General features: G+C 71.6%; 52 protein-coding genes and 1 pseudogene. 32 read left to right on the top strand and 21 right to left on the bottom strand.

Features of this window, described 5'->3' with window-relative positions; all coding sequences use genetic code 11:
- Positions 1–239: 239 nt before the first annotated feature.
- Entirely contained in the window at positions 240–1,598 is a 1,359-nt protein-coding gene (gene paaK, locus D452_RS0107840; RefSeq protein WP_017543603.1) for a phenylacetate--CoA ligase PaaK, read from the bottom strand.
- A gap of 289 nt (positions 1,599–1,887) precedes the next feature.
- Between paaK and D452_RS0107835 the strand changes: the two genes are divergently transcribed.
- The 10 genes from D452_RS0107835 to paaI all read left to right on the top strand — a co-directional run bounded on the left by D452_RS0107835 (position 1,888) and on the right by paaI (position 10,011).
- A complete protein-coding gene (locus D452_RS0107835) occupies positions 1,888–3,123 on the top strand; it encodes a thiolase family protein (protein ID WP_017543602.1) in 1,236 nt (411 codons plus the stop codon).
- Positions 3,124–3,209: 86 nt separating this feature from the next.
- Complete coding sequence (locus tag D452_RS0107830) at positions 3,210–3,947, top strand: enoyl-CoA hydratase/isomerase family protein (RefSeq protein WP_026129069.1); 738 nt, start codon at positions 3,210–3,212, stop codon at positions 3,945–3,947.
- Positions 3,944–4,828, top strand: coding sequence for a 3-hydroxyacyl-CoA dehydrogenase family protein (locus D452_RS0107825; protein WP_017543600.1), 885 nt, complete (start codon positions 3,944–3,946; stop codon positions 4,826–4,828). Before D452_RS0107830 ends, D452_RS0107825 begins: the two co-directional genes overlap by 4 nt.
- Positions 4,825–5,613, top strand: coding sequence for an enoyl-CoA hydratase/isomerase family protein (locus D452_RS0107820; protein WP_017543599.1), 789 nt, complete (start codon positions 4,825–4,827; stop codon positions 5,611–5,613). Before D452_RS0107825 ends, D452_RS0107820 begins: the two co-directional genes overlap by 4 nt.
- A gap of 175 nt (positions 5,614–5,788) precedes the next feature.
- Positions 5,789–6,754 (top strand): 1,2-phenylacetyl-CoA epoxidase subunit PaaA, encoded by a 966-nt coding sequence (paaA, locus tag D452_RS0107815; protein WP_017543598.1) that lies wholly within the window; start codon positions 5,789–5,791, stop codon positions 6,752–6,754.
- Positions 6,751–7,062: a 1,2-phenylacetyl-CoA epoxidase subunit PaaB gene (gene paaB / locus D452_RS0107810; RefSeq protein WP_017543597.1), complete on the top strand. Its 312-nt coding sequence runs from the start codon at positions 6,751–6,753 to the stop codon at positions 7,060–7,062. The genes paaA and paaB overlap by 4 nt, the downstream gene beginning before the upstream one ends.
- 36 nt (positions 7,063–7,098) lie before the next feature.
- Positions 7,099–7,977: a 1,2-phenylacetyl-CoA epoxidase subunit PaaC gene (paaC, locus tag D452_RS0107805; RefSeq protein ID WP_017543596.1), complete on the top strand. Its 879-nt coding sequence runs from the start codon at positions 7,099–7,101 to the stop codon at positions 7,975–7,977.
- Complete coding sequence (paaD, locus tag D452_RS0107800) at positions 7,971–8,486, top strand: 1,2-phenylacetyl-CoA epoxidase subunit PaaD (protein ID WP_017543595.1); 516 nt, start codon at positions 7,971–7,973, stop codon at positions 8,484–8,486. The genes paaC and paaD overlap by 7 nt, the downstream gene beginning before the upstream one ends.
- Before the next feature lie 2 nt (positions 8,487–8,488).
- Positions 8,489–9,592: a 1,2-phenylacetyl-CoA epoxidase subunit PaaE gene (gene paaE / locus D452_RS0107795; RefSeq protein ID WP_017543594.1), complete on the top strand. Its 1,104-nt coding sequence runs from the start codon at positions 8,489–8,491 to the stop codon at positions 9,590–9,592.
- 41 nt (positions 9,593–9,633) lie between these two features.
- On the top strand, positions 9,634–10,011 hold the full coding sequence (paaI, locus tag D452_RS0107790) for a hydroxyphenylacetyl-CoA thioesterase PaaI (protein WP_040693354.1): 378 nt from the start codon (positions 9,634–9,636) through the stop codon (positions 10,009–10,011).
- A gap of 421 nt (positions 10,012–10,432) precedes the next feature.
- Here paaI and D452_RS27905 read toward each other — a convergent pair whose 3' ends face one another.
- Positions 10,433–11,275, bottom strand: a complete 843-nt coding sequence (locus tag D452_RS27905) for a peptidoglycan recognition protein family protein (RefSeq protein ID WP_017543592.1) — start codon at positions 11,273–11,275, stop codon at positions 10,433–10,435.
- A 351-nt stretch (positions 11,276–11,626) separates the two neighbouring features.
- Between D452_RS27905 and D452_RS30670 the strand changes: the two genes are divergently transcribed.
- Positions 11,627–12,262, top strand: coding sequence for a TetR/AcrR family transcriptional regulator (locus tag D452_RS30670; protein WP_160167872.1), 636 nt, complete (start codon positions 11,627–11,629; stop codon positions 12,260–12,262).
- A 207-nt stretch (positions 12,263–12,469) separates the two neighbouring features.
- A complete protein-coding gene (locus tag D452_RS0107770) occupies positions 12,470–13,504 on the top strand; it encodes a LacI family DNA-binding transcriptional regulator (RefSeq protein WP_017543589.1) in 1,035 nt (344 codons plus the stop codon).
- Between the two features lie 766 nt (positions 13,505–14,270).
- Here the strand turns inward: D452_RS0107770 and mmsB are convergent.
- The 8 genes from mmsB to D452_RS0107730 all read right to left on the bottom strand — a co-directional run bounded on the left by mmsB (position 14,271) and on the right by D452_RS0107730 (position 25,059).
- A complete protein-coding gene (gene mmsB / locus D452_RS27890; protein ID WP_017543588.1) occupies positions 14,271–15,545 on the bottom strand; it encodes a multiple monosaccharide ABC transporter permease in 1,275 nt (424 codons plus the stop codon).
- Complete coding sequence (locus tag D452_RS0107760; RefSeq protein WP_017543587.1) at positions 15,542–17,119, bottom strand: sugar ABC transporter ATP-binding protein; 1,578 nt, start codon at positions 17,117–17,119, stop codon at positions 15,542–15,544. The genes mmsB and D452_RS0107760 overlap by 4 nt, the downstream gene beginning before the upstream one ends.
- Positions 17,116–18,207, bottom strand: coding sequence for a multiple monosaccharide ABC transporter substrate-binding protein (gene chvE, locus D452_RS0107755; protein WP_017543586.1), 1,092 nt, complete (start codon positions 18,205–18,207; stop codon positions 17,116–17,118). Before chvE ends, D452_RS0107760 begins: the two co-directional genes overlap by 4 nt.
- 75 nt (positions 18,208–18,282) lie before the next feature.
- Positions 18,283–19,719 carry an L-fucose/L-arabinose isomerase family protein gene (locus tag D452_RS0107750; protein ID WP_017543585.1) on the bottom strand — a complete coding sequence of 479 codons (1,437 nt, stop codon included), beginning with the start codon at positions 19,717–19,719 and terminating at the stop codon, positions 18,283–18,285.
- Positions 19,720–19,728: 9 nt separating this feature from the next.
- Entirely contained in the window at positions 19,729–20,436 is a 708-nt protein-coding gene (locus tag D452_RS0107745; protein ID WP_017543584.1) for an L-ribulose-5-phosphate 4-epimerase, read from the bottom strand.
- Positions 20,433–22,130 carry a ribulokinase gene (araB, locus tag D452_RS27885; RefSeq protein WP_017543583.1) on the bottom strand — a complete coding sequence of 566 codons (1,698 nt, stop codon included), beginning with the start codon at positions 22,128–22,130 and terminating at the stop codon, positions 20,433–20,435. Before araB ends, D452_RS0107745 begins: the two co-directional genes overlap by 4 nt.
- 271 nt (positions 22,131–22,401) lie before the next feature.
- Positions 22,402–23,619: an MFS transporter gene (locus tag D452_RS0107735; RefSeq protein ID WP_017543582.1), complete on the bottom strand. Its 1,218-nt coding sequence runs from the start codon at positions 23,617–23,619 to the stop codon at positions 22,402–22,404.
- A 456-nt stretch (positions 23,620–24,075) separates the two neighbouring features.
- Positions 24,076–25,059 carry a LacI family DNA-binding transcriptional regulator gene (locus D452_RS0107730; protein WP_017543581.1) on the bottom strand — a complete coding sequence of 328 codons (984 nt, stop codon included), beginning with the start codon at positions 25,057–25,059 and terminating at the stop codon, positions 24,076–24,078.
- A 1,311-nt stretch (positions 25,060–26,370) separates the two neighbouring features.
- On the opposite strand from D452_RS0107730, the gene D452_RS0107720 reads away from it, so the two are divergent.
- The 10 genes from D452_RS0107720 (at position 26,371) to D452_RS0107675 (ending at position 36,914) form a co-directional block, all read left to right on the top strand.
- Complete coding sequence (locus D452_RS0107720; protein WP_017543579.1) at positions 26,371–27,474, top strand: LLM class flavin-dependent oxidoreductase; 1,104 nt, start codon at positions 26,371–26,373, stop codon at positions 27,472–27,474.
- Positions 27,471–28,088 (top strand): FMN reductase, encoded by a 618-nt coding sequence (locus D452_RS0107715; RefSeq protein ID WP_017543578.1) that lies wholly within the window; start codon positions 27,471–27,473, stop codon positions 28,086–28,088. Before D452_RS0107720 ends, D452_RS0107715 begins: the two co-directional genes overlap by 4 nt.
- Positions 28,089–28,258: 170 nt before the next feature.
- Positions 28,259–29,557 (top strand): extracellular solute-binding protein, encoded by a 1,299-nt coding sequence (locus D452_RS0107710; RefSeq protein ID WP_017543577.1) that lies wholly within the window; start codon positions 28,259–28,261, stop codon positions 29,555–29,557.
- Positions 29,558–29,676: 119 nt separating this feature from the next.
- Positions 29,677–30,546 (top strand): carbohydrate ABC transporter permease, encoded by an 870-nt coding sequence (locus tag D452_RS0107705; protein WP_017543576.1) that lies wholly within the window; start codon positions 29,677–29,679, stop codon positions 30,544–30,546.
- A complete protein-coding gene (locus tag D452_RS0107700) occupies positions 30,543–31,382 on the top strand; it encodes a carbohydrate ABC transporter permease (protein ID WP_017543575.1) in 840 nt (279 codons plus the stop codon). Before D452_RS0107705 ends, D452_RS0107700 begins: the two co-directional genes overlap by 4 nt.
- Positions 31,379–32,200 carry an IclR family transcriptional regulator gene (locus D452_RS0107695; protein ID WP_017543574.1) on the top strand — a complete coding sequence of 274 codons (822 nt, stop codon included), beginning with the start codon at positions 31,379–31,381 and terminating at the stop codon, positions 32,198–32,200. The genes D452_RS0107700 and D452_RS0107695 overlap by 4 nt, the downstream gene beginning before the upstream one ends.
- A 342-nt stretch (positions 32,201–32,542) precedes the next feature.
- Positions 32,543–34,258: a glycoside hydrolase family 6 protein gene (locus tag D452_RS0107690; RefSeq protein ID WP_017543573.1), complete on the top strand. Its 1,716-nt coding sequence runs from the start codon at positions 32,543–32,545 to the stop codon at positions 34,256–34,258.
- Entirely contained in the window at positions 34,149–35,027 is an 879-nt protein-coding gene (locus tag D452_RS29480; protein ID WP_239646337.1) for a glycoside hydrolase family 5 protein, read from the top strand. The genes D452_RS0107690 and D452_RS29480 overlap by 110 nt, the downstream gene beginning before the upstream one ends.
- A gap of 60 nt (positions 35,028–35,087) precedes the next feature.
- Positions 35,088–36,158, top strand: a complete 1,071-nt coding sequence (locus D452_RS0107680) for a lytic polysaccharide monooxygenase auxiliary activity family 9 protein (protein WP_017543571.1) — start codon at positions 35,088–35,090, stop codon at positions 36,156–36,158.
- Between the two features lie 84 nt (positions 36,159–36,242).
- Positions 36,243–36,914 carry a maleylpyruvate isomerase family mycothiol-dependent enzyme gene (locus D452_RS0107675; RefSeq protein ID WP_017543570.1) on the top strand — a complete coding sequence of 224 codons (672 nt, stop codon included), beginning with the start codon at positions 36,243–36,245 and terminating at the stop codon, positions 36,912–36,914.
- 89 nt (positions 36,915–37,003) lie between these two features.
- On the opposite strand, the gene D452_RS0107670 is transcribed toward D452_RS0107675, so the two are convergent.
- A complete protein-coding gene (locus D452_RS0107670; protein ID WP_017543569.1) occupies positions 37,004–37,597 on the bottom strand; it encodes a flavin reductase family protein in 594 nt (197 codons plus the stop codon).
- A gap of 50 nt (positions 37,598–37,647) precedes the next feature.
- On the opposite strand from D452_RS0107670, the gene D452_RS0107665 reads away from it, so the two are divergent.
- Complete coding sequence (locus tag D452_RS0107665) at positions 37,648–38,607, top strand: threonine ammonia-lyase (protein WP_017543568.1); 960 nt, start codon at positions 37,648–37,650, stop codon at positions 38,605–38,607.
- 8 nt (positions 38,608–38,615) lie between these two features.
- Here D452_RS0107665 and D452_RS0107660 read toward each other — a convergent pair whose 3' ends face one another.
- The 3 genes from D452_RS0107660 to D452_RS30840 all read right to left on the bottom strand — a co-directional run bounded on the left by D452_RS0107660 (position 38,616) and on the right by D452_RS30840 (position 40,422).
- Positions 38,616–38,969 (bottom strand): hypothetical protein, encoded by a 354-nt coding sequence (locus D452_RS0107660; RefSeq protein WP_051061265.1) that lies wholly within the window; start codon positions 38,967–38,969, stop codon positions 38,616–38,618.
- Between the two features lie 149 nt (positions 38,970–39,118).
- Positions 39,119–39,988 carry a serine/threonine kinase gene (locus D452_RS0107655; protein WP_083927467.1) on the bottom strand — a complete coding sequence of 290 codons (870 nt, stop codon included), beginning with the start codon at positions 39,986–39,988 and terminating at the stop codon, positions 39,119–39,121.
- 278 nt (positions 39,989–40,266) lie between these two features.
- Positions 40,267–40,422, bottom strand: coding sequence for a hypothetical protein (locus D452_RS30840; RefSeq protein WP_017543566.1), 156 nt, complete (start codon positions 40,420–40,422; stop codon positions 40,267–40,269).
- Between the two features lie 162 nt (positions 40,423–40,584).
- Here D452_RS30840 and D452_RS0107645 point away from each other — a divergent pair, with 162 nt between their 5' ends.
- Positions 40,585–40,890 carry a hypothetical protein gene (locus tag D452_RS0107645; protein ID WP_017543565.1) on the top strand — a complete coding sequence of 102 codons (306 nt, stop codon included), beginning with the start codon at positions 40,585–40,587 and terminating at the stop codon, positions 40,888–40,890.
- Between the two features lie 79 nt (positions 40,891–40,969).
- On the opposite strand, the gene D452_RS0107640 is transcribed toward D452_RS0107645, so the two are convergent.
- On the bottom strand, positions 40,970–42,433 hold the full coding sequence (locus tag D452_RS0107640) for an alpha/beta fold hydrolase (protein WP_017543564.1): 1,464 nt from the start codon (positions 42,431–42,433) through the stop codon (positions 40,970–40,972).
- 282 nt (positions 42,434–42,715) lie between these two features.
- Here D452_RS0107640 and D452_RS0107635 point away from each other — a divergent pair, with 282 nt between their 5' ends.
- Positions 42,716–43,966: a sensor histidine kinase gene (locus tag D452_RS0107635; RefSeq protein WP_017543563.1), complete on the top strand. Its 1,251-nt coding sequence runs from the start codon at positions 42,716–42,718 to the stop codon at positions 43,964–43,966.
- A gap of 83 nt (positions 43,967–44,049) precedes the next feature.
- Here D452_RS0107635 and purB read toward each other — a convergent pair whose 3' ends face one another.
- A complete protein-coding gene (purB, locus tag D452_RS0107630; RefSeq protein ID WP_026129066.1) occupies positions 44,050–45,480 on the bottom strand; it encodes an adenylosuccinate lyase in 1,431 nt (476 codons plus the stop codon).
- A gap of 137 nt (positions 45,481–45,617) precedes the next feature.
- On the opposite strand from purB, the gene D452_RS0107625 reads away from it, so the two are divergent.
- Together D452_RS0107625 and D452_RS0107620 are read left to right on the top strand one after the other, a co-directional pair.
- Positions 45,618–47,033, top strand: a complete 1,416-nt coding sequence (locus tag D452_RS0107625) for a sensor histidine kinase (RefSeq protein WP_017543561.1) — start codon at positions 45,618–45,620, stop codon at positions 47,031–47,033.
- Entirely contained in the window at positions 47,000–47,689 is a 690-nt protein-coding gene (locus D452_RS0107620; RefSeq protein ID WP_017543560.1) for a response regulator, read from the top strand. The genes D452_RS0107625 and D452_RS0107620 overlap by 34 nt, the downstream gene beginning before the upstream one ends.
- 16 nt (positions 47,690–47,705) lie before the next feature.
- Here D452_RS0107620 and D452_RS0107615 read toward each other — a convergent pair whose 3' ends face one another.
- Positions 47,706–48,419: a nuclear transport factor 2 family protein gene (locus tag D452_RS0107615; RefSeq protein ID WP_017543559.1), complete on the bottom strand. Its 714-nt coding sequence runs from the start codon at positions 48,417–48,419 to the stop codon at positions 47,706–47,708.
- Positions 48,420–48,610: 191 nt separating this feature from the next.
- Between D452_RS0107615 and D452_RS0107610 the strand changes: the two genes are divergently transcribed.
- Entirely contained in the window at positions 48,611–49,564 is a 954-nt protein-coding gene (locus D452_RS0107610; RefSeq protein WP_017543558.1) for an oxygenase MpaB family protein, read from the top strand.
- Positions 49,565–49,609: 45 nt separating this feature from the next.
- Entirely contained in the window at positions 49,610–49,831 is a 222-nt protein-coding gene (locus D452_RS0107605) for a DUF3099 domain-containing protein (protein ID WP_017543557.1), read from the top strand.
- A 48-nt stretch (positions 49,832–49,879) separates the two neighbouring features.
- Here the strand turns inward: D452_RS0107605 and D452_RS0107600 are convergent, their stop codons facing one another.
- Positions 49,880–50,977 (bottom strand): pyridoxal-phosphate-dependent aminotransferase family protein, encoded by a 1,098-nt coding sequence (locus D452_RS0107600; protein WP_017543556.1) that lies wholly within the window; start codon positions 50,975–50,977, stop codon positions 49,880–49,882.
- A gap of 186 nt (positions 50,978–51,163) precedes the next feature.
- Here D452_RS0107600 and D452_RS0107595 point away from each other — a divergent pair, with 186 nt between their 5' ends.
- The 3 genes from D452_RS0107595 to D452_RS0107585 all read left to right on the top strand — a co-directional run bounded on the left by D452_RS0107595 (position 51,164) and on the right by D452_RS0107585 (position 54,693).
- The gene (locus D452_RS0107595; protein ID WP_017543555.1) at positions 51,164–51,709 is read left to right on the top strand and encodes a GNAT family N-acetyltransferase; all 546 of its coding nucleotides are present in this window, start codon (positions 51,164–51,166) and stop codon (positions 51,707–51,709) included.
- A gap of 164 nt (positions 51,710–51,873) precedes the next feature.
- Positions 51,874–53,367 (top strand): aminopeptidase P family protein, encoded by a 1,494-nt coding sequence (locus tag D452_RS0107590; RefSeq protein WP_017543554.1) that lies wholly within the window; start codon positions 51,874–51,876, stop codon positions 53,365–53,367.
- A 324-nt stretch (positions 53,368–53,691) separates the two neighbouring features.
- Positions 53,692–54,693 (top strand): hypothetical protein, encoded by a 1,002-nt coding sequence (locus D452_RS0107585; RefSeq protein WP_017543553.1) that lies wholly within the window; start codon positions 53,692–53,694, stop codon positions 54,691–54,693.
- 482 nt (positions 54,694–55,175) lie between these two features.
- Here D452_RS0107585 and D452_RS27880 read toward each other — a convergent pair whose 3' ends face one another.
- From D452_RS27880 to D452_RS27875, 3 genes and pseudogenes are all read right to left on the bottom strand, one after another.
- Positions 55,176–55,775, bottom strand: a complete 600-nt coding sequence (locus D452_RS27880) for an LLM class flavin-dependent oxidoreductase (protein WP_239646336.1) — start codon at positions 55,773–55,775, stop codon at positions 55,176–55,178.
- 65 nt (positions 55,776–55,840) lie between these two features.
- On the bottom strand, positions 55,841–56,752 hold the full coding sequence (locus D452_RS0107575; RefSeq protein ID WP_017543552.1) for a patatin-like phospholipase family protein: 912 nt from the start codon (positions 56,750–56,752) through the stop codon (positions 55,841–55,843).
- 49 nt (positions 56,753–56,801) lie between these two features.
- Positions 56,802–57,111, bottom strand: a pseudogene (locus tag D452_RS27875) (saccharopine dehydrogenase); the annotation flags it as partial.

Below are 57,111 nucleotides of genomic sequence, written 5' to 3'. Positions count from 1 at the left end.
CGGGGAGGGGCCTGCGAGCCGGTCCGCCGTGGCGTCGTGTCCGGTATCCGCGCGCGGACGGTGGGGAGGGGCCTGCGAGCTGGGCCGTGGCGTCGTGACCTGGCACCCGCACGGGAACGGCGGCCATTCCCGAGGGGTCCGGCTCGCCGCCGCTCCTGGCTCTGCGAGGTCCTGCGCCCCCGCGCTTGGAGCCCCGCGCCTGGAGCCCCGCGCCGGGAGTCCGGCGCGGGGCGAGGCCGCTACTCCCGCGGGCGCTGGTCGATGATGCGGCGGAACTTGCCCACCGAACGCTCGATCTGCTCGGGGTCGACCACGTCCACGGTGACGCTCACGCCGACGCGGTCCTTGATCGTCGCGGTGATCTCCCTGCTCAGGGTGGTGCGCCGGTCGGTGGTGCAGTCCGGTGCGGCCTCGACGCGCACGGACATGCGGTCCAGGCGACCCTCCTTGGTGAGCACCAACTGGAAGTGCGGGGCGAGTCCGTCCAGACCCAGCACGATCTCCTCGATCTGGGTCGGGAAGACGTTGACCCCGCGCAGGATGATCATGTCGTCGCTGCGGCCGGTGATCTTGTCCATGCGCCGCATCGGGCGGGCTGTGCCCGGGCGCAGGGTGGTCAGGTCGCGTGTGCGGTAGCGGATGATCGGCATGGCCTGCTTGGTGAGCGAGGTGAAGACCAGCTCACCGTTCTCCCCGTCCGGCAGCACGTCCTGGGTGACGGGGTCGAGCACCTCGGGGAAGAAGTGGTCCTCCCACACGTGCAGGCCGTCCTTGGTCTCCACGCACTCGTTGGCCACGCCCGGGCCCATCACCTCGGAGAGCCCGTAGATGTCCACGGCGTTGATGTCGAAGCGCTCCTCGATCTCCAGGCGCATCCGCTCGGTCCACGGCTCGGCGCCGAAGATCCCCACCTTGAGCGAGGTCGTGCGCGGGTCGATGCCCTGGCGCTCGAACTCGTCGAGCAGGGTCAGCATGTAGCTCGGCGTGATCATGATGATCTCGGGCCGGAAGTCCTGGATCAGCTGGACCTGCTTGGCGGTCTGGCCGCCGGACGCGGGGATGACGGTGCAGCCCAGCTTCTCCGCGCCGTAGTGGGCGCCGAGCCCGCCGGTGAACAGGCCGTAGCCGTAGGAGACGTGGACCTTGTGGCCGGGGCGTCCGCCGGCGGCGCGGATCGAGCGCGCCACGACGGTGGCCCAGGTGTCGATGTCCTCGCGCGTGTATCCGACCACGGTGGGCTTGCCGGTGGTGCCGCTGGAGGCGTGGATGCGGCTGACCTGCTCTTGTGGCACCGCGAACATCCCGAACGGGTAGTTGTCGCGCAGGTCGGCCTTGGTGGTGTGCGGGAAGAGGGCGATGTCCTCCAGCGACCTGAGGTCCTCGGGGCGTACCCCGGCCTCGTCGAACTTGCGCCGGTACAGGGGCACGTTCGTGTAGGCGTGCTCCAGGGTCCAGCGCAGGCGCTCGAACTGGAGGGAGCGCAGTTCGTCGACACTCATGCGCTCGGCGGCGTCCAGTGACTCGGGCGCCGGGGCCCGCCCGAGGCGCTTCTGGAGGGCGGTGCCGGCCGACTGCGTGGTGGTGTCCTGGCTTGCCATGGGCCTCTCCGGGTACTGTGCACGGTGTTTCCGCCGGGCCGGGCTCGGTCGGCCGTCCCTAAGGAGGGGGCGGGGCCCGCTGTGCGAAGCCGCGGCACACTTTCTGGCGGTCCAACCGCGCTGAGGTGGGTCTTCGTCGGTCCGTGGAGGGGGCCGACTTGCTTACTGACCGAACGTTCGGTTACTAATGCATTTATTCAGTCTCCGCGTGGCCGTGTCAAGGAGACGTGTTGAAGAGTTCACACAGGACGGTGGCACACGCCACCGCAGTCAACAAGGGAGGCCGTTCGTGAGCGACGTCTACGTGGTCGACGGGGTGCGCACCCCCCAGGGCCGTTACGGGGGCGCCCTCGCGGCCGTCCGCCCCGACGACCTCGCCGCCCGGGTGGTGGCCGAGGCGGTCCGCCGTGCCGGAGTCCCGGGCGAGGACGTGGACGAGGTGATCCTCGGTGCCGCCAACCAGGCCGGTGAGGACAATCGCAACGTCGCCCGGATGGCGGTCCTGCTGGCCGGACTGCCCTCCACGGTCCCCGGCTACACGGTCAACCGGCTGTGCGCCAGCGGGCTGACCGCCGTCGCCTCGGCCGCGCAGGCGATCCGTGCGGGCGAGGCCGACCTCGTGGTCGCTGGCGGCGTGGAGTCGATGACCCGCGCCCCCTGGGTGATGGCCAAGCCCGGCACCCCCTGGGCCAAGCCGGGCGAGGTCGCCGACACCTCCCTGGGCTGGCGCTTCACCAACCCCCGCTTCGCGGCCGCCGACGCCGAGGTCGCACCGGACGCCACCCCCGACGACCTGCGCTACACGCTGTCGATGGGGGAGACCGCCGAGGAGGTCGCCACACTGGAGGGCCTCACCCGCGAGGAGTGCGACGCCTTCGCCCTGCGCAGCCACGAGCGGGCCCTGTCAGCCGCCCAGGCGGGCCGGTTCGCGGACGAGATCGTCCCCGTCACCGTGCACGGCCGCAAGGGTCAGACCCACGAGGTCACCGAGGACGAGGGGCCCCGCCCCGGCTCCACCATGGAGAGCCTGGCCAAGCTCCGCCCGGTCTTCCGACAGGGCGGCATCGTCACCGCGGGCAACTCCTCCTCGCTCTCCGACGGCGCCTCCGCGCTGGTCCTGGCCAGCGCCGAGGCCGTGCGCCGGTACGGCCTGACCCCGCGGGCCCGCGTGGTCGCCTCCGCCTCGGCCGGGGTGGACCCGCAGGTCATGGGGCTCGGTCCGGTTCCGGCCACGCGCAAGGTCCTGGGCCGGGCCGGATGGGCGCTCGACGAGGTCGGCGCGGTCGAGCTCAACGAGGCCTTCGCCGCCCAGTCCCTCGGTGTGATGCGCCAGCTGGACCTCGACGAGTCCCGGGTGAACGCCGACGGCGGCGCGATCGCCCTCGGCCATCCGCTCGGCTCCTCCGGCGCCCGCCTGGTGGTCACGCTCATGAACCGCATGGAGCGTGAGGACGCCCGGCGCGGCCTGGCCACCCTGTGCGTGGGCGTGGGGCAGGGGACCGCGCTGCTGGTGGAGCGCCCGTGACCCCGAACCCCGACCGGTCCGGCCCCGCACGCGATGGCGGCGCGCGGACCGGCAGCCCCCAGTCCCCGAACGAGAACGGCCGGCCCATGGACTTCGAGACCCTGCGCGTCGACTGGCGCGAGGACCGCGTGGTGGTCGAGCTGCACCGCCCCGAGGCCCGCAACGCCATCAACGGCCGGATGATCGCGGAACTGCACGAGGTGTGCGCCCGGATCGAGGCCGAACCCCGCCCGCTGCTCCTGACCGGCCACGGCACCGTGTTCGCGGGCGGCGCCGACATCTCCGAACTGCGCGAACGCGGCCGTGAGGAGGCCCTGGCCGGGATCAACAGCCGCCTGTTCGAACGCCTGCACCGGCTCCAGGCCCCCACCGTGGCGGCGGTCGACGGGTTCGCCCTGGGCGGCGGCGCCGAGCTGTCCTACGCCTGCGACATCCGGATCGCCACCCCCACCGCCGTGTTCGCCCAGCCGGAGCCGGGCCTGGGCATCATCGCCGGAGCGGGTGCCTGCTGGCGTCTGAAGGAGCTCGTCGGTGCCTCGGTGGCCAAGCAGGTGCTGCTGGGCGGGTTCCGTCTGGACGCCGAGGCGGCGCTGCGCCACGGCCTGGTCGCCGAGATCGTCCCCTCCGAGGAACTGCGCGAGCGCGCGCACGCCCTGGTCGACCGGATGGCGGCCTCCTCGGCCACGGCGCTGCGGATGACCAAGCTGGTACTGGACGCCGAGGGCGTGCACCCCCTGGCCGACGACCTCACGCAGGCGGTGCTGTTCGAGAGCGCCGACAAGCACGACCGCATGACCCGTTTCCTGGAGAGGAAGAAGCGTTGAGTGAGATCACCCCGCAGGGCGTGCCCGACACCGTCGCCGTCATCGGCGGCGGCACCATGGGCGCCGGTATCGTCCAGCAGTTCCTCGTGGCCGGGGCGCGCGTGGTGCTGGTCGAGGCCACCGCCGAGGCGGCCGAGGCCGGGCTGGGGCGGGTCTCCGCCGGGCTGGACAAGGCCCGTGAACGCGGCAAGATCGACGCCGAGCCCGCCGCCTACATGGCCCGCGTGAGCACCGTCACCGACGCCTCGGACCTCCCGGACGACACGGGGCTGGTCGTCGAGGCGGTCCCGGAGAAGCCCGCGCTCAAGATCGCCGTGCTCACCGCGGCTGAGGCCGCCGTCGGCGAGGACACCGTGCTGGCCTCCAACACCAGCTCGCTGTCGGTGACCGAGTTGGCCGCCGCGCTCAAGCGGCCCGGCCGGTTCCTGGGCACGCACTTCTTCAACCCGGTCCCCGCCTCCAAGCTCGTGGAGATCGTGACCGCGCCCGAGACCGACCCCGCAGTCCTGGAGACGGTGCGCGGCTGGGTCAGCGCCCTCGGCAAGACGGAGATCGTGGTCCGGGACGCCCCCGGGTTTGCCACCAGCCGCCTCGGCGTGATGCTGGGCCTGGAGGCCATCCGGATGGTCGAGGAGGGTGTGGCCTCGCCCGCCGACATCGACACCGCCATGGAGCTCGGCTACCGCCACCCCATGGGCCCGCTCAAGCTCACCGACCTGGTCGGACTCGACGTGCGCCTGGCCATCGCCGAGTACCTGGCGAGCGAACTGGGGGACCGGTTCTCGCCCCCCGAGCTCCTGCGCCGTAAGGTCGCCGAGGGCAGGCTCGGCCGCAAGAGCGGCGAGGGATTCCATCTCTGGGACAAGGGAGACAAGGCGTGAGTGAGGACAGGGCCGCGGAGTTCGGCGAGGTCGACGGGCTCGCCACCATCAGGCTGCACCGTCCGGGGCTGACCCGGCGGGCCAAGGAGGAGCTGCTGGAGGCGGTGACCCGTGCGGCGGAGTCCACCACCGCGCGGGCGGTGCTGTTCCTGGGGGCGGACCGGGCGTTCTGCCTGGGCCAGGACCTGGCCGAGCACGCGCGGATCCTGGAGGAGACCCCCGACCAGGCGCTGACCACGGTGCGCGAGCACTACAACCGGATCGTGCTGGCGCTGGAGAGCATCCAGGTGCCCGTGGTGGTCGGGATCAGCGGTGCCTGCGTGGGGGCCGGGCTGGGGTTCGCCCTCGCCGGTGACGTGCGCGTGGCGGCGGGCAGGGCCAAGTTCGGGACCGCGTTCACCGGGATCGGCCTGGCCTCGGACTCCGGTCTCGCCCTCCGGTTGGTCCGCTCGCTGGGCCAGGCGCGTGCGATGGAACTGATGCTGCTGGGCACGGTGTTCGGTGCCGAGCGCGCCCAGGAGCTGGGCCTGGTCACCGAGGTCGTGGCCGACGAGGACTGGGAGTCCCGCGCCCGCGAGGTCGCCGTGCAGCTGGCCTCGGGGCCCACGGCGGCGTTCGTGGCGGCCAAGCGCGAGGTGCGCTCGGCCGCGGACGGTCAGAGCGACCTGGCCGAACTGCTGGAGGAGGAGGCTGACCTCCAGAACCAGCTCGGGGTGACCGCCGACCACGTCGGTGCGGTCTCGTCCTTCCTGAACAAGCAGAAGCCCACGTTCACCGGCCAGTAACGGGTCCGGGTCCGGTTCCGCCGTCCGGCGCCGGAACACGTGCCGCGTCGGGGCGAGGGCCTGCGAAAACAGGGTGACCAGCCCCGATTCGGGGGTCCGGGGACTTGCGTCGGACCCCCGAACCCGGGGATACTAATTACTGACCGAACGTTCGGTTATGAATGGGGATTGATCAATGCCGACCACGGCCCAGGAAGCGCCCCCCGGCGCGGACGAGGCACTCCAGGCGGAGTTCGACGCCCGCATCGCCGCCAACCAGCGCGTCGAACCGCGTGACTGGATGCCCGAGGCCTACCGGAGGACCCTCGTCCGCCAGGTCTCCCAGCACGCCCACTCCGAGATCATCGGCATGCAGCCCGAGGGCGACTGGATCGCCTCCGCGCCCAGCCTGCGCCGCAAGGCCATCCTGCTGGCCAAGGTCCAGGACGAGGCCGGGCACGGCCTGTACCTGTACGCGGCCGCCGAGACCCTCGGAGTCGACCGCAACGACCTCACCGAGCGGCTCATCGAGGGCCGCCAGAAGTACTCCTCGATCTTCAACTACCCCTCGCTGAGCTACGCCGACGTGGGCGTGATCGGCTGGCTGGTGGACGGCGCCGCGATCTGCAACCAGGTCCCGCTCTGCCGCACCTCCTTCGGCCCCTACGCCCGCGCCATGGTGCGCATCTGCAAGGAGGAGTCCTTCCACCAGCGGCAGGGCTACGAACTCCTCATGCGCATGATGGAGGGCACCGAGGGCCAGCGCCGGATGGTCCAGGACGCCGTCGACCGCTGGTGGTGGCCGTCCCTGATGATGTTCGGCCCGCCCGACGCCGACTCGCCCAACACGCGGCAGTCCATGACCTGGGGCATCAAGATCGACACCAACGACGACCTGCGCCAGCGGTTCGTCGACATGACCGTCCCCCAGGCCGAGAAGCTGGGCGTCACCCTGCCCGACCCCGAGCTGGTCTGGAACCCCGAACGCGGCCAGCACGACTTCGGCACCCCGGACTGGGACGAGCTCAAGCGGGTCATCAAGGGCGACGGACCCAAGAACGCCGAACGCGTCTCCCGCAGGCGCGCCGCGCACGAGAAGGGCGCGTGGGTCCGCGAGGCCGCCACCGCCTACGCCAGGAAGCAGCAGGAGGCCACGGTATGAGCAGGAACGACGACGCCGCCCCGGCCCGCCCCGAGTGGCCCCTCTACGAGGTGTTCGTCCGCGGCAAGCGCGGCCTCAACCACGTGCACGTGGGATCGCTGCACGCCCCCGACGCGACCATGGCGCTGCACAACGCCCGCAACCTCTACACCCGCCGCAACGAGGGGGTGAGCATCTGGGTGGTGCTCGCCGAGGACGTCACGGCCTCCAGCCCGGACGAGAAGGACCCCTACTTCGAGCCCAGCGGTGACAAGGTCTACCGCCACCCGACCTTCTACCCCATCCCCGAGGACGTCCCGCACATCTAGGGGGACCACGGTCGGCACGACTCTTCAAGGACAAGCATGAGTGGCGAGAACATTTTCACCGGACTCACCGAGGAGCACGACGGCGACGCCCGCTGGGCCTTCGGGACCGGCTTCACCGAGGCGCTCGCGGGCGTGGACACCACCCTGCCCGCCGGGGTCGACGGTGCGGACCTGGCGGTCTACTGCCAGATGCTCGGCGACGACGCGCTCGTCCAGTCGCAGCGCCTGGTCCAGTGGGTGACCGACGCCCCCGAACTGGAGGAGGAGGTGGCCCTGGCCAACATCGCCCTGGACCTGCTCGGCCAGGCCCGGCTCCTGCTGGCCCGCGCCGGACAGGCCGACGGCACCGGCCGTGACGAGGACGCCTTCGCCTACCACCGGGACCCCGCGCAGTTCCGCAACGTGCGCCTCACCGAGGCCCCGCGCGGCGACTTCGCCCACGCCGTCGCCACGCTGCTCGTCCTGTCCTCCTGGCGGCTGGCCCTGTTCACCCGGCTCGCCGACAGTGCCGACCCGGTGGTGGCCGCGATCGCCGCCAAGGGCGTGAACGAGCTGGCCTACCACCGCGAGTACGCCGTGGCCTGGACCCTGCGCCTGGGCGACGGGACTCCCTACTCCCACGAACGCATGGCCGCGGCGATCGCCGACGTGTGGCCGCTCACCGGCGAACTCCTCGCCACCCACCCCCTCGAAGCGGCGCTGGCCGCCCAGGGTGTGGCCGTGGACCCGGCCTCCGTGCGCGACGAGGTCCACGACGTCCTCACTCGGGTGCTGACCGCCGCCACACTGCCCGCGCCCGAAGCCTTCCCCCGACCGGTGGTCGCCGGACGCGACGGCGAGCACTCCGAACACCTCGCCCCGCTGCTGGAGGAGCTCCAGAGCGTGGCCCGGGAGCACCCGGAGGCGACATGGTAACCACCACGGACACCCGGCGGCTCCTCTGGGAGGCGGCCGCCGCGGTCACCGACCCCGAACTGCCCATGCTCACCCTCGCCGACCTCGGCATCCTGCGCGAGGTCACCGTGGAGGAGGACGGCACCGCCGCCGTGTGGATCACGCCCACCTACTCCGGGTGCCCCGCGATGGCGGAGATGCGGGTGGACGTGGACCGCGCCGTTCGCGCCGCCGGGTTCGACCGGGTCGAGGTGCGCACCGCGCTCTCCCCGGCCTGGACCTCCGACTGGATCACCGACGAGGGCCGACGCAAGCTCACCGAGCACGGCATCTCACCCCCCGGCGGGGCGCCCAAGCGGCAGGCGGGGCCCGTTCCCCTCACCCTGATGCCCACCCGCACCGTGCCGCGCTGCCCGCTGTGCGGCGCGGCCGACACCGAGGAACTGTCCCGGTTCGGCGCCACCTCCTGCAAGTCTTTGCACCGCTGCCGGTCCTGCCTCGAACCGTTCGAGCACGTCAAGGAGATCTGACCGTGTCCACACCCGTCACCGAGACCGCCGGGGCCCCGGTGCGCGGCCGCGCCGCGTTCCACCGGCTGCGCGTGGCCGCCGTCGAGCGCCTGTGCGACGACGCCGTCGCGGTCACCTTCGACGTCCCCGACCACCTGGCCGAGGAGTTCGCCTTCGCGCCCGGCCAGTCGCTGACCCTGCGCCGTGAGGTCGACGGCGTGGAGGAGCGGCGCAGCTACTCCATCTGCTCCGCCGTGGGGGAGGCGCCCCGCGTGGGTGTGCGCCTGGTCGCCGGAGGACTGTTCTCCAGCTGGCTGGTCCGGGAGGTCGAGCCGGGCTTCGAGATCGAGGTGGGCGTGCCCACCGGCCGGTTCAGCCCCGACCTCACCCAGGCCGCGCGCCACGTGCTCGTGGCCGCCGGTTCGGGGATCACGCCGGTCCTGTCCATGGCGGCGTCCCTGCTGCGCCGCACGGACTCGCACGTCACCCTCCTGTACGGGAACCGCCGCAGCGACACGGTGATGTTCGCCGACGAGATCGCCGACCTCAAGGACTCGTTCGGGCCCCGCATCGAACTGGTCCACGTGCTCTCCCGCGAGCCCCGCGAGTCCGAGCTGTTCACCGGCCGACTGGACGGCGCGAAGCTGGATGCGCTGCTGTCCACCATCATCGCCGCCGACGCGGTCGACCACTGGTGGCTGTGCGGGCCCTACGGCATGGTCACCGACGCGCAGGAGGTCCTCACCCGACACGGTGTGGACGGGGAGAGGGTCCACCAGGAGCTGTTCTTCGTCGAGGGGGCGGAGCCGCCGCCCCAGGCGCGCCACGAGGAGCCCGAGGTCGAGGGTCCGGCCAGCGAGGTCACCGTCGTTCTGGACGGCCGCACGACCACGCTGACACTGCCCCAGGGTGTTCCCGTGCTGGACTCCGCGCAGCGCTACCGTCCCGACCTGCCGTTCGCCTGCAAGGGCGGGGTGTGCGGGACCTGCCGGGTCAAGGTCTGTGACGGTGAGGTGAAGATGCGCCGCAACTACGCGCTCACCCCCGCCGAGGTCGAGGCCGGGTACGCGCTGGCGTGCCAGTCGCTGCCGCAGACCGACACCGTCACCGTGGACTTCGACTCGTGAGCGGTGCCGCGTCCGAGGGACGCAACGAGACCGCGTGGCGGATGTTCGAAGCCGACCGGGCCTCCAAGGGACTGGGGATGCGGCTGGTCGAGGCCCGCGACGGGTACGCGGTGGTGGAGATGGTCGTGGGGCCCCTGATGCTCAACGGCTACGACATCACCCACGGCGGGTTCGTGTTCGCGCTCGCCGACACCGCCTTCGCCTGCGCGTGCAACCTGGACGGCGGCGACGTCACGGTGGCTTCGGGCGCGGACGTGACCTTCGTGGCCCCCACCAAGGAGGGGGACCTGCTGGTGGCGACCGCCGAGGAGAGGGTTCGGTTCGGGCGCAGTGGCGTCTACGACGTCACGGTCCGTCGGGGTGAGGAAGTCGTCGCGGAGTTCCGGGGTCGCAGCAGGAGCCTGCCGCAGAAGAGTTGATGGTGTGGGGCCGGGGTTTGGGGCTAGGGACTGAGGGTCTCAGGGCCCCGGCCTCTGACATCATGTGGACAAGATGTGCGGCTGTGAAGGTCAAGCGGAGATAACGGCCCGCGTCGTCGCAGGTCATTAAGCGTGAGCCCCGCGCACGCGGGGATGGACCGGTGGAAAGCACCGGGTGGGCGGCCACGATTACGTGAGCCCCGCGCACGCGGGGATGGACCGAACACGTGGACACCGCTCCTGGAGATGCTTCGGTGAGCCCCGCGCACGCGGGGATGGGCCTCTAGGAGCAAGAGGCTGCCACAGCAGGGTGAGTCCTGCGGGCACAGGGGCGCAGACCTCCGTCTGGGGGTCTGCGCCTGAACCCCGGCTCTTCGTGGATGGCTCCAGGGCAGTGACCGTCACGGTCTCCGGTGCGGGATCAGCGCCCGTCGCCGCTGTCGACCGGGACGTCCAGGGCACCGACGGCGCGCTCCGCCTCCCGACGTGCGCACGCCCGGATCAGTTGTGCGTAGGACTCGCCGGTCATGCTCCTGATCGAGGTGACGCCCGAACCGACGTACTGGCGTGCCTGGAGGAGACCCTCCGAGGTGGCTGGGCCCCACCGGCCGTCGACTCCGTCGGGGGCGAGGGTGGAACCGAACCCGGCGGCCACGATCAGTCGCTGAACAGCTTTCACACCTTCGACCGGGGCGCCGGGCAGCAGGCCGTCGCCTTCCTTGAGTCCGAGCAACGAACCTTCTCCTCCTGTGATCGGCCCGGGGGCCTGGGTGAACGTGCCGTCGCGCACCATGGAGTACGCCCGGTCACCGGGGCACGAGGTGGCGATGAAGTCGCGGTGCCCGAGCACGGTGCCCGCGTTGGTGTAGTCGTCCACGAGCCACTGGCGCAGCTCGCGGACCGCGTTGATCTGGGCGTCCGTGATGGTGTCGGTGGGGCCGGTCGCCAACGTCACGCTGTAGTGCGTCCGGTTCCCGCCGGGCTGTGCGGCCTGCTCACGCCGGGGGCCGCGCCCGTCGATGACGTAGCCGTGGGCACAGGCCAGCCAGCTGTAGCCGATGTCCACCCAGCCACGGGAGGGGCCGGTGTGGAATGCGCGGGTGTTGCGCCAGTAGGTGAGACAGGCGGAGTGGTCCTTATCGGCGAGGTTCTGGTTGCTGCTGTCGTAGTGGACGACCAGACCGGACCGGGGATCGGCGGACGCTGCTGGGGACGTTCCCCACCCCAGGTCGAACCGGGATACGTACTTGCTGGGTCGGGCCACGGAGGGCCTCCTCCTGGACATGGCGGACACCGACCGGTCGGCGGTCGGGGCTGTGGTGGCTGCGGGGGCTGGGCTACTCGTGGGGTCCACGGGGCAGGGGTGGGAACCGGTCGTACGCACTCGGTCACCTTGATGGAATGGTGCCCCGCGGGCGCGGTGATGAACCTGTCCCGGTTCTGGTTGTTCCGTTGGCGAAGCACCGCCCCGCAGGTGAGAGTCCGCGCACGCGAGCCCTCACCTGTGGTGCCGTTACTTGGGGAAGACCGGTCTGCGGCTGGACGCGACGGCCAAGACTGCGACGGCGGAGAGCGCGATCATGGCCGTGGGGGAGCGGCGGGGCCGCTGCCGTCGATGAGGAAGGCGTCTGACGGCCGCGCCACCGAAGATGACCAGGTTGAACGCCGTTGTGAGCATGGCGTTCGCGATGTCGGCGCTCTCGCCCGCCGCGTTGCCGATGGCTGTCTGCGCCTGGGTCGCCGACCCTCCGAATGCCCAGCCGCAGAGCATCTGTCGTCGGCCAGCCTCTACGGGGCGTTCGGTTCGAAGAAGGCACTCTTCGAGCGCGCCCTCGCGCACCACGTCGCGGGTCCCGGACGGGTGAGCGAGATCGTCGGCGACCCCACGCTCGGTCCAATCACGGCGTTGACCTGCATGCTGTTCGACACGATCTACATCCAGTCCGACCCCTCGCATCCGCGTGGTTGTCTCGTGGCGAACTCGGCGACGGTCGGGGCGACCGGCGACGATGACGTCGACGCCAGGCGGATCGTCGCGGCCCGTCGGGCGGACGACCGTGCCCGGATCGAGGACTGCCTCCGTCGGGGGATCACGGTCGAAGCGTTGCGCGCGGACCTCGATGCCGGTTCCGCGGCGCTGGTGGTGCACTCGTTCGTCCTCGGGATCTCGACCCAGGTGCTCGACGGGGTCGGCGCCGAGAGCCTGCACGCGAGCGCTCGGACGATCGTCGACGGCACGCGAGCCCACTGAGAGGCTTGCCCGCCGAGGGGTCGAGGAGGGAGGGACAGTGCGCCCACCGCGCTCTCGCTTCTGCGCGTGAGCGCTAACAAGGCGGAGTGAAGGGAGCTCCCGGCAGACCCGTGAACATTGAACCTTTCGGGCGAGTGGGATATGTTAGCGCCAACTCAACCGCACCACAGGGATTCCCGGATCACACAGCCAGCCAAGGAGTCACGGGTGGACCACACCTCCTCATCCACCCGGACGAACCGCGACCCCGCGATGACGGACGTCGCCCGGCTCGCGGGGGTGTCCCACCAGACCGTCTCCCGCGTCCTCAACGGGCACCCCAACGTGCGCGAACAGACCAGGCTGCGAGTGCGAGCCGCCATCGAACAGCTCGGCTACCGGCCCAACCGCGCGGCCCGCACACTGGCGACCGGCAAGTCCCAGCTCATCGGCGTGGTGGCGCAGAACTCCACTCTCTTCGGACCTTCATCGCTGCTGGCCGCCTTCGAGTTGGCTGCCGCAGCCCAGGGCTTCGTGGTGAGCGTGCGCCGGGTCCGGGTCCTGGACCGGGGCTCCATCACCGCCGCGGTGGAACACCACCGCGAACAGCGGGCAGCGGGAATCGTGGTGATAGCCCCCACCGCCGCCGCCGACGCGGCCCTGACCGAGGTCCCGACCGACGTCCCCCTGGTGGCGATCGACGGTGACCCCGAACGCGCCGGGGCCGCATTGGTCACCGTCGACCAGGAGGCCGGGGCCCGGCTGGCCACCCGGCACCTGTTGGACGCGGGGCACGAGACCGTCTGGCACGTCAGAGGCCCCGAGGACTGGTTCGACGCCGCCGGTCGCCAGCGGGGGTGGCGACAAGCCCTGGAGGAGGCGGGCGCGGAGGTTCCGCCGGTCAGTCCGGCCGACTGGAGCGCCGCCTCGGGTTACCGCGCGGGGCTCATGCTCGCCCGGATGCCCGAGGTCACGGCCGTGTTCGCCGCCAACGACCATCTGGCCCTGGGGATCCTGCGGGCCATGTCGGAACGCGGCCGGTCCGTCCCGGGGGACGTCAGCGTGGTGGGGTTCGACGACGTGCCCGAGGCGGGCTACTTCATCCCGCCCCTGACCACCGTGCGCCCCGACTTCGACACCGTGGCCGCCGAAGCACTGAGCCTGTTGCTCTCCGGAATCTCCGGGGAGCAGCAGGCCGAGCGCCGCATCGTCACCCCGACCCTCGTCGAACGTCACAGCGTGGGTGCCCCGGCCGGAGACTAGTCGGGTTCCGTCGCATGCGCAGCAGGTAGGTGTGGCCAGCCGCGTGAGCCTGCCCCACGCTGTCCTGCTCGCTGAACGAAGCTCGCGACTGCGCGGCCTGGCGGGGCCAGGGCCTCTCCGTGGCTTCCGCAGCCGGAGCCACCGCGCTGGCCGCGGTGACCCGGGCCAGCGCCGGGATCGTCCACCGGTACTCCCCGCACCGGTTGACGACGAACGGACGGGGCGAGGACCTGCCCGTCATCGACTACGGAATCCAACAGCAGTCCGTGTACGGAGCGCTCGCGAGCGCCTACGCCACCACCTTCATGGTCGGGGCAGTCTCACCCCGGAAGAACACCGGGGCATGCTCGAACTGCGTCGGTCCCTGCTCGGTGCGGTGGACGCCGAAACGCTCGTGGAGGCGCTCGACCTCCCCCTCGAACAGATCGCGGCCCCGATCACGTTCCCCGCATGCCCGAAGGCTGGCCTCGGGCGGCGGTCGAGGGCGGGGTCCCGGAGCCCCGGGAGGACTCCGGGACCAAGGCCCTGGGCCTGTTCGCGGTGGCACCCAGGCCACTCCGGTGCGGAGCCGACCGTCGGTGAACTTCGCGCACCAGGGAGGGCGGACCGTGATCAGCGCGAAGTCCCGGTAGCGCGGACCCGCGTCCCGGGTGGCCGGGACGGGGCACCCGGGGTGCAGGGGCCGTCAAGCGAGACCGCCCTCGGACGTCCGTGGCCGCGGACCCGCCTCACATCGCGGGTCCGCGGCCACCCGCGCGCTGTCGACTCAGGCCGGGGAGCTCTCCCCGGACACCCGTGCGGGTTCGCCACCGCCAGTGGGGCCGCCGCCACCGGCGCGTGAGCGCATTCCGGGCAGGATCGGCCCCGAACCGCCCACGCGCTTCTTGTTGTAGATGTCGAAGGCCACCGCGAGCAGCAGGACCAGCCCCTTGATGAACTGCTGCCAGTCCACGCCCAGGCCGATCAGCGACATGCCGTTGTTGAGCACGCCCATGAACAGGGCACCGATGACCGCGCCGATCACGCTGCCCACACCACCGGACGCGGAAGCGCCACCGATGAAGGCCGCGGCGATGGCGTCCAGCTCGAACATGGTGCCCGCGCCCGGGGTGGCCGCGTTCAGTCGGCCGGTGAAGATGAGCCCGGCCAGCGCCGAGAGCACACCCATGTTCACGAACACCCAGAACGTGACCCGCTTGGTGCGGATCCCCGACAGCGCGGCGGCCCGCTCACTGCCGCCCACGGCGTACACACGCCGTCCCATGGTGGTGGAGCGCATCACGAACGCGTAGCCGCCGATGAGCGCGATCAGCAGCACACCCACGAGCGGCAGACCGTTGTGCCCGGCCAGCGCGTAGGTGAACGCGACGATGGCAGCGGACACCACCACCGAACTCGCGACCGTCACCGCCGCGGGAGGCACCGGCAGGTCGCGGGCGAGGGACCGGGCCCGCGAACGCCACTGGACCCACACGATGGCCGCCGCCCCGGCCACGCCGAGGGCGAGGGTGGGCAGGTGGAGCCCGTCCGTCTGCCCGGGCAGGAACCCGCTGGCGATCACCCGCAGCGACTGCGGGAGCGGAGCGATGGACTCCCCGCCCAGGGCCGCCAGGGTGGCGCCCCGGAAGATCAGCATCCCCGCCAGGGTGACGATGAACGCGGGAACTCCCACGTAGGCGATCCAGAAGCCCTGCCAGGCGCCGATGGCCGCTCCCAGCAGCAGCGCGATGGGGACCACGACGAGTGTCGGCAGCCCCCACGAGGTGAGCATGATCGCCGACATCGCGCCGGTGAAGGCCACCACCGAACCGACCGACAGGTCGATGTGACCGGTGATGATCACCAGCATCATCCCGATCGCCAGGATCAGGATGTAGGAGTTCTGCATGATCAGGTTGGTGATGTTGAGCGGGGTGAGGAGCAGCCCTCCGGTGAGGACCTGGAACAGGATGATGACGGCCACCAGGGCGATGGCCATGCCGTACTGGCGGGTGTTGCCCCGCAGCAGCCCCCTCAGGGGGGTTCGGGTCGGGTGGTTCACGTCGGGTCCCCGGTTCGGGTCATGAGTCTCATCAGGGTTTCCTGGTCGGCGTCGGCCGCCGCGACCTGGCCGGTGACGCGCCCCTCGCACATGGCGTAGACGCGGTCGCTCATGCCGAGGACCTCCGGCAGCTCGGAGGAGATGAGGAGTACACAGGCGCCCTCGGCCGCCAGTCGGCGCACGATCAGGTAGATCTCGTACTTCGCGCCCACGTCGATGCCACGGGTGGGTTCGTCCAGGATCAGCAGTTCGGGTCGTGTGAACATCCACTTGCCCAGCACGACCTTCTGCTGGTTCCCGCCGCTGAGGGTGCGCACGGTCTGGTCGACTCCGTGGCTGCGCACGCGCATGCGTTCGCTCATGCTCCGGGCCTCCACCGTCTCCAGCCCCGGGTCGAGGACCCCGCGCGTGGAGACCCGGTCCAGGGCGGCCAGGGTGGTGTTGTGCCGGATGTCGTCGTCCAGGACCAACCCCAGCGACTTGCGGTCCTCCGGCACGTAGGCGACCCCCGCGGCGATGGCGTCGGCGACGTCGTTCACGCGCAGCTCGGCGCCGTCACGGAGCAGGCTGCCCCGGACGTAGCGGCCGTAGGAACGCCCGAACAGGCTCATCGCGAACTCGGTGCGTCCCGCCCCCATGAGCCCGGCCAGCCCCACGACCTCGCCGCTTCGGAGGGTCAGGTCCACGCCCTCGACCATCCGCCGTCCCGCCTGGGTGGGGTGGTCCACGGTCCAGTCGCGCACCTCGAAGCGGACCGGCCCGATCTCGCCGTCGGGATCGGGGTAGCGCTGGTCCAGGTCCCGACCGACCATCCCCCGGATGACGCGGTCCTCGTCGATCGAGGGCCTGCCCTGGTCGTCGCGCTCCACGGCCAGGGTCTCCACGGTGCGGCCGTCGCGCAGGATGGTGACCTCGTCGCTGACCCGCATGACCTCACCGAGCTTGTGCGAGATGAGCACGCACGCCACTCCCTGCTCGCGTAGGTCAAGGAGCAGGTCCAGCAACCGGTCGCTCTCGGCCTCGTTGAGCGCCGAGGTCGGCTCGTCCAGGATCAGCAGCCGCACGTCCTTGGCCAGCGCCTTGGCGATCTCCACCATCTGCTGGGCGCCGATGCTCAGCGCGGAGACGGCGGTGGCGGGGTTCTCGTCCAGCCCCACCCGCAGCAGCAGTTCGCGCGCCCGGGCGTGGGTCGCCCCCCAGTCGATGACGCCGAACCGGGTCTCCTCGTGGCCCAGGAGCACGTTCTCACTGAGGGACAGCTGCGGGACGAGGGCGAGTTCCTGGTGGATGATGGCGATCCCGGCCCGCTCGCTGGCCGCGACGTCGGAGAAGGCGCGGGGCTCACCGTCCACCTCCACCAGCCCGGTGAAGGAACCCGCCGGATGCACGCCGCTGAGCACCTTCATCAGGGTGGACTTGCCCGCGCCGTTCTCGCCCATGAGGGCGTGGACGCTTCCGTGGGCCACGTCCAGGGAGACACCGTCCAGGGCCCGGACCCCGGGGAACTCCTTGCGGATGTCGCGCATGCGCAGCAGTGGCCCCGGGGCAGCGGGCACGCGGTTCGGGGTGCTCATTCGAGGTCGGTCTCCTCGTAGTAGCCGCTCTCGACCAGCACCGCGTGGTAGTTGTCCAGGTCCACCGAGACCGGCTCCAACAGGAACGAGGGCACGACCCTGGCGCCGTTGTCGTAGGTGTCGGTGTCGTTGACCGGCACCTCCTCGCCCGCCAGGATCGCCTCGGACATGTCGACGGTCTGTGAGGCCAGCGCGCGCGTGTCCTTGAAGACGGTCTGGGTCTGCTCCCCGGCGATAATGGACCGCACCGAGGACAGGTCGGCGTCCTGCCCGGTGACGATCGGCAGGGGGCGGGACTCGGAGCCGTAACCCACCGCTCGCAGGGACTCGATCACCCCGAGGCTGATGCCGTCGAAGGGCGACAGGACCGCGTCGACGTCCTCCCCGGAGTAGTTGGCGCTGAGCAGGTTGTCCATCCGTGACTGGGCCACGGCACCGTCCCACCGCGGCGTCGCGATCTGTTCCATGGAGGTCTGCCCGCTGCGCACGTCGAGGGTGCCGTCGTCGATGTGCGGTTGGAGCACCGACATCGCCCCCTCGTTGAAGAAGTAGGCGTTGTTGTCGTCGGGGGAGCCGCCGAACAGCTCGATGTTGAACGGGCCGTCCTCGTTCTCCAGGTCCAGCGAGTCGACGATGTACTGACCCTGGAGCACGCCGACCTCGAAGTTGTCGAAGGTGGCGTAGTAGTCCACGTTCTCGCTGCCCATGATCAGCCGGTCGTAGGCGATCACGGGGATGTCGTTGCCGGCGGCGGTGTCGATCACGTCGCCGAGCGCCTCACCGTCGATGGACGCGATGACCAGGACGTCCACCCCCCGCGTGATCATGTTTTCGATCTGGGAGATCTGGTCCTGGACGACGTCCTCGGCGTACTGGAGGTCGGTGCCGTAGCCGCGCTCCTCGAACTCGGCGACCATGTTGGCGCCGTCGTTGACCCACCGCTCGGACGACTGGGTGGGCATGGCGATGCCGATGACGCCGTTCTCGCCCTGGGGGCGGGCGGCGTCGCCGACCCCGTTGCAGGCGGTCAGGGCCAGGCCGACGCTGGCGAGCGCCGCGGCGAGGGGTAGGAGTGGTGGTCGTGACATCGGGGCCTGCTTTCCTGGGGTGTGTCGGAGGGGAGGACCGGCGCGTCGGCGCCCGTCGGCGGCGGTCGGGGTGTCTCAGACCGGGGCGTACTCGATCCCGGCCAGCTCGCACAGGACCTTCCAGTCCCGCGCGATGTGACCGGAGTTCATGACCATGTGGTGGGTGCCGCCCGCACGCAGCCAGGCGTCCATGCACCCCCGGACACCCGACGAGGGGCGGAACTGTCCGTAGGGCATCTCCAGAGCGGGCAGTTCGGGGGAGTCCAGTACCTCGCCCTCGGCCACCACGAGGCGGAAGCGCTCTCCGCCCAGCGAGACCAGGGAGGCCAGGGTCGCGGGACCCGGGCGGTACCGGAACAGGATGGTGGGCGGGTCCGCCAGGCCGCCGATGCCCAGCGGGCGCTTGATCATCCGGGTCGGCTCGTCGTCGCGGGCCAGCCGCCAGTTGCCCTCGCCCATGTGGCTCATCAGGATGGAGTCGCTGGGGAAGTCCATCGCGTACATCTCGGTGAAGTGACCGTCCCCCGCCAGCTGGTGCCCGGCGTAGACGACGGACGCCGCCAGCACGTCGCCCTCTCCGGCGAACCCGTACCCCTGGGCCATCAGGGTGGAGGCGGCCGCCATGGGGAGACGGGTGAAGCGGCCGTCCTCGCCGATGGCGTCGAAGTGGGTGGAGTAGGCACCGCAGCCCGACTCCTCCAGCAGGTGTTCGATGCCCAGCTGCATGCGGGCGTGGTCCTCGCGCTCCTCCCCGGACAGCCGGTCGTCCACGTCGAACACCTTGTCCTCCCAGGCGAGGAGGTCGCTCACGGCACGTTCGGGCAGGTCGGCCATGGTGCGGTGCAGGGCGCCGGGGGCGATCACGTGCACCTCGGGGCCGAGCTTGCGCAGCAGCGCCGTCTCGTCCACACGGGCGTCGCCCATGCCGTTCATCGGGTAGCCGAACACGCCCACGCGCAGCCGCCGCAGCGCGCTGACGGTGTGCGCGGCCCGGGCCCAGCGGTCCACCCGCTCCACGAACTCGGGGCTCTGCCAGTCACCGGTGATGACGTCGAAGTCGATCCCGGCCCGGACCAGTGCGTTGGCGGTGTCCTGCGCCCCGTGGATGCCCTGGTTGTAGGTCATGTCGGCCATGTCCCAGGAGGCGCTGACCGCCGGGTCGGGCTGGGTGTTGGCGAGCGCGACGGGGAGCCGGGTCCCGGTCAGGGCCCGCGTGACGCGGAGGGAGGGGCCGTAGGTGAGCATGACGACGAGGACCCCGTCCAGGTCCTGGCCCTCGAAGTCGCGGATCGCCGCCTCGGCGTCCTCCCGGCCGCGGACCGGTGGGGCGAGGGTCCACTCGGCGGCGTCGGAGAGGCCGTCGGCGAGCCGTTGGGCGTAGGCGGCCTGGTGCTCCGTGATACCGGGGATCATGGCGTCGTAGAGCGGTTGCATGACACCGAGGAGCCCGATCCGGGGGAGGCGGGTGCGCACAGCCGGGTTGTCGCTCGCGGGGGGCGTGGGTGGGGGCACGGGGTTTCCTTACTGGCCGTAGGCGTTCTGGTAGCGGTGGTAGAGGGCGTCGACGGCCTCCTGGGGGAGGCGTTCGACGGGACCGCCCTGGCGGGCGATGTGGACGGTGCGGGCCACGTCCTCGCACATCACGGCGGCCTTGACCGCCGCCTTGGCGGAGGCCCCGACGGTGAACACGCCGTGGCCGCGCATGAGGACGGCCGGGGAGCGGTGTCCCTCCAGGGTCGCGACGATGCCCCTGCCGATGGAGTCGTCTCCGATGAGCGCGAACGGACCGACCGGGATGTCGCCGCCGAACTCGTCCGCCATCGCGGTGACCGCGCAGGGGATGGCTTCGCCCCGGGCGGCCCAGGCGGTGGCGTAGGGGCTGTGGGTGTGCACGACCCCGCCCACGTCGGGGCGGGCACGGTAGACGTGGGCGTGGGCGTCGGTGTCGCTGGAGGGGTTGTGGTCGCCCTCGACCAGGCGCCCGTGCAGGTCGCACACGACGACGTCGCGGGGACGGAGGTCGTCGTAGGAGACCCCGCTGGGCTTGATCACCATCAGGTCCGTGCCGGGGACGCGGGCGGAGATGTTGCCGCTGGTCCAGGTGACCAGGTTCCACCGGGGCAGTTCCGCGTGAAGCTCGCAGACCCGCAGGCGCAGGCGTTCCACCTCCTCGCGGTGGCGGGTGAGCTGGTGGTGCGGGTCCGTTCGGGGTGCGTCGGTGGAGGTCATCGCTCTCCCTCGGGGGCGGGTGCGGTGGAGGTGTCGCTGGAGGCGGCGCCGGTCGTGAAAGCGGCGCCCCGCAGGGCGCGCAGCCGACGGAGGCTGTCGCTGCCGCCCCGGCCGAAGTGGTCATGGAGTTCGGTGTAGATCGCGAACAGCGAGTCGTAGGTGGCGGCGCGCTTCGGGTCGGGGTCCACGGTGTCGGCGCGGACCCGCCCCATCACCTCGGAGGCCGCGTGGACGTCCGGGTGCGCTCCGGCGGCGACCGCGGCGTGGATCGCGGCACCCACCGCGCAGCTGTGTTCGGTGTCCACCACGCGCAGGGGTCTGTTCAGCACGTCGGCGTAGACCTGGAGGACGAAGGGGTTGCGGACCATCCCGCCGCCCACGGTGAAGTCGTGCACCGGGATCCCGGCGCCGGTGAAGGCCTCGACGATGGTGCGGGTGCCGAAGGCGGTGGCCTCGACCAGGGCCCGGTAGACGTCCTCGGGGCGGGTGGCCAGGGTCATGCCCACCAGCACGCCGGACAGGGAGTGGTCGACCAGGACCGAGCGGTTGCCGCTGTGCCAGTCCAGGGCCACCAGTCCGTGTTCGCCCACGGCCGCACGCCCGGCCCTGTCGGAGAGCAGTTCGTGGACGGACACCCCCTTCGAGGCGGCCTCCTCGTGATACGCCGGGGGCACGTGGGTGTCGACGAACCATCCGAAGATGTCGCCCACCCCGCTCTGACCGGCCTCGTAGCCCCACATGCCCGGCGTGATCCCGCCCAGGGCCATGCCGCACATGCCCGGAACCTCGGCCAGGACCTCGGAGTTCATCACGTGACAGGTGCTGGTGCCCATGATGGCGAGCATCCGCCCGGGGCCGGTGGTCCGGGCGGTGGCCGCCGTGACGTGCGCGTCGATGTTGCCGACGGCGACGGGGGTGCCCTCCGGGAGTCCGGTCCAGGCGGCGGCGCGCGCCGTGAGTCCGCCCGCACGTTCGCCCAGCTGGGAGAGCGGGTGTTCGAGGCGCTCACTGACGAAGTCGGTGAAACGCGGGTCCAGAGCGGCCAGGAAGTCCCGGGTGGGCCAGGCGCCGTCCTGGTGGATGCCCTTGTAACCGGCGGAGGCCACGTTACGGGTCTCGTGTCCGCACAGCTCCCAGACGATCCAGTCCGCGCCCTCGATCCAGCGCCCGGTGCGTTCGTACACGTCGGGGTCGTCGCGCAGCACCTGGAGGGCCTTGGCGAACTGCCACTCGGAGGAGATCCTCCCGCCATAGCGGGGGAGCCATGACTCGCCGCGTTCGGCCGCCAGGGCGTTGATCTCGTCGGCCTCGGGCTGGGCCGCGTGGTGGCGCCACAGCTTCGGCCAGGCGTGCGGACGGTCGGCCAGATCGGGGAGTTCGCACAGCGGGGTGCCGTCGGCCGTCACGGGGAGGACGGTGCAGGAGGTGAAGTCGGTGCCGACGCCGATGACCTGGTCGGGTGAGATCCCGGACTCCCGCAGGGCCGCGGGGACGGCTCGCCTCAGGACCTCGCGGTAGTCGTCGGGGTCCTGGAGAGCGCTCTCCGGTTCGAGGGGGTCACCGTGACCGGGCAGGCGGTCGGTGATGACCCCGTGCCGGTAGGCGTGCTCGGCTGTGCCCAGTTCGGCGCCGTCGCTGACCCGCACCACGACGGCTCGGCCGGAGAGGGTTCCGAAGTCGATCCCGACCACCACCGGTTCGGGCGCCGTGCGCGCTCCCTTCCCGGCTTCCGAGTCGGGATTGTGGGCGTTAACATTCTGGGCCAAGGAGGGGTCCCTTCACGGATGCGCATGCTGAATAGTTCCCTCTGGCTCCGGATTCTGGAGGCCCAAGGGGGTCAGTGTGAGCTGGCCAACATTGTTGGCGTTAACAATCCATGAAGTCAACCCCCCGAACCCACTCCGTCGGGTACACAACGAAGCGCCCGCACCCCCCGGGGGGTACGGGCGCTTCGCCAGTGTCGGGTCAGCCGTGGGCCACGGGGGTGGAGACCGGCCCCTCCGCCGAATCGCGGTGCTCCGAGGAGGGTTCGTTGCCGGAGCCCTCGCGGTCGACCAGCCCGGCTGTGACGGCGATACCGAGCCCGACCAGGGCGAGGACCACACCGATCACGGCGGGCGAGACGTATCCGAGCCCCATGCCGATACCGAGACCGCCCAGCCAGGCGCCACCGGCGTTGGCGAGGTTGAACGCCGAGTGGTTGGTGGCGGAGGCGATCGTGGGCGCGGCCTCCGCCTTGCTCATCACCAGGACCTGGAGCGGAGCCGTCACGCCGAAGCCGACGGCGCCCAGGACCACCACGGTGGCGGCGGCGGTCCAGGGGTTGTGCACGGTCAGCGTGAACAGCGCGAGCACGACGGCCAGCGAACCGAGCGAGACGTAGATGGTGGGCCGCAGCCAGCGGTCGGCGATCGGGCCGACCACCAGCGACCCCAGGGTCATGCCCACACCGAACAGTGCCAGGACGATCGGGACCCCGGTGCTGGGCATCCCCGCGAGCTCGGTCATCATCGGCGAGATGTAGCTGTAGACCGCGAACACCCCGGCGAATCCGAAGACCGCCGTGGTCAGCCCCAGGATCACCTGCGGGTGACGCAGGGCGGAGAGCTCGCCGCGCAGGCCGCCCACGCGGGACGCCGGCGTGTGCGGCACGAACCGGGCCACACCGACGATGGTCAGGGCGGACAGGGCGACCACCACGAGGAAGGCCACCCTCCAGCCGAGCAGCTGGCCGAGCAGGGTTCCGGCGGGTACGCCGACGATGTTCGCCACGGTCAGGCCGAGCATCACCCGTGCCACGGCCGTCGCCCGCCGGGCGGGGCCGGCCAGGTGCGCCGCGACCAGCGCGGCCAGGCCCAGGTACGCGCCGTGCGGAAGCCCCGCGAGCACGCGGGAGGCGAACACCGCGCCGTACGAGCTGGTGATCACGGTGGCCAGGTTGCCGACAAGGAACACGCCCATGAACACGAGCAGCATGGTCTTGCGCGGCAGGCGGGTGCCCAGGGCGGTGAGCAGGGGAGCCCCGATCACCACACCGAGCGCGTACGCGGAGATCAGGTATCCGGCGGTGGAGATGGGCACGCCGAGATCGGTGGCGACCTCGGGGAGCAGGCCCATGATCACGAACTCGGTGGTGCCGATGGCGAACGCCCCGAGAGCCAGGGCGAGCAGGGCCAGAGGCATGGCGATGCCCCCTTCCAGACGGTGGACGGCGTGCACACGGGCCGAGGAGGGCCTCGCGGCGTGGATTGGACGGGGCGACGTGGGTCCGGTCGCTCGGTGGGGGTGGGACACGGTCATTTGGCACGTGCTAAATCAACAATGACACCCGTGTCCGAGAAATTCCAATCGTCCGCTACGTGATCTGCCTCGCGCAGCCGGTCCCATCATCGGGTGCTGGGGTGCTGGGGTGCTGGGGTGCTGGGGTGCTTGGGTCGTGGGGTGCTGGGGTGCTGGGGGTGCTGGGGTGCTGGGGAGACACCGGGTGGTGATGCCACAGCCGGGGTGCGAGGGCCCGTGTGGTGAGGTGCTTGCCGGGACGGGGGCGGGGGCGTCTCGGATCCAGCGACGAGTGCGATCCGGGGCCACTGCGATCCGGGGCCACAACGGGATGAGGGGTTGAAGAGCGGTGCGTGATGCTCAGGCTCGTGGGGGAGCGGTGCTCTCCCGCACGGTGAGTGTGGTGGGGAGCAGCACGTGCGTGCTTTCCGTGCGCCCCTCTTCCAGGCGCTCCGCGACCGCGCCGAGGGTGAGCTCGGCGATCCGGTGCACGTCCTGGCGAACCGAGGTCAGCCGCAGGAACGAGAGCCGGGCGGCGCGGCTGTCGTCGTACCCCACCACGGACACCTCCCCGGGCACGGAACGGCCCGCACGCAGCAGGGTCTCCATGAGACCGCGCGCCGACTGGTCGTTGCAGCACACCACGGCCGTGGGCAGGGAGCCCCGGGACAGGAGCGCCGACGCGGCGTGCGCCCCCGCCTCCTCGGTGTAGGCGCCCGGGACCAGGTCCACGCAGTCCTCCAGTCCGTGCGCCCGCATGCCCTCCAGGTAACCGGCTCGGCGTTCCGGCGCACTGGGCAGATCACCGCCGTACACGTGGGCGATCCGCCGGTGTCCGAGGGCGACCAGGTGGTCGACCGCCTGCCGCACACCGGACACGGCGTCGGTACGCACACTGTCGGTCCCGGCGGCGTTGGTGCGCTGCCCGATCTCCACCACCGGCACCCGCTCGGCCACGCGGGCGAGGTCCTCCGGAGCCTGGGCGGACATCCCGATCAGGACCAGCGCCTCACAGCGCAACCCCACGAGTTCGTCGATCGCCTGGCGTTCGGTGCGGTTGGCGAGCATCGCGCTCAGAGCCACGCTGTAGTCGAGCCGGGCCGCCTCCGGGTACAGGGCCTCGACCAGGTCGGCGTCCATCGGATGCTCCATGGTGAACAGCACCCCCACTTGGCGGCTGCGTGCCCGGCGTAGGAGCTGGGCCGCGGTGTCGGCGCGGTAGCCGAGCTCCTCGGCGGCGCGCAGCACACGCTCGCGGGTGGCCGCGCTGGGGCCGGGCCGGTCGCCCAGGACGAGGGAGACGAGCTGCCGGGAGACACCCAGGTGCGCGGCGACGTCGGCCATCGTCGGACGCCCGCCAGCCGTTCCACCATTCGCCATCGCGATCCCCTCCCACGCAGGCGCATCGTACCGTTCCCAGCGGTGGTGGGTTCGCGAACCATGCGCCACGCGGGCGCACAGGAGCGGCCGATCGAAGGTCCCCTGGCTCCCCGCCACTGACGCCGTCCCCGCCACGCACGGGCTCTCACCCGGAGCCGGGTGGCCTGACAGCCCTCGGCCCGTATCGGGCGGTGGTCCACGTGGCGGGCCTCCGTTCCGGCACCCTCGGCCCCTGCTCGCCGGTGGCCGGACTCGGCCGATTCCTGGTGGAGGGCGGTTCAGGCACAGAAAAAGGGGGGCGCGCCCTGAGGCGCGCCCCCCTGAAGCCTGGCCGGGTCCCACGTCCCCCAACGTGGAACCCGACCGCGCGGCCTACGCACTAGGTGCGGTCTGGCCGCTGGGAAGGCGGTTGTAGCGATGGTTTCGTGTCAGAAACCCCCATTGCCGACACGAACGCGTACAACCGCGCATGGTCTTGAGGTGATCTCGGAAGCTTCGCACAGACTCTGTGGGTGAGTTGGGGTCGGGGCTGGTCTGGGGTGCTTCACCTGTGAGAACGCTTCTCTGAGGATAGGTGTTCCCGGTGAGTGCTCCGATTTTCGTTCGGCCCGGTAAAAAGCGTGTGCGGACTCGGGCACGGGAGTCCTAAGCGCCCGCCGAACCGGGTCCGTGAGGAGGCGACCAGGTCCGGGACGACGACCCTGTGGTGCCCCGCCGGCCCGGGGAACTCGCCCTGGACGGGGATCCCGGCTGACGGGAGTGGCCGCCGCGCCTGCTCGGGCAGCCCGTCTTCGCCCCCCCCGGTCCTGAGCGAGGACCGCGCGACACGGAGCGCCTCGGAGTGGAACCCGCCACGCGATAGTGAGGGACACGTCACCCGTTTCCGTGTGGAAGCCGTGTTCGCCTCACGCTACCGGCGTTCGGCAGGTGGGAGGCGAGGCGGTCCTGGAGCTGTGGGGTCAGTCGAGGTGCGGGCCGAGTTGAACGGGCACATCGTCGGCGGGATCGGGTGGGTGCGGTCCTTCCTGCATGCGGGGTGGGGCCAGTGAGGAGGGCGGGCGTCGCGACCCCGGCCTTTCGTGCTCCCACCAGTGTTGGTTTCCCCCGATCCGGTGCACTTCGGGGCATAGTGGCTCCTCGGTAGGCGTTCCTGGTGACGCGGGCCGTGCGTGCGCGCGGTGTGCGGGCGGGAATACCTGGCTTCCGGGTGGGGTTCCGCATGATAGTTTCATCGAAAGCATTTTCCTAGGAAGCTATTCGGATCGGGGAACGGCCATGCAGTTCGGAATCTTCTCGGTCAGCGACGTGACGACCGACCCCACCACGGGGCGTACGCCGACCGAGGGCGAGCGGATCAACGCGATGGTGCGGATCGCCCTGAAGGCCGAGGAGGTGGGCCTGGACGTCTTCGCCACCGGTGAGCACCACAACCCGCCGTTCGTGGCCTCCTCGCCCACGACCATGCTCGGCTACGTCGCGGCGAAGACCGAGAAGATCATCCTGTCCACCTCCACCACCCTCATCACCACCAACGACCCGGTCAAGATCGCGGAGGACTTCGCGATGCTCCAGCACCTGGCCGAGGGCCGTGTGGACCTGATGATGGGCCGGGGCAACACCGGACCGGTCTACCCCTGGTTCGGACAGGACATCCGCCAGGGCATCCCGCTGGCGCTGGAGAACTACAACCTCCTGCACCGCCTCTGGCGCGAGGACGTCGTCAACTGGGAGGGCAAGTTCCGCACGCCGCTCCAGGGCTTCACCTCCACGCCGCGCCCGCTGGACGACGTGCCGCCGTTCGTCTGGCACGGCTCCATCCGCAGCCCGGAGATCGCGGAACAGGCCGCCTACTACGGTGACGGCTTCTTCCACAACAACATCTTCTGGCCCGCCACCCACACCAAGAAGCTCATCTCGCTGTACCGCCGCCGCTTCGAGCACTACGGCCACGGCAGGGCCGAGCAGGCCATCGTCGGGCTCGGCGGCCAGGTGTTCATGCGCAAGAACTCCCAGGACGCGGTGAAGGAGTTCCGCCCCTACTTCGACAACGCGCCGGTCTACGGCGGCGGCCCCTCCCTAGAGGAGTTCACCCGCGAGACGCCGCTCACCGTCGGCAGCCCGCAGGAGGTCATCGACCGTACCCTGGGATTCAGGGAGTCGTTCGGTGACTACCAGCGCCAGCTCTTCCTGATGGACCACGCGGGACTGCCGCTCAAGACCGTCCTGGAGCAGTTGGACCTCCTCGGCGAGGAGGTCGTGCCGGTGCTGCGCAGGGAGTTCGCCGCCAAGAAGCCCGCCCACGTGCCCGACGCCCCGAACCACGCCTCGCTCCTGGCCGCGAAGGAGCGCGCCACCACGAACACGGAGGTCCAGGAATGACCCGCAAGCTCGTCACCGTCACGGCCGGGCTCAGCAACCCCTCCTCGACCCGTCTGCTCGCCGACCGGCTGACCGCCGCCGCCGAGGAGGCCCTCACCGAACGCGACGAGAAGGTCGAGGTCCGGGTGGTCGAACTCCGCGACCTGGCCCACGACATCATGAACGCCATGACCACGCGCGTCCCCACGGGCGACCTGCCCGGGGTGCTGGCGGACGTGGCCGAGGCCGACGGGATCATCGCGGTGACCCCGGTGTTCAACGCCTCCTACAGCGGCCTGTTCAAGTCCTTCTTCGACGTCGTCGACACCGAGGCGTTGGACGGCAAGCCGGTCGTGGTGGCCGCTACCGGGGGCAGCCCGCGCCACTCGTTGGTGTTGGAGCACGCCCTGCGCCCGATGTTCACCTACACCCGTTCGGTGGTGGTGCCCACGGGCGTCTACGCCGCATCCGAGGACTGGGGCGCGGGTGAGAGCGGCGGTCGGGAACTGTCCGAGCGCATCGCGAGGGCGGCCCGGCAGCTGGCCCTGCTCGTCACCGACGCCGCGCCCACGGCGACCGACCCCTACGAGGAGCCCACGCCCTTCGCTGACCTGATGTCCGGGCTGGGGCGCTGAAGGCGGCCCCACACCGTGGCCTCCGGGCCCCGTGCCCTGCACTGCGCACCCCGCGTTGTGCAGGGCACAACTTTGTCCCCGTGCCCTTCTGCCTGGTCCGAGGGCGTCCCTAGAGTCATCCCACCAATGGTCGGCTACCGCTTTCCCTACCTCCGACCTGGGGAGTTTCGATGCGACTCACTACCCCCGCGCGCCTGTGCGCGCTCCTCGGACTCGCGGCCCTGACCACCGCCTGCGCTCCCTTGCAGACCACCGGGGCCGCCTCCGGCGTGGACGAGCCGGACGGCACCCTGCGCGTCTGGCTGTTCTCCGAGGTCGACCAGGCCCCCAAGGAACGGGTCGTCGACGCGGCCGTCGCGGAGTTCGAGGCCGCGCACGACGGAGTCGACGTCCAGGTCCAGTACATCCCCGTGGAGACCCGGGCCGAGCGCTTCCAGGGCGCCTTCCTCGACCCCGCCTCCGCCCCCGACGTCGCCGAGTACGGCAACACGGACCTGGCCGGGTACGTGGAGTCGGCCGGGTTCGTGGACCTCACCGAGGACCTCGCCGACTGGGCGCCGCACGAGGACATCGCCGACGACGTCGCGGCCACCGCGCGGGTGGACGGCTCCTCCTACGGCGTTCCCTGGTTCCTCGGGGCCCGCGCCCTCTTCTACCGCACCGACGTGCTGGAGGAGCTGGACCTGGAGGTGCCGCAGACCCTGGAGGAGGTCGTGGAGACCGGCCGCGCCGCGCGTGAACACCACCCCGGCATGCTCGGGGTCTCCGCGGGCGGCGCCTACACCTACGCCATGATGCCGTTCGTCTGGGCGCACGGCGGCGACATCGCCGAACCCCGGGGTGACAGCTACTCCGCCACCATCGACTCCGCCGAGTCCCGGCGGGGACTGGAGCTGTACGGGCGGATCCTCTCCGAGGACGTCTGCCCGCCCCAGACCTGCTCACAGATGACCGGTGACGCCTCCGTGCAGAACTTCCTCGCGGGGAACGCGGCCATGACCATCGGCGGCAACTTCAACCTCAACGCTCTGCGCGACAGCGAGGTCGCCGAGGACGCCGCCGTCATCCCCCTGCCCGGAACCGAACCCGGCACCGTCGCGCCCGCCTTCGCCGGGGGCAACAACCTCGGTGTCCTGGCCGGGACCGAGCGCCGCACCCTCGCCGTGGAGTTCGTCAAACTCCTGGCGGGCAAGGAGTACCAGCTGAAGATGTACGAGGCCATGGGCAACCTGCCCGCCTACACCGACGTGCGCGAGGAACTGGCCGCCTCCGACGAGGAGATCACCCCGTTCGTCGAAACCATCGACGCCGGGACCCGGTTCGTTCCGGTCACCGGAGCCTGGGCGACGGTGGACGCCGAGGGCATCCTGCCCGCCATGGTGCAGCGGGTCGCCGCCGGGAACACCACCGTGGACCAGGCCGCCGACGAGGCCGCCCGCGCCCTCGATGACGCCTTCGGGGGAGAGTGACGCCCGTGGACGCCCGACCCCCGACCCCCGCCCCCCCGACCCCCGCCCCCACGACCTCCCCGCCACGGCGCCCCACCGGTCGACCCCCGGGCTCCCGGAGCCGCCGGATCGAACCCTGGATGTACCTGGTACCGGCCGCGCTGGTACTGGGCGTCATGCTGGTCTACCCGCTCTACCAGCTGGTCCTGGTGTCGTTCTTCGACTACCGCCAGCCCCAGGTCACCGGCGCCGAACCCCTGGAGTTCGTCGGCTGGGCCAACTACCGGACGCTGCTCTCGGACCCCCAGTTCTGGGAGGTCCTGCTCAACACGGTCGGTTTCGCCGCTGCCTGTGTGCTCGGCACCCTCGCCGTGGGCGGTTCCCTCGCCGTGCTGGCCACCCGCCTGACCCCCTGGGTGCGCACCGTGCTCTTCCTCGCCGCGCTGGGCGCCTGGGCCACCCCCGCCGTCACCGGCAGCGCCGTGTGGCTGCACCTGTTCGACCCCACCCTGGGTCCGGTGAACCAGGCGCTGACCTGGCTGGGGTTCGGTGACTTCTCCGGGCACTCCTGGACCTACGACAAGTGGTCCGCCTTCGCGCTGGTCGGCGCCCAGGTGGTCTGGTGCTCGTTCCCGTTCGTCATGGTCACGCTCTACGCCGGGATCAGGGCCATCCCCGAGGAGGTGGTGGAGGCCGCCCGGCTGGACGGCGCCTCCACGTCCCGGATCGCGTGGTCGGTGATGCTGCCGATGCTGCGCCCGGCCGTCACCATCGTCACCATCCAGTCCATCATCTGGGACTTCAAGATCTTCACGCAGATCTACATCATGACCGGTGGCGGCGGGATCGCCGGGCAGAACCTGGTCCTCAACGTGTACGCGTACCAGAAGGCGTTCGCCTCCGGGCAGTACGGCCTGGGATCGGCGATCGGCGTGATCACCACCCTGCTCCTGCTGCTGATCACCCTCGTGTACCTGCGCGCCCTGCGCCGCCAAGGGGAGGTACTGTGACGCTCCGCAGACTCAGGAACGACGTCGCCGGGCTGCTGGTGGCGCTGGTCGTCGCCCTGCCGCTGTACTGGATGCTGCTCTCGGCGCTCAAGCCCCGGGCGGCCCTGGAGGCCGGGGACCCCGCCCCCTACACGCTCGAACCCACCCTGGAGTCGTTCCGCAGGGTCCTGCTGATCGACGGGTTCGGTCAGTACCTGCTGAACAGCGTGCTGGTGGCGGTCGTGGTCGTGACCGTCTCCACCCTGTGCGCCTTCCTGGCGGCGGTGGCACTCACCCGTTACCGCTTCCGGCTGCGCACCACCCTGCTCATCATGGTGCTGACCGCGCAGATGGTGCCGGTGGAGGCGCTGACCATCCCGCTGTTCTTCCTCATGCGCACCCTGGGGTACAGCATTCCCGGGATCGGGCTGAACCAGCTGGGTTCGCTCATGCTCGTGCACACGGCGTTCGCCATCCCGCTGGCCGTGTGGATGCTGCGCAGCTTCGTGGCGGCGGTGCCGAAGGAGCTGGAGGAGGCGGCCTGGCTGGACGGCGCGGGCAGCCTGACCTTCGTCACCCGGGTGCTGTTCCCCCTGGTCGCCCCCGGCGTGGTGGCGTGCAGTATCTTCTCGTTCATCATGACCTGGAACGACTTCCTGTTCGCCCGCACCTTCATCATCTCCGCCCAGGAGAACCAGACCCTGCCCATCGCCCTGCTGTCCCTGTTCAAGCCGGACGAGAACGACTGGGGCGGGATCATGGCGGGCTCGGTCCTGATGACCCTCCCCGTCCTGGTGTTCTTCCTGTTCGTGCAGCACCGGCTGGCCAACGGACTGGGCGGGGCGGTCAAGGGGTGAGTCCGGAGTCCGAACCCCGCCGCAACGCCTCGGCGTCGCTGCGCCGCGCTCTGGCGGTGGTGGAGCAGGTCCGCTCCACCCCGCCCGAGCGCGGCGGCACCACCCTGACCGAGCTCGCCGAGGGTCTGGGCGTGAACAAGAGCACCGTGCTGCGGTTGTCCGTCCCGCTGGTGGAGTACGGCCTGCTCACCCGGGACGCGCGCACGGGTCGGTTCCGCGTGGGCACGGCCGCGCTGCTGCTGTGGCAGTCCTATCTGGACCACATGGATCTGCGCTCGGTCGCGTCGGAGCACCTGCGCGGCCTGATGCGCCACACCGGCCACACCTGTCACCTGGTCTTGCTTGACGGGCACGACGTCGTCTACGTGGACAAGGTCGAGAACGCCTCGACGGTGCGGATGGCCTCGCGGATCGGCGCCCGGATGCCCGCCTACCGCACGGCGGTGGGGCGGGCGATCCTGGCGTTCAGCCCGGACGACCTGGTGGCCGACGTGGTGGCGCGGGGTCTGCCCGCCGTCACCACGCGAACGGTCACCGACCCCCGGGTCCTGGCCGAGGAGCTGCGGAGGGTGCGGGAGCGGGGGTACGCGATCGACGACCGCGAGAACGAACCCGAGGTGCGGTGCGTGGCCGCTCCGGTCTTCGACCACAACCGCGACCCCGTGGCGGCGATCAGTGTGTCCTCGCTGGTCAGCCAGTTGCCCGTGGCGCGGGTGCGCAGGCTCGGCCCGGAGGTCGCCGCCGTGGCGGCACGGGTGTCCGCGCAGCTGGGCGGGCGTCCCGCGGACGCCCCGGGCGCAGGCCACGGGGCGTCGTAGGCCGACAGGGACCCGGACCATTCCCGGGTGATCGGGTAGACCAGCGGCTTCCGCGATCGGGCCAAAGCTCCGCAGAGTTTTCTGTCCGTCACCCATTGCAGCGAGTTTTCAATGGTGTTAACTTTCCGGAAAGCGAAGCATGGGAGCGCTCCCGAATCCGGGTGGCGGCCCGCGCTCGCAGTCCGGACCGCACCACGACCGACAGGTGCACGACCCGGCGGCGGGAGTTCCCACCCGGCCGAGTCCGCGCACCGCGTCGCCCCTCCCGGCCTCTCCGGGCCCCGTGCGACGCCCTTCGCAAGCTCACTCTCCTTGGCACCCCCCCTACGCGAGGAAACGAAGATGAGCAGACTCCCTTCCCACGCACACCCGACCAGGTCGCGGCGTGCGCTCGCCACGGCCTCCGCCCTCCTGCTGGGCGTGACCACCGCGCTGACCGCCGCCCCCGCGACCGCTACCACCGACGGAGCGTCCGCCGCCAACGAACGGGTGGACAACCCGTACGTGGGCGCCGACGTCTACGTGAACCCGATCTGGTCCGCCAACGCCGCCGCTGAGCCCGGCGGCGAGGCCGTCGCGGACGAGCCCACCGGCGTCTGGATGGACCAGATCAGCGCCATCGAGGGCAACGACAGCCCCACCACCGGTGACATGGGCCTGCGCGACCACCTCGACGAGGCCGTCGAGCAGGCCGCCGGAGAGCCGCTGGTCTTCCAGCTGGTCGTCTACAACCTGCCGGGACGCGACTGCGCGGCCCTGGCCTCCAACGGCGAGCTCGGGCCCGACGAGATCGACCGCTACGAGTCCGAGTACATCGACCCGATCGCGGACATCCTGGGCGACTACGAGGACACCTCCCTGCGGATCGTCACCACGATCGAGATCGACTCGCTGCCCAATCTGATTACCAATGTGTCCCCCCGCAACACCGCCACCCCCGAGTGCGACGTCATGCTGGCCAACGGCAACTACGTCAACGGCGTCGGCTACGCGCTGGCCCAGCTCGGCGCGATCGAGAACGTCTACAACTACGTGGACGCCGGCCACCACGGCTGGATCGGCTGGGAGGACAACTTCGCACCCTCCGCGGCCCTGTTCCACGAGGCCGCCAACGCCAACGGGGCCACCCCCGACGACGTGCACGGCTTCATCTCCAACACCGCCAACTACTCGGCTCTGAAGGAGGAGCACTTCGCGATCGGTGAGACCATCAACGGGACCCCGGTGCGCCAGTCCAGCTGGGTGGACTGGAACAACTACGTCGACGAGCTCTCCTTCGCCCAGGCCCTGCGTGCCGAGCTGGTCTCCCAGGGGTTCGACCCGGGCATCGGGATGCTCATCGACACCTCCCGCAACGGCTGGGGCGGTGCCGACCGGCCCACCAGCGCCGGACCCACCACCGACGTGAACGCCTACGTCGACGGCGGCCGCTTCGACCGCCGCATCCAGTACGGGAACTGGTGCAACCAGGCCGGCGCCGGTCTGGGCGAGCGGCCCACCACCGCGCCCGAGCCGGGAATCGACGCCTACGTGTGGATGAAGCCCCCGGGTGAGTCCGACGGCTCCAGCACCGAGATCCCCAACGACGAGGGCAAGGGGTTCGACCGGATGTGCGACCCCACCTATGAGGGGAACCCCCGCAACAACCACAACATGAGCGGCGCCCTGCCCGACGCGCCCGTCTCCGGCCACTGGTTCTCCGAGCAGTTCCAGGAGCTGCTGGCCAACGCGCACNCGCGCCCCCCCGCCGCTGTCCCCCGGCGGCGGGCGCCCGGCAGGGCCACCCCTCCCGAACGGAGCCCCCGTGAAGCAACACCTGACACTCGCCCTCGCCACGGCCCTCGCACTCGTGGCCGCGCTGTTCGCCCACACGATCCCCGCGCACGCCGAGACCGGGTTCCGGGTCAGCGACGGGCGCCTCGTCGACGCCGCGGGCAACGACTTCGTCATCCGCGGGGTCAGCCACCCGCACACCTGGTTCACCCACGAGACCGGAGCCCTGGCGGACATCGGTTCGCTGGGCGCCAACACCGTCCGCGTGGTCCTCAGCAGCGGTGACCGCTGGCAGGAGAACGACGCCGACGACGTCGCCGCGATCGTCGCCGACTGCAAGGAGAACCGTCTGATCTGCATGCTGGAGGTGCACGACACCACCGGCTACGGTGAGGAACCCGAGGCCGCGACGCTGGACCAGGCCGTCGACTACTGGCTGCGCATCCAGGACGCGGTCGCCGGTGAGGAGGACCACGTCCTGGTCAACATCGGCAACGAGCCCTTCGGCAACGACGAGGCGACCAACACGTCCTGGGCCTCCGCCACCTCGGAGGCGATCCAGCGCCTGCGCGCGGCGGGCTTCGACCACACGCTGGTCGTCGACGCCCCGAACTGGGGGCAGGACTGGACGCACACCATGCGCGACGGCGCCCAGGGCGTCTTCGACGCCGACCCCCACGCCAACACCGTGTTCTCCATCCACATGTACGGCGTGTACGAACAGGAGTCGGTGATCGTCGACTACCTGGAGTACTTCACCGACCGCGGCCTGCCCCTCGTCGTCGGTGAGTTCGGGTTCGACCACAGTGACGGTGACCCGGACGAGGACGCCATCATGCGCCACGCCGAACGGCTCGGCCTGGGGTACATCGGCTGGTCCTGGAGCGGGAACAGCGACGAGGTCGCCTACCTGGACATGGTCGAGGACTTCGACGCCGACTCCCTGACCCCCTGGGGCGAACGGATCTTCCACGGGCCCGACGGCATCGCCCAGACCTCGGTCCGGGCTCCCGTGTACGGCGCGGAGCGGTTCGACCCGCGCGCACGTACGTGAAAGCCCCCGGCCGCGTACCCCGCGTGGCCGGGTTCCCCCAACACACACGAGGAGTGACCTATGCGGTCACGTCAGACCATCGCCGCGGTGGCGCTCGGAGGCCTGGCCATCGGCTACGCCGTCGTCGCCGCACCCGAACCGGCCGAGGCCCACGGGGCCTTCACCTATCCCGCCTCACGCACCTACGCCTGCTTCCAGGACGCCACCGGCGGCAGTTCCGGGGGCGCCCTCCAGCCCGTCAACGCCGCCTGTGCCGACGCCCTCGCCGAGGGCGGCGACTACGCCTTCTGGAACTGGTTCGGCAACCTGATCAGTAACTCCGCTGGCCAGCACGAGGAGTTCGTGGCTGACGGGGAGCTGTGCGGTCCGACCGAGCAGTTCGCCGCCTTCAACGCGGCCCGCACCGACTGGCCGTCCACCCAGTTGGAGCCGAACACCACGGTGGAGTTCCACCACAACGCGTGGGCGCCCCACCCGGGGACCTTCTTCACCTACGTCACGGTGGACGGCTGGAACCCGAACTCGCCGCTGACCTGGGACGACCTGGAACTGGTCGACGAGGTCGTCGACCCCCCGCTGCGCAGCGGGGGAGAGGCGGGTGCCGAGTACTACTGGGACGTGGACCTTCCCGACCGCGAGGGGCGCCACCTCGTCTACTCGGTCTGGGAGCGCTCCGACAGCCCTGAGGCCTTCTACAACTGCTCCGACGTCGTCTTCGGCGACGACCCGGGGACCGACCCGGGGCCGGGTCCGGACCCTGCGGACCCCGAGCCCACGGACCCCGAGCCCACGGACCCGCCCGTCACCGAGCCCACGGACCCGCCCGCGCAGGACTACTGCACGGCGGATTACAGGGTCACCAACGCGTGGAGCGACGGCTTCCAGGCGGAGGTCGAGGTCACCGCGGGGGAGGACGGCGTGACCGGGTGGATGGTGGACTGGGTGTTCGCCAACCGCCAGGAGATCACCAACGTCTGGAACGCCTCGCTCGTCAACCACGGCGCGCACTTCGAGGCCTCCAACGTGGCACACAACGGTACGCTCGCCGCCGGTGACTCCACCTCCTTCGGGTTCACCGCGACCTTCGAGGGAGCCAACATCCTGCCCGGCGTGGAGTGTCAGCGGCCCTGACCGGTGACACGTCGGACCGGTCCCGGGGCGTCGTGCTCCGGGACCGGCCCCCTGGTCCCTAACGGTGTTAGGTAACCTGGGCCGATGGACTCCGCGCGTATCTACCAGAACTGCCAGGACCGCCTCCTCGACCTGGCCGCCGACCTCGATCAGGACCAGCTCGCCACCGTCGTCCCCGCCTGCCCGGACTGGACCGTCCAGCAGGTGTACGCCCACCTCGCCGGACTCGGCGCGGACGTGGTACGGGGCGACGTCACGCCACCGGTCAGTGACGAGGTCACGGCGCGCCAGGTCGCCGACCGCGCCCACCTGAACATCGGCTCCGTCGCCGACCAGTGGCGCGAGGAGGCCCCCGCCTTGCTGGAGCTGCTGAGGACCAGCAAGCGCAGGCGTTACAGCCTGCTCGCCCTGGACCTGTGGCACCACGAGAACGATCTGCGGGGCGCCCTCGGACTGGCCGCCCAGACCGAGGACGCCGACCAGCTCGCGGACTTCCCGCTCGGCGGACTGGCGAAGGCCTGGCCCACCGAGGGTCCCGCCCTGCGGGTGGTCGCCACTGACACCGGTCAGAAGTGGGACCTCGGCGAGGGCGGCGTCCTCACCCTGAGCGGCACCGCCTACGAGCTGGCCCGGGCGGTCACCGGGCGCCGCAGCGTCCGTCAGATCACGGCCATGGACTGGACCGGCGGCGACCCGGCCGGGGTGGCTCCGTTCCTGCCCACCCTGCCCGCCCCCGAGGCCGACCTGACCGTCTGACCGGTCCTCAGAGGTGAGAGACCCGGTGCGGGCGGAGGCGCGGGCGTTCCCTCGCCGGTCGGGCGCTCGGTGACGGTCTGGTCAGCGGTTCAGGGGGTGTAGGGGATGCGGTCGATGGCGCGCACCTCACCCAGGGTGGACCACTCGTTGCGCCCGAGCCGGGCCATCGGGCGCAGCAGGGTGACCTCCGGGAGGCCGTCCACCAGGACGGACTCGTCCACGGCCACGGTCCGGACCCGGCCGAACACCACCGTGGAGTCACCCAGGCGCAGGGTCGAGTGCAGGGCGCACTCCAACGCCACCGGCGACGCCGCGACCCGGGGCGGCCGCACCGTGGTGCTCGCCTCCCGCTCGATCCCCAGCTCGTCGAACTCGCTCAGGTGCGGCGGGTAGTCCGTCGCGGACGCGTTGATCTGCTCCTGGAGCGGTTCGGTGGCCAGGTTGACCACGAACTCCCCGGTGGCCTCGGCGTTGCGCAGGGAGTCCTTGCGGCCCACCGAGGTGAACTGCACGATCGGCGGTTCCGTGCAGGAGATCGTGAAGAAGGAGTGCGGCGCGAGGTTGTCCACGCCGGACTCGGAGGTGGTGGAGACCCACGCGATCGGGCGCGGCAGGACCACGGACGACATCAGCTTGTAGAAGTCCCGGCCGGGCAGGGCGACGGGGGTGTATTCGGTACGCATCACCAACGAGTATCCCGTGTGCGGGTGGTGGACGCGGGCATACCCACCGAATGGAACTGGTCACCGCCGACGACGTCCGCGCCGCCGCCACCCGGGTTCAGGGACACGTGGTTCGAACACCCCTCACCGCAGGGCCCCACGGGACGGACCTCCTCCTCAAACCGGAGAGCCTGCAACCCACCGGCGCCTTCAAACTGCGCGGCGCCACCAACGCCGTCGCCCAGCTCACCCCGGTCCAGCGCGAACATGGAGTGGTCACGCACTCCTCGGGCAACCACGGCCTCGCGCTGGCCCTCGCCGCCGCCCGGCAGCGGGTGCCCTGCACCGTCGTGGTGCCGGAGGGCGCCCCGGAGGTCAAGGTGGACCGGATACGCGGGTACGGAGCGCGTGTGGTGACCGTCCCGCCCGCTGAACGCCTGGCCGCCGCCATCGAGCTCCGGGATCGCGAACTCCTCGCGCTGGTCCCGCCCTTCGACGACCCCCGGGTGATCGCCGGGCAGGGCACCGTGGGTCTGGAGATCCTGGAACAGTCACCCGAGGTCACCACCATCGTGGTGCCGGTGGGTGGGGGAGGGCTGGCGTCCGGGGTGGCCACGGCGGCCTGGACGGTGCACCCCCGCCGGGTGCGCGTCGTGGGCGTCGAACCCGAGTTGGCCGCCGACGCCGCCGAGAGCCTGCGCGAGGGACGTCTGGTCGCCTGGGAACCGGAGCGCACCCACCGGACCATGGCCGACGGGGTGCGCGTCGGCCTGTCCGAACGCACCTTCGCCCACCTGGCGGCCCGGTTGGACGAGATCGTCACCGTCTCCGAGGACGAGATCGCCGGAGCGGTGTCCGCGCTCGCCCACGGGGCCCGGCTGGTCGCCGAACCCAGCGGTGCCCTGGCCACGGCGGCGGTCCTGGCGGGAAAGGTGGAGACGGTGCCGGGGCGGCCGGAGGCCACGGTCGCGGTGGTCTCGGGCGGCAACGTCGACCCCGCCCTGTTCACTCGGCTGACCGCCGTGGGTTGAGCCCGGGCTCAGTCGTCCAGACGCACGGTGACGGTGACCCGGCCCCGCTGGTCCGTACTGGCCACCGCGTGCCCGGTGCGCACCCCTTCGGGCAGCTCCAGGGACAGGGGGCCGCCCTCACCGGTGAAGTTGCGCCACCACTTCTTGCGTTCGGGGATGGCGACGGGGACGGTCACCGTCGATCCGCTGAGCCGATAGGCGACCGGGGTGGAGAACTCCCGCCCGGACCGCCGTCCCGTGTAGGTGACCACCGTCAGGTGTCGGCGCAGCGGCCGCCCCCAGCGGGGTGAGGAACGCAGTGCCAGTACACACTGGTTGAAGGGCCGGACCACACGGTGCGGGATTGGACCTGCGTAACGCACGGGGACTCCAAGCTGGGGCTGTCGGGGGGCGGACGCGACCGTCGACGAGCGTCGGACGCGTGATCACCCTAGCCACGCCGGAGCGGGGTGGGGCCCAAGTGAGAGGCTGACGCGGAAAAGCCTCTCACCTGGTCCCTCACACGCAGTCCTCAGGCGGCGCGCCAGCGGTAGCGCGAGTCCTCCGCCGTGGTCGTGCACTGCATGAGCGTGCCGTTGTTGGTGCGGCCGTACTGCCAGTGCTGCGAGCAGAAGGCGCCGGGATGCACGCCCTGGACCGGGGCCGGTTCCGGTGCGGGCTCCGGATCGGGCGCTGGTGCGGGCGCGGGTTCGGGCGCCGGTGCGGGTTCCGGAGCAGGCTCAGGTTCGGGCTCAGGTTCGGGTTCGGGTTCGGGTTCCGGGGTGGGGCTGGGGTCGCCGATCTCCCCGGGGCAGTCGAGGTCGGCGGAGACCACGTAGAGCTCCACCTCGAGGGTGTCGGAGAACGGTGCGGTGGCGCCCTCCCCCTCGGGCTCCTGTCCGCAGACGGTGTGCCCGCCGGCGTCCGCCGCGTCCGGGGCGTCCACGTCCCCGAAGGCGCTCTCGACCACCATGGTCAGGCCCGCGCCCTCAATCCACTCCTGGGCCTCGCCGACCCTTTCGTCGGCGAAGTCGGGGAGCCTGGGCCACTCCTCGGTGGTGTCGTCATCGGGGCAGTCCGCTCCCGCGGGCACCACGGTCAGCACCGCGGTGTCCTCGGTGAGTTCCTGGTCGCACACGACCATCGCCGAGCGCGTCCACGGCGCGTCCTCGGAGAGCGCTCCCAGAACCAGGTCGTCGAGGTCCAGACCGGCCTCGTCCAGCTCTTCCTCGGCGTCCGGCAGGTCGAGCCCCACCAGTTCGAGGACGGTCTCCTCCGCGGGGGAAGCGGACGCGGGTTCCTCGGCCGTCGGAGGCAGGATCAGCGCGAGGACGACCAGCGCGACGAAGCCGAGGAAGGCCAGGGTCGCGCAGCCGCCGCACCCCAGGCCGATCCTGGCCAACGGGGAGAGTCTCCTCCGCCCCGGGACAGCCCCGGGCACGGATGGGGGATGGGTCATACGGGCTCCGTCTCAGGATCCGTGAGGGCGGAGCGGGCGCCGATCACCGTGCCGCACCATGCGGCGAAAGCCACCCTAACGGGGCACAGAGTAGGGGCGGATCATCGAGAGCGGCGGAGAGCGCTCACAGAGCGTTCACCAGGTGCGTCCGTTCCGGAGCGCCGCGCAGGCGAAGGGTGGGACGCCGGCGGCGATCGCCGAGCGGACGGCTCGGCGTCGCGTCAGTCCTCGGTGGCGCGCCGGTCCGGAGCGGCCGCGCGGTCCTCGCGGCGGCGCATGGCCATGTCGGACAGGACGGCCAGGCCGAAGGCGATCACCAGTGTCGCGATGACCGCCAGCGTGGTCAGGGCGGTGCCGAACGAGGTGGCGTCGATCATGGGGAGCTCCGGGGGTTCGAGGTCGCCGACGCCTCCAACCGTAATAGGCGTTAACTTTAAGACCCAGTGTAAGCTTGAGTGAACTGCGTCATATCCCGTCGCGGGCTCCGCCGCCCGGACCGTCCGGTGTGGCGCGGACGGGGCCGGGGCAGGCTCCCGACCATGTCGGACGCCGAACCCACCCCGGACGGCCGCTACGTCGTCGTCCGGGGACGAAAGTGGCGGGCCAGCGACCCGGAGCTCCCCGCGCCGGTGCGCCAGCGCCTGGTCGATCACCTGATGGCGGCGCGCCGGGACGTGGCCTCGGCCCTGCGGGCGCGTGACGCGGAGGCGGAGCGGGAGGCTCGGGCGAACGTGCGGCGCGCCAAGGAGGGCCTGGGGGAGAGGGGCACCCCCTGGTGGGAACTGACCGTCGACGACAGACGCCGCCGCTGGGAACGGGCACTGAGCGACCTCGACCCCGGCTGACCGCGCCCTCAGCTGACCCGCGCCCCCAGGGGGACCCCGGTGCCCTCCCGAGTGGCGGGAGGGCACCCGGGCCGTTCGCTCAACCCCGGGGAGTGGGCGGGGTCGTACCCGGGCAGGTGTCGGTGACCGCCTCACGGGTCTCGAAGAACTCCACCGCCGTCTCGGCGCAGGGCAGGTCGGACAGTGTGCCGTGGCCGTCGTCCTCCACGCTCAGGACCCGACCGCCGACGACCTCACTCATGTCCAGGGCCCAGCGGTGGGGCGTGACCATCTCGCGGGTGTGGCCCACCAGCTGGAGCGGGCTCTCACCCCGGCTCAGCTCCGGCGCCAGACCCGCTGAGGGCCAGCCCACGCACAGGTGCTCGTAGAAGCCCAGAGTGCCCATGGCGGGCAGGCGCTCGGCCCGTTCGGTCCGGTTCTGCCACACCTGGTCGAAGTCACGCGGGCTCTCGGAGTCGTTGCACAGCAGCGCCATCTGGGCGAAGAAGGTGCCACCGTCGGTCTCGGTGTCCCAACCGAACCCCTCGGCGTGGGGCTGCCCCAGCTCGGGGAGGCCCCCGTCCAGCAGGGTCACCAGGGCGGCGGCGTTGTCGGGCCACTCGCGCTCGGGCGTGGGCAGCAGCGCGGTCACGGCGTCGCCGTCCACCACGGTCCCGTCGGGTGCGGTGCGCGGCTCCTCCGCCAGTTCGTCACGAAGATCCAGCACCCGCGTCCGCACCGGCCCGCCCTCCGTGCCCAGACCGTAGACGTCGTCGTGCTCGGCCACCCAGTCGGTGAACCGGTGGAAGACCTCCTCGCCCGCCTCCGCCTGGCCCTCCTCCAGTCGGGACACGCTGGTGTCCGGGGACACCACCGAGTCCAGGAGCATGGCCTCCACCCGGTCGTCGAACAGGGAACGGTAGGTCACGCCGAGCAGGGACCCCCACGAAACCCCGTAGTAGCCGATGGTCTCCGCGCCCAGTGCCTGGCGGACCAGTTCCATGTCACGGGCCACGTTCTCCACGGTCAGGGAGTCGACCAGCTCCGGGTCGTTGGCGTGACACTCCGCGTTGATCCGGGCGTGCTCCTCGGCGAGGGCGCGCGCCCGTTGCTCCGCACTCAGGTCGGGCGAGGGATCGGGCGCGACGTAGTCGTCGTCGCACTCCAGGGCCGCGCTGTGGCCGATACCGCGCGGATCGAACCCGATGAGGTCGTGCCGCAGCCCCAGGTCCCGCGCCTCACTGTCGAGGATGCGTCCGGGCATGGTCACGCCCTGGTGTCCCGGCCCTCCGGGGTTGAAGAGCACCGGGTAGGTGTTGTCCTCGGCGGCGGGGATCCGGGTCACGGCGATCTCGATGGTGCGCCCATCGGGGTCGTCGTGGTCGAGGGGCACGGTCACGGTCCCGCACAGGGTGCGTTCGTCGTCCTCGTCCCAGCCGGCGGCCACCTCCGAACAGAGCCGCCAGTCCGGTTCCGGGGCGGGCACCGCACCGGCCGGGACGGCTCCGGTCGTGAGCATCAGTCCCGACAGGGCGGTCAGGGCCGTACCGCGTGCAAGGGGCATGGGGGTCTCCACTCGGAGTCGGGGACGCGTCTGGGAATGAGCTGACCGGAGCACGTGGCGCCCCGGTGTCTCGGAGTCGCCGCAATGCTACGTACGGCCTCCCCCTCCGGGCATGCCCCTGGCGGATGATCCGACGGGTCTCCCAAGTACCGGGTGGAGACCGTCGCGCCGTGTCCTTGGTCGGTTCGGGTCACCGACTTTCGTGGGGGGGCGAGTGTGCATGGGGCTGGTCGGACCGACACGCGGCCCGGACGCGGTGACGGGCGCCTACACTCAGCCCTCATGCGCACCCGGATCCCTCTTCCCAGCCGCTGCCTCGCCCGCTGGCGCGGCCTGGACCCCCTCAGCCGACGCGAGTGGCGCGGGACCGCCGCCGACTGGCTCTACGCTCTGGGCACCCTGCTCTTCACCGTCCAGTTCCAGATCCAGGCCCTGGACGGCTGGGGCCTGGCCGGAGCCTGGACGGATACTCTCCTCGAGACCCAGTCCGAGCTGTACGGCCCTGAGCTTCCGGGGCTGCTGTACGTCGCCGCGCCCGCGCTGTGCGCGTCGGCGGCCATGCTGGTCCGGCGCACCCGCCCCCTGTGGTTGCTGGTGCTGGCCTTCCTGCTGCTCCTGGGTTTCGGCAACATCGTCCCCGCCCTCGTGGCCGTCTACTCCTACGCGGCCTTCGCCCGGAGCCCGCTCGCCCCGGTCGCCTGGTCGCTGTGCTTCGCCGCGGTGGTGGTCGTCGTCTACCAGGACGAGGCCCAGTTCGTGTTCATGGGCGTGATGGCCGTGCTGCTGATCCTGGCCCTGGGACTGTACGTGGGCACCCGCCGCCAGCTCGTGGACGGGCTCACCGAGCGGGCCGAACGGCTCGACCGGGAACGGCACCTGCTCGCCGAACGCGCGGTGAGCGCCGAACGCAACCGCATCGCCAGGGAGATGCACGACGTGGTCGCCCACCGGGTCAGCCTGATCGTCCTGCACGCCGGAGGGCTGGAGGTCTCCACCAGCGATCCGAGGGCCCTGGAGACCGCGGGGCTCATTCGTGGGACGGGACGCCAGGCACTCGGAGAGCTGCGCGACATCCTCGGCGTGCTCCGCCAACAGCCCTCGGGCCCCGCGCCCGGCCAGCCGCAACCCACCCTGGAACGCGTGCGGGAGCTGCTCGACGAGTGGCGTGAGGCGGGGATGACCGTCGAACTCCGGGACGGGCTCCCCGAGGCGGGCGACCTCCCGCTCACCGTCCAGCGCGCCGCCTTCCAGGTGGTGAAGGAGGGGGTGACCAACGCCGCCAAGCACGCGGCGGGAGCCGACGTGACCGTGTCGGTCCGGGTGGACGGGGAGACCCTGACGGTGGAGGTCGCCAACGCGGAACCGCCGAGCGACCTGGTGCCGCCGCCCGAGAGCGGATACGGGCTGTCCGGGCTCCGGGAGCGGGTGGACGCCCTGGGTGGCCGACTCACCTCGGAGGAGACCCCCTACGGCGGGTGGCGACTGACCGCCGAACTCCCCGCGGTGGCGGACGCACGGTCGGCTCCCGCCTGACGGAACGAACGGGGGCGCGACCGGCGCGGGAACGACGAGGGGCCCGGGGGCGTCGCGCACCCCGGGCCCCTCGTCGCAGGTACCTACAGGATCGACCCGGGCGCGTAGGCGGCGGCCTCCGGGCGGGCGGCGGTGATCTCCTCGATCCGCGCCACCACGGTCGCCACCTGGTCGGCGGCCGCACCCGTGAAGGTGATCCGGTCGGCCAGCAGCGCGTCCAGGGCGGCGCGGTCCAACGGGAAGCGCTCGTCGGCGGCCAACCGGTCCAGCAGCTGGTTGCCCACGCCCTCCTGGCGCATGGCCAGCGCGGAGCCCACCGCGTGCTCCTTGATGAGCTCGTGGGCTGTCTCACGGCCCACCCCGGCGCGCACCGCCGCCATCAGCATCTTGGTGGTGGCCAGGAACGGCAGGTAGCGGTCCAGCTCGGCGGAGACCACAGCGGGGAAGGCACCGAACTCGTCCAGGACCGTCAGCATGGTCTCGACCAGCCCGTCGAAGGCGAAGAACGCGTCCGGCAGCGCCACCCTGCGCACCACCGAGCACGACACATCGCCCTCGTTCCACTGGTCGCCCGCCAGCTCACCGGTCATCGACGCGTACCCGCGCAGGATCACGGTGAGGCCGTTGACCCGCTCGCACGAGCGCGTGTTCATCTTGTGCGGCATGGCGGAGGAACCGACCTGGCCCTCGGCGAAGCCCTCGGTGACCAGCTCGTGCCCGGCCATCAGACGGATCGTCTTCGCCAGGGACGACGGGCCCGCGGCGAGCTGCACCAGCGAGGTCAGGACCTCGAAGTCCAGCGAACGCGGGTACACCTGGCCCACGCTGGTGAACCGGTGCTCGAAGCCCAGGTGGGCGGCGACCTCGTCCTCCAGCGTGTCCAGCGCCGCACGGTCTCCGCCGAGCAGGTCCAGCATGTCCTGGGCGGTGCCCACCGGGCCCTTGATCCCGCGCAGCGGGTACCGGGCGATCAGCTCGTCCAGACGCCCCAGGGCCACCAGCACCTCGTCGGCGATCGACGCGAACCGCTTGCCCAGCGTGGTGGCCTGCGCGGCCACGTTGTGGGAACGGCCCGCCATGACCGTCTCGCCGTACTCGGCGGACAGCCTGCCGAGCCGGGCCAGCAGCGCCACCACGCGGTCGCGCACCAGCAGGAGGCTGTCGCGGACCTGGAGCTGCTCGACGTTCTCGGTGAGGTCGCGCGAGGTCATGCCCTTGTGGACGTGCTCGTGACCGGCGAGGGCGTTGAACTCCTCGATCCGGGCCTTCACGTCGTGCCGGGTGACCCGCTCGCGCTCGGCGATGGAGGCCAGGTCGACCTGTTCGAGGACCTTCTCGTAGTCCTCCACCACACCGGCCGGAACGTCCACGCCCAGACGCGCCTGGGCGCGCAGAACGGCCAGCCACAGCCGCCTCTCGGCGACCACCTTGTACTCAGGGGACCACAGCCGGGTCAGCTCCGCGGACGCGTAGCGGGCAGCCAGGACATCGGGGATCACAGGTTTCGCGCTCACGTCGTCCCACCCTATCGCCCCGCGGCGGGGCGGTCGCGCGTCGGTCCAGCTCCAGTTCACCGGTAGTGCCGTCCCTACCCCCGACCGGTGGGCTCGGCGGATGTCCCCGCCCCCGCGCCGCGCCCTAGCGTTGAGGCATGATCACCCCGAACGTCCGCCGCAGAGGGCCGGGCACGCTGCTCCAGTCGCTCGCCAGCCCCCGGTACCTGCTCTCGGCCTGGCCGTGGCGGTCCCTTGCCTACCAGCTGACCACCCTGGCCGTCGGGGGCACGCTGGTCGTCGTGGCCTCGCCCGTGTACGCGCCCTGGGCGGTGTTCGTGGCGCGCCTGGGAAACGGTTACGACGCGGGCTCGTTGACGTCGTGGTTCCTGTTCGGGCTCCTCATGGTGCTCTGCTTCGCCCCACTGGTGGCCATTCCCCTGGGCGCCCTGGAACGCCGACGCCTGTACCTGGTGATGCCGGAGGAGAACCGCAGCGGACACCGGCCCCCGCCACCCGGCCTGTGGGGCTGGGTGCGCACCCGCTACTCCGAAGCCGCCACGTGGCGGGAAGTCGCCTACGCCGCGGTCATGTTCCCGATCCTCGGCCTGTCCCTGCTGGTGACCGTCTCCCTGACGGTGGCCACGGCGATCCTGGCGGCGGGACCCATCCTGCTGCGCGACGAGAACGAGGGCCCGATCGCCCTGGGCTGGACCACCCTCACCACCCCGGCCGAGGCGCTGCCCTACGCCCTGGCCGCCCCGCTCACGGCGGCCCTGCTCTTCTACGCCTGCGGGCTCATCTCCTACGGCCACGGGGTCATCGCCCGCGCCCTCCTGGTCGGACCGCCCAAGGAGGAACTGCGAGCCGAGCTCGACCAGGTCACCGAGTCCCGCGCCCGGCTCGTGAACGCCTTCGAGTACGAGCGCCGCCGGATCGAACGCGACCTGCACGACGGCGCCCAACAGCGACTCGTGGCCCTCAGCATGGACCTGGGCATGGCGCGCGTGGACCTGGACGAGGGCTCACCGGCCGACCTCCGCGTGGCCGCGGCCCAGGCCAAGGCGGACGACCTCATCACCGAGATCCGTGAACTGGTGCGCGGCATCCACCCGCGCGTGCTCACCGACCGCGGACTGCGCGACGCCCTCCAAGAGCTGGCCGACCACTGCCCGGCACCCGTCACCGTGGAGACCGCTATCCCGCACCGCCTGCCCGCGCACGTGGAGGGGACCGCCTACTTCGTGGTTGCCGAGGCGCTCACCAACGTCTACAAGCACGCCCGGGCCGACGCCGTGACCGTGCGCGCCCACCTGGCACCCGGACACCCCGGGGTCGCGACACCGGGAGCCCCGGGCGGGCCGCAGGACGACGGAACCGCCGTCCTCACCGTGGAGGTCACCGACGACGGGGTCGGCGGTGCCGACGCCGACCGCGGCAGCGGACTGACCGGACTCCGTGACCGGGTCGCGGTGATGGGCGGGACAATGAGACTCACGAGCCCCGAAGGCGGGCCGACCCGAATCCGAGTGGAGCTGCCGTGCGGACCGATCCCCGCGAACCCGACGCCGTGACCCCCGTTCCGACCGTGCTCGCGGAGGACGGAGTGCTGCTGCGTGAGGGCCTGGTGGGGGTGCTGGAGCGCTTCGGCTTCCCGGTCGTCGCCGCGGTCGAGGACGGTGACGCCCTCGTCGAGGCGGTGACCGAGCACCGCCCGGGCCTGGTGGTCACCGACATCCGGATGCCCCCCGACTTCACCGACGAGGGGCTGCGCGCCGCCGTGCGCCTGCGCCGAGAGGACCCCGGGCTGGCGGTGGTGGCGCTCAGCCAGTATGTGGAGCTCAGCTACGCCACCGATCTGCTCGACTCGGGCGACGGCAAGGGCGTGGGCTACCTGCTCAAACAGCGGGTGGGTGACGTCCGCGAGTTCGCCTCGGTCCTGCGCAGGGTCGTGGAGGGCGCCACCTTCGTCGACCCCGAGGTCGTCCGGCAGCTGCTGCGCCGCAGCTCCGACCCCCTCGAACGACTGACCGCCCGCGAACGGCAGGTGCTGGAGCTGATGGCCGAGGGTCACTCGAACGGGGCCATCGCCCGCAAGCTGGTGGTCAGCGACGCGGCGGTGGGCAAGCACGTGGGCAACATCCTGGCCAAACTCGACCTGCCGCCCGACGACGACACCCACCGCCGTGTCCAGGCGGTCCTGGCGTTCCTCCGCGCCCAGGCCGACTGACCCGGGCGCCCGACACTCAGCCGTTCATGGACCGGTCCACGACCACCGCGGGCTCGTCACCGATGACCCAGGCGTCGTGACCGGGCGGAACGAACGCCACCTGGCCCGCGCGCAGTTCGCGCTCGGCGCCGTCGGAGGTGCGGAACCCCATGGTTCCCCGCATGAGCGTGAGCGAGTGGGTGGCCATGCACAGGTCCGTGCCCGCGTCGGGCCCCATGTGCTCGCTCCAACGCCACCCCGGCTCGAGGGTGAGGCGGTTCAGTATCTGGCCGCCCAGGCGCACGGACTCCACGTGCCCGTGGTCGAACTCCATGCGGTCGTCGGAGGTGTCGAAGTCGCCGATCCGCACGGCGCCCGGGGACTCCTCGTCCCAGGCCTGCACCATGGACTGGTGGACGATCCGGCCGTCCTCCAGGTCCAGCATGGAGATGCTCCTGACGGTGAGGCCGTCCGGGTAGGTGCACCGCTCCGTGTAGGCGGCGTGGTCGCCGTCCGTCACGCACTCCAGGACCTCGTGGTCCAGGTCCATCGAGTAGACCTGCCGGATCTGGTCCTCGATCGACGCGCGTCCGTGGAGGACGGTGGGTGCGCTGGGCGGGGTGCGGCGGTCGACGGTCTCCATGTCCGCGTCCTCCGCGAACTGGCCTACGAGGGTGTCGGTGTCACCGTCCTCGACGGCGCGCCGGAACACGTCGATGTCGAATTCCGTGCCGCTGGTGTTGACAGACATGGTGCGGACCCCTTTCCGCTGGGAACTTCAGTAGGCACGTTGGACTCACGGGTGCCTCTCCCTCCACTCTCCTCGCCCCCCAGCTCCCGGTTCGACCAATCCCGGGTCAGGCCTGGGTTTGCCCGGGCCGGGGGAGGGGGATCGACCGGTGGCGCGCAGGGGTGCGCACCCGTACCCCCGGAGGAGGCAGGATGAGGCCCACGGTCGCCGCTCCCGAGAGCGTCACCTGGAGGGTGCACCTGGACCGTTCCATGTGGGTGGCGGGCGTGCGCGCCCTCATGCTCCAGGCACTGCACCCGATCGCCATGCAGGGGGTCTGGCAGCGCTCCGACTTCCGCTCCGACCCGACCGGGCGCCTGCTGCGGACCGCCCACTTCGTGGCGGTCACCACCTACGGCAGCCTGACCGAGGCCGACGCACTGGGGCGGCACGTCCGCCGCGTCCACCGCGCGCTGAGCTTCACCGACCCCGCCAGCGGCCGACTCCACCGGGTCGACCGGTACGACCTCCTCGTGTGGGTGCACTGCGCCGAGGTCACCTCGTACCTGGAGACCTGCCACCGTGCCGGAGTGGAGCTGAGCGCCGCCGACCGCGACCGCTACCTCGACGAGCAGGCGCACACCGCCACGCTCGTCGGCCTCTCACCCGGCGACGTCCCCCGTGACGTCGCCGCCATGCGCCGCTACCTGGCCGCCGTCCGGCCCAGCCTGCGCGTGACTCCCGAAGCCCGCCAGGCCGTGCGCTTCCTGCTCTGGCCCAGGATCCCCGACCGGCTCGCCTGGCTCACACCGCTCAAACCGCTCTGGTTCCCGGTCGGCGCGCTGTCCTACGCCACGCTGCCCTCGTGGGCGCGCAGGGCCTACGGGACGCTCCCGGAGGTGCCCGGGGCGGGAGCGGCGGCCACCGCGAGCCTGCGGGCGCTGCGCTCGGGGCTCAACCGGGTGCCCGAGCGCTACTACGACCTGCTCTTCGACGAAGCCACCGTGCGCAGTGCGGACGAGGCCAGGCGACGGCTCCTCGCGGCCGGATACCGCGTGGAGGACGGGTTGCGGCTCGCGCGTCCCCGCGCCGTGCCCTCGTCCCCGCACGCCTCGGCCCTCCGCGAACGGAGCCGGACCTCGACCGTGCCCGACCCCGCGGACTAACGTGGAACGCGGAGGCGGCCTCACCAACGGGACACCGGAGGTGACATGGTCAAACGCAGGAAGGTCCGGTACGCGCTCGTCATGGGGACGTGCCTGGTGCTGTTCGTCGGCGCCACCCCCGCCTACTACCTGCTCGGCACGGGATGGGCGGTGGCGATGTGCCTGGTGGCCATGGTGCTGCCACCGATCGCGATGACCCTGGGCAGCATCTCCGACCCGGACGACCCGCGCGACCACGACAACAGGTACGGGCCCAACGCCGAGTAGCCCGACGCCGAGAGCGCCCGGCCCCGCGCCGGACCCGTACCCGGGGTGTCAGCGCTCCAGGACGCGCCGCAGGGCGCCCAGGACCAGCTCGGCGCGGTCCAGGCGGGCGTTGTGACCCATGAGGCCGATCCGCCACACCGTCGCGGCGTACGGACCCACACCGGCACCGATCTCCAGGCCGTAGTCGCGCAGCAGTCGCTCGCGCACCTTGCCCGAGTCCACGCCCTCGGGCACCCGCACCGAGGTCAGCTGGGACAACCGGTGGCCCTCGGCGGCGAACAGCTCCAGCCCCATCTCCTGGAGGCCCTCGCGCAGGCGCGCACCGGCAGCCTCGTGACGGGCGGCGACGGAGTCCACGCCCTCCTCCTCGATCCGGGTCAGCGCCGCGTCCAGGGAGGCGACCATCGCGGTCGGGGCGGTGTGGTGGTAGGCGCGCCCACCCGGGCCGCCGCGCACGTACGCGCCGAGCAGGCCGAGGTCCACGTACCACACGGGCGGGGCCTGTACCCTGCGCTCCCAGGCGCGCTCGGAGAAGGTGAAGGGCGCCAGGCCCGGCGCCACGCCCAGGCACTTCTGGGTGCCGGAGTAGGCGATGTCCACCCGCCACGCGTCGAGGTCCATCGGCATTCCGCCGAGCGAGGTGACGCAGTCGGCCAGCAGCAGGGTGTCGTCGGACCGTTTGCGCAGGGCCCGGCCCAGCGCGCCGATGTCGCTGACCACACCGGTGGAGGTCTCCGCGTGCACGGCCGCCACCAGCTTCGGCGCGGGGTGGGCGTCCAGGACGCGCTGGACGTCCACGGGCTGGCCCCACTCGTGGTCCACCCGGACCACTTCGGCGCCGTAACGCCCGGCGACCTCGCACATCCGCTCGCCGAACAGGCCGTTGACCGCCACCACCACGACGTCACCGGAGTGCACGGTGTTGGCGAAGGCGGTCTCCATGCCGAGGGATCCGGTGCCGGAGAGCGGGAGTGTGAGCGGGTTCTCGGTGCCCCAGAGGGAACGCAGCCGCTCGCAGGTGCGTTCCAGCAGGGTGATGAACTCGGGGTCCAGGTGCCCGAGGAGCGGAGCGGTCAGGCCCAGAGTCGCCTCCGGGTAGGGGTTGCTCGGACCGGGGCCCAGTAGGGTGCGTTCGCTGACTGACATGGTCGAACACTAGCCGGGACGCGCCCACCGGGCCCAAACGGGGTGATCCGGGGGCCGTGCTCCGGCTCCCGCGCCACCACCCGCCGCTCCCCCCGCCTCGAACCGGTCCCGAAGCGGCCCAGACCAGGAAGGAGACGGGCGTCTCCCGCCCCAGCCGGAGGCTGGTGCCCGCACGCCCAACCACCCATGACCGACACCAACACCGAGGCGGCCACACGAGCCGACACCGACGGCGTGCGCATGCTCCGGGTGGCCCACGACGACCCCCGGGTGGACGGGCTGCTCTCCGGACTCCTGGAGGAGTACACCGAACGCTACGGCGCCGAGGGCGCGGCCGACGAACTCAGCCGCTACCCGGTCACCGAGTTCGTCGCCCCGCACGGCTGCCTGGTCCTGGCCGAGATCGACGGGGAGGTCGTGGCCGGGGGAGCGCTGCGCCCGTACCACCGGGACCGCGCGAGCCGGGCCGACACCGTCGAGTTCAAGCGCGTGTGGACCAGCGCCCGGCACCGGAGGCGCGGCCTGGGGCGGCGGATCATGAGCGCGCTGGAGGGCGCGGCGCGTGACCTCGGCTACAGCCGGGTCATCCTCTTCACCGGGCCCTCCCAGCCCGAGGCGGTCGCCCTGTACGAGCGCATCGGCTACCGCTGGGTGGACCCGGCCACCGTCGAGGACCTGCCCTACCCGAAGGCCATCCCCTTCACCCACGACCTGGCCACCGAACGGACCTGACCGGCCGCGCACGGACACACCGGCGCTGGTCCGGACGTTATGGGCAGCGCTATGTCCGGCGCGCGGACAGGGGTACGAGGGCCCCCGTACGATGAGGACAGGCGACCGCCGCCAGCGGTCCGCGCTTCCCCGCACCCTTTCGACGAACTCTGGAGAGTCACAACGTGAGCGAGCAGCAGCGCCCCGAGGCCGAGGTCGACGCCCCCGTGTTCAGGCCGCGCAAGAACGGCCAGGCGCAGTCGGTCTCCGACGAGCTCGCGGCGTGGATGACCACCGGCTGGGCCGACACCGAACTGCGGGACCTCGAACCGATCGAGCAGGCCGAGCACACCGCCCGCCGCCGGGCCGCGCTCAGCGCGGCCTTCCCCGGCGACCGACTGGTCATCCCCTCCGGTCAGCTCCTGACCCGCTCCAACGACACCGAGTACCCCTTCCGCGCCGCCACCAACTACGCCTACCTGACCGGTGACACCACCGACGGCAACTGCCTGGTGCTCACCCCGAAGGCCGACGGCGGCCACGACGTCGTCCTCTACCTCAAGCCGCGCTCCAACCGCGACAACGGCGAGTTCTGGCTCGGCGGCTACGGCGAGCTGTGGACCGGGCGCCGCAACAGTCTCGGCGAGGCCTCCGACCTGCTCGGCGTGCCCACCGCCGATGTGCGCACCCTGCCCGCGGCCCTGCGCGGCGACGCCTCCGCCACCACCCGCGTGGTGCGCGGCCACGACGCCGAGATCGACGCCCTCGTGGACGAGCTGCGGGCCGACGCCGACGACGATGCCCGCGCCAAGTCGGCCCAGCTCGACGAGGACCTCGGCGTCGTCCTGGCCGATCACCGCCTGGTCAAGGACGAGTGGGAGGTGGCCCAGCTCCAGCTGGCCGTCGACGCCACCGCGCGCGGCTTCAGCGACGTCGCCAGGGCGCTCCCGCAGGCCAGGGACACCTCGGAGCGCTACGTCGAGGGCACCTTCTTCCTGCGGGCCCGGGTGGAGGGCAACGACGTCGGTTACGGCACCATCGCCGCCTCCGGCGCCAACGCCACCACCCTGCACTGGACCCGCAACGACGGCCCGGTCCGCGAGGGCGACCTGCTGCTCCTGGACGCCGGTGTGGAGACCACCACCCTCTACACCGCCGACGTCACCCGCACCATGCCGGTCTCGGGGACCTTCACCGACCTCCAGCGCAAGGTCTACGACCTGGTCTACGAGGCGCAGGAGGCCGGGATCGCCGCCGTGGCCCCGGGCCAGCCCTTCACCGCCTTCCACGAGGCCTCCCAGCGCGCGCTGGCCGAGGGCCTGGTGGAGTGGGGCCTGCTGGAGGGGCCGGTCGACCTCGTGCTGGAGCTGGGCCTCCAGCGCCGGTACACGCTGCACGGCACCGGACACATGCTCGGCATGGACGTCCATGACTGCGCCGTCTCCCGTCAGGAGACGCACCTGTACGGCGAACTGAAGCCGGGCATGGTGCTCACCGTGGAGCCGGGCCTGTACTTCCAGCCCGACGACCTCACCGTCCCCGAGGAGCTGCGCGGCATCGGTGTGCGTATCGAGGACGACGTCCTGGTCACCGAAGAGGGCCGCACCGTGATGTCGGCCGGCCTGCCGAGGTCCTCCGTGGACGTCGAGGCCTGGCTGGCCGAGCGCCTGCCGCGCTGACCGCGGCGTCCCCGAGGCCCGAACCGGCGCACGGGCCGTCTTCCCCGGAGGAAGGCGGCCCGTCGTCGTGTCCGGCCCGGGATTCGGTCACCGGTGGGCCGGTGCAACGGCAGTGGTCGGAGGATTTCGGCTGTCCGTAGCCTCGGCCCGATCGTGGGTGGGAATGTGGCATACCCGCCCTGTCCGGATATTCACCGGGGCGGGTGTGGAACCATCAGTCTGATCCACCGACGGCCTTCCCGATCAGGGGGCGGTCCGATCTGGCACCCGCTACGGTTTTTGTGGCGAGCGGATACGTAAGACAGAACTGGGGGAGGTTCACGCGTGCGCGCGGAACGGCTGTGGCGCAGGGTGCTGAGGTTTCCCCGCCTGTTCCTGGCGGAGCGGACGGTCCTCGTTCACGGCGACGTCGACCCCAACCCCGACCCCAGGAAGTCGCGGTACGAGGCCCGGGCCTTCGACACCCGCTCCCTGCGCCCCCTGGGCACCGCCTTCGAGGCGCAGGGACCGGTCAACCTGGCGCGGGCGCCCGACGGGCAGCAGTGGCCGGGCACGGTCCTGGTCCAGGCCTCCCGGCGCTCGGTGACGGTGCGCGACCCGAGCACCGGCACGCCGCTGCTGGAGACCGACCTCGCCGAGCCCGGTGAGCTGTGGCCCGACGACGTGGCCCTGCGCGTCCTGGACAAGGAGGCGGTGGTCCTCCTCTTCGGTGAGGACGGTGACGGCGGTACCCGGTGGTGGGCGGTGGACCCGTTCACGGGTGAGACCGTGCCCGACCTCGCCGACTCCCGGCCCGGCCACGAGGCCAGGGGGGAGCGGATGTCCTTCGCCGGGGACTTCCTGGTCGCTCCCGGCCAGGACCCCGGGTTCGACCCGGTCATCCTCGCCGACTACGAACACCCCCGTGAGCGCGTGTACCGGTTGGAGGACGGCGAGTACCTCGGCGAGGTGGAGAGCCACGCCGACTCCGAAACGGTGGCGGCACGGGTCGGCGGCCGGTCCCTGCTGGCGGTGGCCGGGCGGATCCACTCGCTGCCCGACCTCGAACTGGTCGCCGAGCTCGGCGGGCCGCGCACGCTGGTGTCCCTGGTCGAGTGGGAGGGCGAGGCGGTCGCCGTCTACCAGGAGGAGGACGCCCGCCCCGGTGGTCTGGGCTCCTGGTACCTGGACCGGCTGCGCGTCCGGTACCTGGACCGCCCGGGGCAGCCGGTCGTGGAGATCCCCGAGACCTGGCCGGGCGACCTGGAGGACCTGGTCGCCGCACCGGACCGGGTGGTGGTCCTGGCCACCACCGAGGGTGTGTACGCCCTGAACGTGAAGCCCTAGGGTCCGGCCGGGGCGCCGCGGCCGGCCCGCCACCGGACCGATCCCCGTCCTTGCGCCTCGTCTGCCCTGGGGCCGGGCCGCAGTGGGACCACGGCGGGGCCGGTCCCTGTCCGGTCGCGTGCCCCTCCCGTCTCGGGGACAGCACGCCGGGCGGTCTCGGCCCCTAGACGGGCAGCAGGGCGCGGGCCTCGGCGACGAAGTCCAACTGCTCCATCCATCCCACGTTGTCCGCGCCCGCGACAACGCGGTCCGCCCCGGCCTCCGTGTACGCCGAGTACAGCTCGGCGAGTTCCCCGGGGTCCGCGCCGTCATCGGCGCGCGGGTCGCCTCCTCCTCGGGGACCCCGTGCTCTTCGACGAGCTGCCGGACGAGGGTGTCGTGGGCCAGGCGGGCCGACGGCCCCTCACCGAGGATGAGGTGACCGCCCACGGTCACCGGGGGACGGGGGAGCCCCCGGGCCTCGGCGCGCGTGCGCAGACGTGTCACGGCCGCTCCCAGGGCGGCGGGGGAGAGCTGGGAGGGGAACCACCCCGGGCCCAGCCGTAGGACCCGGTCCGAGGCCCGCTACCCGCCGCCCACGAGGAGCGGCGGCATCGGCGCGGGCGGGGCCAACCGCAGTGTCGTCTCGGCCGACGGGAAACGGACTTCCTCCCCAGCCACAAGGGGCGGGAGGAGGTCCAGGACGGCGTCGGTGGCCCGGCCGCGCCCCTTCGCGGGGACGCCCAGCGCCCGCCACAGGGGGGAGTCGGGGAACCCGCCGACCCCACACCCAGGAGGATCCGTTGGTCGGACAGGTGTTGGAGGGTGGCGATCTGCGCGGCCAGCCAGGGAGCCGGCCTCGGCGGAACGGACAGGACCCCGAACCCCAACCGGACCGTTCGGGTGACGGAGGCCACCGCCGCCAGGGTCAGGGCCGGTTCCAGGGCGGGCGTCCCGTCACCCAGGACCAGGTCGGCCACCCACAGCGACTCCAGACCGCGCTCCTCGACCGCCCGGGCGGCTTCGGAGACCCCGGGGGTACGGGGATCGGTCAGTTCGTCCATGGTGGTGGGCAGCACCGCACCGATGTCGATCATGCTCATGCCCCCAGCCTGAGTGCTCAACATTGAGGTCAAGGGTCGCGTGTCGGAGCCGCGAGAGCCCCCGTTCAGGCGCCGACCCCGGCCAGGTATCCCCGTGAGGCCTCGTAAGCGCGGTCGATCCGCCTCTGTACGGTGTCCAGCCGCCGGAACGCCAGCGGCCTGTCGTCGCCCGCCAACGCACCCCCGCTGGGCAGTACGTGCAGCCGGACGTCCTCCGGCAGCGTCGCGAGATCCCGGGCGAAACGGTGGCGGCGCGCGATCTCGAAGGCCACCCGCGCCGTCTCCACCGGGTTGGTCGGCGGCGACAGCGGTTCCTCCACCCGACCCACCTGCAACACGTACACCGTGCGCGCACCCGCCCGCACGGCGGCCTCGATCGGGATGGAGTTGACGATCCCGCCGTCCATGAAGTGCTCGCCGTCGATCCGGGTGGGCGGCAGCAACCCGGGGACGGCGGAGGAGGCCAGTACGGCCTCGATCAGCGGCCCCTCCGAGAACCAGTGCTCGGCCGCGCGCTCGATGCTGGCCGCCACCACCCGCAGCGGTACCGCCAGGTCCTCGAAGACGGGATCGGGGCCGAGCATCTTCACCAGGAGGCGGCGCAGCGGTTCGGGTGAGATCAGGTGGGTGCGGGTCGTCACGATCCGGTGCAGTTGACGGCCCACCGCCTCCCCGAACACCGTGTCGGCCTCCTCCGAGGTCCAGGTGCGGGTCAGCCGCTCCACCGCCGCCGTCGAGGGGTCGGCGGCCAGCACCGCGCCGTTGATCGCGCCGATGGAGGTCCCCACCACCAGGTCCGGGGTGATCCCCTCCTCCAGCAGCGCACGGATCATGCCCACCTCGACGGCGCCGCGCACCCCGCCCCCGCCGAGCACGAACGCCACCGGACCGGGGTCGCGTCCACCGGTGGGGGTGTCCGGGGGGTCGGCTGCGAGGGGCGGGGTGGTGCCACGGGGGGTCTCAGGCGCGTCTGTCACCCGGACAGTGTAGGAAGGGAGGCGCTCCCGAACCGGCCTGGGCAGCCCCTCAGTCCTCGACGGTGCGCAGGACCTCGAAGTCGATCCCGGCCCGGGGCAGCCTCCGGATGAGCGCGTCGCCCATGGCCACGGCGGTGGTCACCTGGCCCGAGGTCGGCGGGAGGTCGTCCTGCCACAGGCACAGCGCCGACTCCGCGAGCATCCCCGAGGTCGCCCCGTATCCGGGCTCGCCACCCGAGACCAGCGTGTGTACCCGACGGCCGCCGCCCGACCCCGAGAAGTGCACGGTGAACCACCCGTTGGCCAGCTGCTCCTCGGAGGGGCCCGCGCCCGGCGGACGCAGCGACTTCAGGCGATCC

It is taken from the genome of Nocardiopsis prasina DSM 43845, from assembly GCF_000341265.1.
Lineage (GTDB): Bacteria > Actinomycetota > Actinomycetes > Streptosporangiales > Streptosporangiaceae > Nocardiopsis > Nocardiopsis prasina.
The sequence above is the reverse complement of the archived record's forward strand: the minus strand, read 5'-3'. Positions and strand labels throughout refer to the sequence as shown.

Excerpts from the sequence above, each read along its gene's own strand:
- D452_RS30840 (WP_017543566.1), bottom strand. The coding sequence starts at position 40,422 with ATGATCGACGCCACCTCGTTCGGCACCGCCCTGACCACGCTGGCGGTC.
- paaI (WP_040693354.1), top strand. The coding sequence starts at position 9,634 with ATGTTCGAAGCCGACCGGGCCTCCAAGGGACTGGGGATGCGGCTGGTC.
- paaA (WP_017543598.1), top strand. The coding sequence starts at position 5,789 with ATGCCGACCACGGCCCAGGAAGCGCCCCCCGGCGCGGACGAGGCACTC.
- D452_RS0107715 (WP_017543578.1), top strand. The coding sequence starts at position 27,471 with ATGACCCGCAAGCTCGTCACCGTCACGGCCGGGCTCAGCAACCCCTCC.
- paaC (WP_017543596.1), top strand. The coding sequence starts at position 7,099 with ATGAGTGGCGAGAACATTTTCACCGGACTCACCGAGGAGCACGACGGC.
- D452_RS0107615 (WP_017543559.1), bottom strand. The coding sequence starts at position 48,419 with ATGTCTGTCAACACCAGCGGCACGGAATTCGACATCGACGTGTTCCGG.
- D452_RS30670 (WP_160167872.1), top strand. The coding sequence starts at position 11,627 with ATGAGGAAGGCGTCTGACGGCCGCGCCACCGAAGATGACCAGGTTGAA.
- D452_RS0107635 (WP_017543563.1), top strand. The coding sequence starts at position 42,716 with ATGCGCACCCGGATCCCTCTTCCCAGCCGCTGCCTCGCCCGCTGGCGC.
- D452_RS0107760 (WP_017543587.1), bottom strand. The coding sequence starts at position 17,119 with ATGAGCACCCCGAACCGCGTGCCCGCTGCCCCGGGGCCACTGCTGCGC.
- D452_RS0107745 (WP_017543584.1), bottom strand. The coding sequence starts at position 20,436 with ATGACCTCCACCGACGCACCCCGAACGGACCCGCACCACCAGCTCACC.
- D452_RS0107605 (WP_017543557.1), top strand. The coding sequence starts at position 49,610 with ATGGTCAAACGCAGGAAGGTCCGGTACGCGCTCGTCATGGGGACGTGC.
- D452_RS0107735 (WP_017543582.1), bottom strand. The coding sequence starts at position 23,619 with ATGCCTCTGGCCCTGCTCGCCCTGGCTCTCGGGGCGTTCGCCATCGGC.
- D452_RS0107720 (WP_017543579.1), top strand. The coding sequence starts at position 26,371 with ATGCAGTTCGGAATCTTCTCGGTCAGCGACGTGACGACCGACCCCACC.
- D452_RS0107665 (WP_017543568.1), top strand. The coding sequence starts at position 37,648 with ATGGAACTGGTCACCGCCGACGACGTCCGCGCCGCCGCCACCCGGGTT.
- paaD (WP_017543595.1), top strand. The coding sequence starts at position 7,971 with ATGGTAACCACCACGGACACCCGGCGGCTCCTCTGGGAGGCGGCCGCC.
- D452_RS0107595 (WP_017543555.1), top strand. The coding sequence starts at position 51,164 with ATGACCGACACCAACACCGAGGCGGCCACACGAGCCGACACCGACGGC.
- D452_RS0107675 (WP_017543570.1), top strand. The coding sequence starts at position 36,243 with ATGGACTCCGCGCGTATCTACCAGAACTGCCAGGACCGCCTCCTCGAC.
- D452_RS0107710 (WP_017543577.1), top strand. The coding sequence starts at position 28,259 with ATGCGACTCACTACCCCCGCGCGCCTGTGCGCGCTCCTCGGACTCGCG.
- paaK (WP_017543603.1), bottom strand. The coding sequence starts at position 1,598 with ATGGCAAGCCAGGACACCACCACGCAGTCGGCCGGCACCGCCCTCCAG.
- D452_RS0107640 (WP_017543564.1), bottom strand. The coding sequence starts at position 42,433 with ATGCCCCTTGCACGCGGTACGGCCCTGACCGCCCTGTCGGGACTGATG.
- D452_RS0107730 (WP_017543581.1), bottom strand. The coding sequence starts at position 25,059 with ATGGCCGACGTCGCCGCGCACCTGGGTGTCTCCCGGCAGCTCGTCTCC.
- paaB (WP_017543597.1), top strand. The coding sequence starts at position 6,751 with ATGAGCAGGAACGACGACGCCGCCCCGGCCCGCCCCGAGTGGCCCCTC.
- D452_RS0107610 (WP_017543558.1), top strand. The coding sequence starts at position 48,611 with ATGAGGCCCACGGTCGCCGCTCCCGAGAGCGTCACCTGGAGGGTGCAC.
- D452_RS0107625 (WP_017543561.1), top strand. The coding sequence starts at position 45,618 with ATGATCACCCCGAACGTCCGCCGCAGAGGGCCGGGCACGCTGCTCCAG.
- D452_RS0107645 (WP_017543565.1), top strand. The coding sequence starts at position 40,585 with ATGTCGGACGCCGAACCCACCCCGGACGGCCGCTACGTCGTCGTCCGG.
- chvE (WP_017543586.1), bottom strand. The coding sequence starts at position 18,207 with ATGTCACGACCACCACTCCTACCCCTCGCCGCGGCGCTCGCCAGCGTC.
- D452_RS0107670 (WP_017543569.1), bottom strand. The coding sequence starts at position 37,597 with ATGCGTACCGAATACACCCCCGTCGCCCTGCCCGGCCGGGACTTCTAC.
- D452_RS27880 (WP_239646336.1), bottom strand. The coding sequence starts at position 55,775 with ATGAGCATGATCGACATCGGTGCGGTGCTGCCCACCACCATGGACGAA.
- D452_RS0107830 (WP_026129069.1), top strand. The coding sequence starts at position 3,210 with ATGGACTTCGAGACCCTGCGCGTCGACTGGCGCGAGGACCGCGTGGTG.
- D452_RS0107705 (WP_017543576.1), top strand. The coding sequence starts at position 29,677 with ATGTACCTGGTACCGGCCGCGCTGGTACTGGGCGTCATGCTGGTCTAC.
- D452_RS0107680 (WP_017543571.1), top strand. The coding sequence starts at position 35,088 with ATGCGGTCACGTCAGACCATCGCCGCGGTGGCGCTCGGAGGCCTGGCC.
- D452_RS0107600 (WP_017543556.1), bottom strand. The coding sequence starts at position 50,977 with ATGTCAGTCAGCGAACGCACCCTACTGGGCCCCGGTCCGAGCAACCCC.